The sequence below is a fragment of the Sulfurimonas sp. genome, from assembly GCF_041583195.1.
Classification (GTDB): domain Bacteria; phylum Campylobacterota; class Campylobacteria; order Campylobacterales; family Sulfurimonadaceae; genus Sulfurimonas.
Map to the genome: position 1 here is coordinate 1 of NZ_JBFHGL010000003.1, position 57,671 is coordinate 57,671.

Genomic DNA, 57,671 nt, shown 5'->3' on the forward strand with positions numbered 1-57,671 from the left:
CATCTCTTTAACAGTATCGAGCATATTTTTCATAGCACCTTTTAGCTGTCCAGTCTCATCTGTCGTATCTGCAGTAACATTTACAGACATATCTCCTCTAGAAAGACTGTTTGCTACATCTACCAGCTCGTTAAGAGGACTCGTAATAGAACGTGTTATCCAAAATGCTCCGAATAATCCTAATATAATAGCTGCTATTGAGAGAATGATCATTTGAGTACGTGCTTCTTGATATGCAGCATCAGATTCTTCGTTACCATCTTTGATCTCTTGGTATTGGCGTTTTATTAGTTCATTTATATTGTCAAAATATACTTTTTGTAATGAACGAACTTCTCCGGTTAACAATGCATATCCTTCTGCATTTTTATTCGCAAGGCCAAGAGCCATTACCTTTCTAGTAGCATCACCGTAGATTTTTCTAGCTTCTATAGTAGATTCTAAAAGTGCCTTGCCTTTTTCACTTTTAATTCCATTTTTGAGTTTTTCGAAAACTTTACCGTTTTTAAGACGATTTTCTTGGAGACGCTCGACAATAGCCTTACTCTCAGTTTCACTTTCAGTAAGTAAGAGGTTACGGATTTGTGCACGGCTGTCGTTTGCAATATTGATAATATCATTGGCTAAGATGGTTTTTGGAAATCTATTTTCAACAATGTCGTCCATTGAATCCATGATATCAGCCATACGTATCATTCCTAGTATAGCTATTATTGAGAGCATAATCAATAATGTCCCGAATCCGATACCGAGCTTTGCTCCTATTTTCATATTTTTAAACATTTTATCTCCTTATGTTTTGTGTTTTTGTTTATTTTTTAAGTTTTAAATTATGCGATTCTCATCTCATCACCTGCTCCTCGTGTCGCACGGGATAAAACATTCCCCACTAGCAAAGGTACGTCAAGTATAAGAGCTACCTTTCCGCTTCCAAGAATGGTTGCTCCACTTATTCCTCGAAGTTCTGAAAAGATCTTTCCAAGTGGTTTAATAACCGTTTGAAACTCTCCATAAAGCTCTTCAACTATGAATCCGTAGCGTTTTCCTCCATAGTGAACAACTATGATGTTGGTTCTTGCATCTTCATTTGTTTTTTCATTGAAAAATTCACCTACATTTAGAAGAGGTAGAATAGTTCCACGTAAGTTGACGAAGTTGTTACCGTGCATCTCTTTTCTCTCTTCATCACTTAGTTCTATACATTCTACAACCATGTCAAGAGGGATTACATAAGAGGTCTCACCAACTTGGACTAAAAAGCCATCTATTATTGCAAGTGTCAGAGGAAGTCTGATAATGAACTGAGTTCCTTCACCAAGTTTGCTTTGTATCTCTATATTTCCGCGTAGAGCTTCAATATTTCTCTTAACTACATCCATTCCCACACCACGGCCTGATAGATCCGTAACTGCAGGTGCAGTTGAAAAGCCCGGTTCTAGAATAAGTTTGAAAATATCCTGCTCAGATAGAGTAACACCATCTTCAATAAGACCTTTCTCTACCGCTTTTGTGTATAGTACATCTTTATCTAAACCTTTACCGTCATCAGAGATCTCTATAACAACAGTACCTGCATCGTGGTAAGCATTTAGTTGAACCGTTCCTTTGACATTTTTACCGCCGCGGTTTTCTGGCTCTTCTATACCGTGATCGATAGCATTACGGACTATGTGAACAAGCGGATCGGTTATCTTTTCAATTACAGTTTTATCAAGTTCCGTTTCTCCACCTTTTATAACTAATTCTATATCTTTTCCAAGTTTTTTTGAAAGATCCATGATAATTCGCTTAAAGCGGTTAAATGTTTCACCGATCTGCACCATCCTGATCTGCATCGCGTTTTCGCGTATATCTTCAAGCATCCTTGAAACTATAGAGACGGATTCTGTAAGTTCATTGTTTTTGATGTCTATTGACTGCTGAACTACGTTAGCGTTAGCAACTACCATTTCACCTATAAGGTTTATAAGAAGGTCTATTTTCTCAGCATCTACGCGTATAGTATATGAAGGTTGGATCTTAGGTATTGTAGATGTTTGTTTAGGTCCGCTCTCTTGTTTTTTTACTTCTTGAGTGGTTTCATGAGTCTTTGTATCTTCATGGTTCTGCTCTTGAGTAGTATCAGTCGGAGTTTCCACTTCGTTTAGGTTTAATGTACAATCATCCTCTACAAATTCAAAAACATCGATAATCTCTTCTTTGCTTAATGTAGTTGTAAAATCAATTTTGAATTTAACGTAACAGTTTGTAGGTTCAAGTTTTTTGATTAAAGGTACTTTAGATATTTTTGTAGTTGAGACAAATGAGGATGAGTTTTTACGTAAATATGCTAAGAAACTGGCAGGTTCAAATCCGTGTTCCATTATGTTCTCATTGAATTTGATCTTTAAGTTCCAGCTGCGCTCTTGTAAAGAACTATCAAGTTCATCTTCTTGAGATTTTGTAGATTGTGTTTGTTCAATAGCAGCAATACCTGAAAGGTTGGCATTCAGTGCATCACCCAGTCTTTTAGTATTTTCAGACAGCTCTTCGTGAGGAGGCTTTTCGTTATTTGTAGCTACTGAAAACTCCACTAGATTTTGCATATGGTCTTTACACTCTAAAAGGAGTTCACCTAACTCATCGTTCATCTCGATCTTGCCATTTCTAATCTGATCTAACAGATTCTCTGCAATATGTGTAAATTCTACTACAAAATCGATCTTATACATACCGGCAGTGCCTTTTATAGTATGTGCTGCTCGAAAAACGGCATTTATAGATTCATCATCCATTCCGTTTTCACGAATATTTATAAGCGAGTTCTCCATTGCATCAAGCAGTTCTAAGCTTTCCTCTCTAAACTCTTTAGCTATATCACTAAAGTTTATTCCGGACATCATAGGTTCTCCTTTGTCTCAAAACTGAATCCACATAGTGTTAAAAAGTTCTCAACTGAACTATTTAGTTCAATAATTTCAAAATTTTTATTTGTTTTAGAACAACTTTTCTGGAGTGATATGAGTAGTTGAAAGCCTGCAGTGTCTATTTTTTCAGTTTGTTGTAGATTAATTAATACTTGTTTAGCATTTGAAAACGATTCTTGTACGAGTTTTGTAATCTCTTCTACTTGGTATATAGTTAATTCGCTAGCAGGATTAATATTCAAAGTAGAAGCATCTAACGTAACCATGACTGGATCAACCTAAAAGTTTTGCAACTGCACCGAGCAGTTTTGCTTTATCAAATGGTTTAACCATCCATGCTTTTACACCTGCAGCTTTTCCAGCTTCTATATCTGATTGTCCTGTTACGGTCGTAAGCATAATAATAGGTACAAAGCGGTACTGAGATTGTTCTTTAAGCAAACGAACGAATGATAAACCATCCATAACAGGCATATTTACATCACTTATAATAAGATCAACTGGAGTTGCCATCGCTTTATCAAAACCTGATTGACCGTTATCTGCTTCGATTACTTCATACCCTGATTCTTTAAGAATTGAGCTGACCGTCATTCGCATTACGCTTGAATCATCTACAATTAATACTTTTTTTGACATTTTATTCTCCTCATAAAATTAAGCTTAAAAAAAATTTATATGGAAAATTATATATAACTATCAGTTATGATTCAGTCTCGTATGTAGTATTGTTAATGACTTATTTATGACTATTCGGATGTTATACTTTTAAAATGACTAATATGTGACTTAATAACTTAATATACATATATTAGGTATTAGGGTAAAATAAGAATCTTATAGAAAAAATGGAGTAGTTGATGATTGCTAATCTTTTACTTTTAAAAAATAAAACCGTTCTCTTTGCTGAAGATGATAAAATCATTAGAGAGCAAACAATAGAGATACTTGGAATGATATTTGATAAAGTTTTTTGGGCTGAAGATGGACAAAAAGCTTTTGAATTGTACGAAGATGAATCTCCGGATATTATCATCAGTGATATTAAGATGCCAAATGTAGACGGACTTCAGTTGGTTGATAAAATAAGATCTGTTGATTATAAAATACCAATAGTATTACTTACGAGTTTTACAGAACAAAAAATGCTTCTAGATGCAGCAAACCTATCTGTAGACGGATATGTTATAAAACCGATAGAGTTAAATACTCTTATTAGTACCATTAGTAAAGCTATGAAGCGCGTTGAAAAAAATGTTGGAATTATTACGTTGCAAAAAGATCTTTTCTTCAACTCCGGTACACAAGAACTATATCAAAACGGATTCATTGTTTCTCTAGGTGTAAAAGAACTAGAACTGATAAAGTTATTAATTGACAACCGTTCAAGAACAGTTACAAAAGATGAAATATCTGAAGCACTATGGCCTCTTGATAGCACTTCTGAATCATCAATAAAAAATTTGGTTCTAAGAATTCGTAAAAAATTAAATACAGATATAATAGTGTCTGTAAGAGGGATAGGCTATAGACTAAATACTAGAAATATGCCGGAGTAGAGGATGAAAATATTTCTCTTGTTGATATGTTTGTATATTACGCAACTATCGGCATTTCAATCATTTAAAATTATTGATGAAAATAATAGTATAAAGATACTCAATAAACCTGCATACTTTTCAGGAGAAATTTCACATAAAGAGGCATATAAAAAGTTTAAAAACGGAGATTTTAGTCAACTTAAAAATAAAGAAGCAAAAAGTTTCGGTTTTAGTAATGCTCCGTTATGGATAGCACTTGAATTAATTAATAATAGTGATGAAAAGAGATTTTTAACTCTTATGAATACTTCTTTAGAAAGAGTTGAGTTATTTAAATATAGGGACAATAAATTAATATCAAGTGCAAAAAACGGTGTACTGGTACAAAATAATGAAAAGGATGTTAAGAGTTTTGAACCTATGTTTAACTTAAATATTAAGAATACACCTATAACTTACCTGCTTAAAATCAACTCGCTTTCACCGCTTATAGCACCAATATACATAAGTGATGAAGTATCTTTATTAAATTTGCAACAGCCTAGAATTATTTTATTCGCTATCTTTAGCGGTGTCATTTTAAGTCTTTTATTATACAACCTGTTCTTGTATTTATCAACACAAGAGATAGATTATGCTTTATATACTGCTTATACATTTTTTATATTTATTTTAATCGTATATACGCGTGAATATCTTCATTTTTGGCTGGAGATTTCAGCAAGTTCAGATTCTCTTTTAGAAACGATAGGTTTAGAAGGTGCATCAATATTTTTATTACTATTTACTTTGAAGTTTTTTAATATTAAAGAGTTGCATCCTAAAATATATAGAAGCTCACTAATTATAGGTTTCTTAGCATCTTTGTTATTTTTGCTCACCCTATTTTTAAGTATCTTTGGTCAATACGCAAATATTATAATTTTTGCTATTGTAAATCTTCTATCATTGTACATATGTATAGTAAGTTACTTTAATAATTACACTCCTGCCAAATACTTTTGTATAGCACTTGGTGGTTTTTTAGTTGGTTCTATGGTATTTATAGGAATCAACATCGGTTTTATACCTTATACTATTTATACCGATTCTGCAATGCTTGCAGGCACTGCATGGGAGGTTATGTTTTTTTCACTTGCTTTAGGATATAGGATCAAACTATTACATGAAGAGCGAAATGAAGCGATATCTAAGTTAAAAGTTCAAGACAAAATACTTTTTTTACAATCTCGCCAAGCATCTGTTGGTGAACTTGTAGGTAATATTGCACATCAATGGAGAGAACCACTTGCAGAGATAGGCTCAATTCAGACAAATCTTAAAGCGACACTTCTGTTTAAGGGAAGTGTTGTTAAAGAGAAACTTCTAAGCTCCATAGAGCAAAGTTATAGCATTATACGTCATCTCTCAGATACCATAGATACATTTTATCGTTTTTTTAGACACAAGATAAGTGATAAAGAGGAGTTTAGTGTAAATGAAGAGATAAAGAACCTACAAAAGATGGTTCACTATTCACTTGAAGTAGAAAATATTACTTTAAAATATGACGCTAAAACAGAAATTTCAGTTTTTGGTGATAGTAGTGAATTATCAAATGCCTTACTTAACATCATACTAAATGCTAAAGACGTACTGGTAGAGAGGAAAGTAGAAAATCCGCTTATTTCGATAACTAATTATAGAAGTGGAGATGACATCTTTATTAGAGTAGAGGATAATGCAGGTGGTATTAATCAAGAACCAATAGAGAAAGTTTTTGATATTTCAATAAGTTCAAAAGCTGAGGGTATAGGTATAGGGCTTTATATTGCAAAGTCTATAATAGAGAGAAGGATGCGCGGAAAATTAAGTGTTGAAAACGGTACCCAAGGAGCCGTATTTACAATAATGCTTCCTGCTGTCTTTGAGGTTATTAACCTTGAAGAAGAAAGTGAATTATATGATATCGAAGAATCCGCAATAAAAAAAATAGATATGTTGGAGAAACAGGTTGCAAGAAGTCTTGAACTTGAAAAAGCTCTTTCTCAGTGGGAAGATATTTTTAACCAAACACATTGGGGAGTAGCTGTTCATAAAGGTGCAAGTAACTATTTTGAAATGGTCAATCCTGCTTTTTGCAGAATGTACGGCTATAGTGAAAAAGAGCTTAAAGATAAAAGTGTTCAGGAACTCTTTAGTGATGAGAGTTTAGAAGTATTGGATGAAAAACAAAAAGAAGCGTTTACTAAAGGGTTTGTATCTTTTGAAGCAATCCATGTCCGTAAAGACGGCTCAAAATTTCCCGTAAACATAGACATAACCGTTATAAAAAACGAGAACGGAGAAATCCTTTATCATATAGCCAATGTTAGGGATATTACTGAGCAAAAACAAGCAAATGCAAGACTTCTATTGAAAAAATTTGCAATAGATCATATAAACGAATCAATCTACTTAGCAGATGAAAACGGAAAATTTTATTACGTGAATGAAGGTGCATGCCGCTCTTTAGGATATACGCAGGAGGAGATGTTAAAACTTGGCGTTGCTGATATAGATCCTGATTGGCCAGCGGAGAGATGGAGTGAAAATTGGGAATTTTTAAAAGAGCATAAAACAGCTATAATGGCGCTGCGTCATCAACGAAAAGATGGGACTATTTTTCCTGTTGAGATTGTAGCTAATTATTTCGTATATGACGGTGTACCTTACATAATGGGATTTGCCAGAGATATCACGGAGCGACTTCTACTAGAAGAACAAAGAGATAATGAGCGAATGCGTCTCTTTTTTGAACGTCAGCTTGTAGGTATGGCTATTACGTCTGCAAATAAAGGATGGTTGCAGGTCAACGATAAATTTTGTGAGATGCTTGGTTATTCTAGAGAAGAACTAGAAGGCTTAACGTGGAACGATCTTACCCATCCTGATGATTTGACATCGTCATTTGAGTATTTTGAACGTCTTATAAATGGAGATATAGATGATTATATGGTCGAAAAACGATATATCCGTAAAGATAAGGAAGTAGTATATACAAACCTCGCAGTTAGTTGTGTACGCAGTCAAGATGGCAGTGTAGAGTATATCTTAGCACTTTTAGAAGATATAACAGAACGAAAGCAGATGGAAGATTCATTGCGTAAAAATCAAAAATTTCTTGTTGATGCACAGAGGGTTTCTCATGTAGGGAGTTGGGAACTTGATATACAAAACAACATCCTTTCATGGTCGGATGAGACATACAGAATTTTTGAGCTAAACAAGGAAGATGTTAGCAATCTTCATAAGACTTTTTACGATTATGTTCACCCTGATGACAGAGAGATGGTAAGCACTCTATATGAAGAGTCGTTAAAAACCAAACTTCCGTATGAGGTAGATCATAAAATTCTGATGCCTGATGGCAGGGTCAAGTATGTTACGGAGAGATGTGAGACATCATATGATGAAAACGGTATATCTCTTTACTCCATAGGAACTGTACATGATATTACAGAGCGTAAACTAATGGAGAAAGAACTTGCCGACTCACATAGTTTTCTAAACAAACTGATAGACTCAGTGCCTGATCCAATCTTTGTAAAAGACAGAGAACATAGATGGAAAATATTAAACAAGGCTTTTTGTGAGTTTATAGAAAAATCTCATAGTGAATTAATCGGTAAATCAGATTACGATTTTTTCCCAAAAGAGGAAGCCGATGTATTTTGGGAAAAAGATGAATTTGTATTTAATTCAAAAGATGTAAACATAAATGAAGAAGACTTTACCTCTTCAGACGGTGTGACGCATCGCATTGAAACCGTTAAGTCTATGTTTGAAAACGGTGACGGAAAGCAGTACCTTGTAGGGACTATACGTGATATTACAAAGCGAATAGAGGCTACAAATGCTCTTAAAGAAAAAAGTGATGAGCTTCAAAAAGCACTAGCTTTTAATGAGGGAATTATAAATGCAATACCGGATCTACTCTTTGAGGTTGATAAAGACGGAGTTTATGTCGGTGTATGGGCACAGGATAAGGAGTTATTAGTATCACAAAGAGAGATACTTTTAGGTAAAAACTATAAAGATGTACTTCCTCCTGATGTAGTAAAAGTCGCTTCAGAAAGTATAAATGAGGTCGATGAAAAAGGTTACTCTTTAGGAAACTCATACTCTCTTGAACTGACAAGCGGCAAAAAGTGGTTTGAACTCTCTGTTTCAAAAAAATCATCTTCAGATACATATATGGTTCTTGCCCGTGATATTACAAAACGCAAAGAGGCAGAAGAAGCCGTAATAGAGTTAAATATGTCTTTAGAAAATAGGGTAGCAGAACGTACTTTGGAATTACAACAGTCGCTGGAGTTTACCAAGGGGATCATAAATGCTATTCCCGATCTGCTTTTTGAGGTGGATAGAGAAGGGACTTATTTGGGTGTCTGGGCACAAAATGAGGAGTTGTTAGCTACTCAAAAAGAGTATCTATTAGGCAAAAATTTTAAAGATGTCCTTTCCGGTGAGGCTACTAAGATCGCTTTAGAAGGCATAAAGGAAGCGGATGAGAAAGGGCTTTCATTTGGTAAAATTATAAAAATTGATTTAGATGATGGTGAACACTGGTTTGAACTCTCCACTTCTGCTAAACGTATAAGCGGCACATTCTTAGTAATTTCAAGAGATATTACGTACCGTAAAAAAGCAGAAGATTCTCTAAGAGAGAGTGAAGAAAAATTTAGGGCTATGGTGGAGAACTCTCCTGATGTAATTATTCGCTATGACCTTGACGGTCGTAGAACTTATGTAAATCCTATTGGTCAATTACTTATGAATAAGCCTCTAGAAAATATTATAGGTAAAGCCCCTAAAGATAACTCACCGCTTCCAACTACACATGAATTTGAAAAAGTTTTTGCTAAAGTTGTTTCTGAAGGGAAAGAACTTACGATAGAAGCTCCTTATATTATGCCAAACGGTGAAGAGAGATGGGGAGAACAGAGAATTATACCTGAATTGGATGATAACGGAAATGTAGTAAGTGTACTCTTAGTAGGGCGAGATTTAACGGAACGTAAAAAGCTGGAATCGATGCATCAAGAGTTAGAACTTTTAGGCTCAGCTCTTGATCATACATCAGAGGCTATATATCTTATAGACAATGACTTACTATCTATAATATATGTAAATGACGGTGCTTGTAAGATGCTAGGTTATACACAAGAAGAGTTATGTACAATGAACCTATCCGATATAGATGCAGAGCACTCACTAGATGAGATTGCCGATGTAAGTGCTGATGTGATAAAAAATCAGGAGTTGTTTTTTGAAACAAAACACAAGAAAAAGAACGGAGATATAATTGATGTCGAAATTGTTGGAAGTACATTTATATTTAATAATAAACGTGTAGGCTTGTCGGTAGTTAAAGATATTACCCATAAAAAAGAGAAAGATAAACAAGTTAAACTTTTACAAACTGCAATAAACCGTGGAAACGATGCCGTTTATATTATTGGAGATGATCGCTCAATTTTATATGTAAACGATGTAGCTTGTAATATGCTAGGATATACACGAGAAGAACTTTTACGTATGAAGGTTGAAGATATAGATAAGTATATGTCTACTGATGAGGTAGATAATGTTAAGACGGATCTGCTTAATAAAAAAGAGATTATTTTTAGAACCAAGCATCAAGCAAAAAATAAAAAATTAATTGACGTAGAGATTAAGGTGACTGAGTTTGAACACGACAAACAAACACTGAGACTATCTATAGTTAAAGCGTTATAAGCGCAAATAGCAGTTCTTAATATCTACTTATTGTCACGATTTGGATATTAAATACGTATTATATAATGACCTTTTTATGACCTCTGTTTAGTTAATATTTTTACAGTAAAGTATTAAGGAAGACTATGCAGATATATATGCGTGATAATGATTTTATAGTATCTAAAACAGATATAAAAGGACGAATAACATACGGTAATGAGACGTTTATAAAAATGTCTGGTTACCTTGAAAGTGAGCTTTTAAACTCCCCACATAATATTTTAAGACATGAAGATATGCCTGCTATAGTGTTTAAACTTTTATGGGAAAGACTTTATGAAGAAAAGTCAATAAATGCATTTGTAAAAAACAAGTGTAAAAACGGTGATTACTATTGGGTATTCGCGAATGTTACGCCTTCATATAACGAAAAAGGAGAAGTTATAGGTTATTACTCCGTTCGTCGTAAACCAAAAGAAAAGGCAGTAAAAACTGTTGAAGCTATATATATGGATCTATTAAAGGTGGAGAAAAAAGAGGGTTTAGATGGATCATTTAAACTGCTAAAAAGTATATTAGATTCTCAAGGAGTATCATATGATGAACTTATTATCGAACTTCAAAAATAAACAGTTAATTTATCTATTAGTAACTGTAGCTGTGGCATCAATTTATATTGCTATAAACTACTCTTTTGTTGTAGCATCTGTTTTGTTAGTATTTTTTATGGCAGGTTTTTTCATACCAAATAAAAATGATAACGATGAAGAACTTTTACGTAAAATAAGTACTGTAATAAAAAATGCCGGTGTTGGAAAACTAGAAGGCAGGGTTAACAATATCCCTGTAGAATCAAGATATTATGATATAGCATGGGGATATAATAACCTAGCGGATCAAGTAGAGACATTTATAAGAGATACGGTGACAGCCATTGATTTGGCAAGCCATGGAGAGAGTACGGCAGTAATATTTCCTGATGGTTTAAATGGAAGTTTTGCTGATGCAATAGAGCCGCTTAACAAAGCGATAAAAGGTATTGCCGCAGGAAAGATAATGGAGTCAAGGGGTATGCTTGTTAAAGAGTTTGATAGTCTTGGCGGCGGTACAATCGGTGGAATGATAGATATCAAAAAAGATATTGAAAAAGGAAGTGACTTAATGCATAAAATCTCTGCTTCATCTAATAAAACAGCAGAGATGTCTATAGAGACATTAAGTTCTATAGAAAATGTACAAGATAACTTTGAAAAATTAAACTCTAGTATATTAAAGACAACAGATGGGGTTAATAAATTAGTTGACCAGTCACAAGAGATATCATCTATTGTAGAGTTAATTAAAGAGATTGCGGAACAGACAAATCTTTTAGCCTTAAATGCGGCAATAGAAGCTGCCCGTGCAGGAGAGCATGGAAGAGGTTTTGCCGTAGTAGCGGATGAGGTTAGAAAACTAGCTGAGAGAACTCAAAAAGCAACATCTGAAATTTCCATCACAATTATGACGCTTCAACAAGGTACTACAGATATTCAAGAAGAAGCAAACACTATGACAAATCTGGCAGATGAATCACTCGAACATATGCAAAAGTTTTCTTTAACAATCAATTCCTTCAATCGTGATGCTAAAGAATCTGCATATAATGCAAATATACTCTCAAATGTTTTTTTGGTATCACTTGTTAAGATAGACCATTCTATATTTAAATCACATGCCTACTCAACTGTTATAAATACAGATAAAGATAAAGAGATTCTTGAACACACTGAGTGTAGATTCGGTAAATGGTATTCAGGAGAAGGAAGAGAACGATTTGGAGATTATTCTGAATATAAAGAGATAGACATTTCTCACAAGGCTGTACACGATTATGCTAAAGATAATTTAAAGTATGTAAAAAACAATAGCGTATATGAACAGGAAAATTCTAAATATATTGTAGAAAACTTTAAAGAGATGGAAGATGCAAGTACAAAGCTTGCACTGTTATTAAATGAGATGGTAGAACAACAGTTTTTAGTTTCAAAGGATATATAGTTGATGAATATTAATCTTTTGAATTTTCCAGTTTATCCAATGTATTTTTTATATCTTGATTTAGTTTGACAAACGGAACATTTGCAACCATAGTGAATTCGAAAAAGTCGTTACGCTCATTTTTTAATAAAGCAGTTTCGTTTTGAATAAAATTTTTATGTTTTTTGATGTAATCGGTAAGTTCACCTAGGTGAACGTGATTATTTAGTTGTGTGACAGCTTGTTTTGCTTTATTACATAAAACTTTTTTTTGAATAAATTGGGTGTTGTTTACTGTAACTATTTTATTAGGGTATCGTTCTTTTAGTTGCTTTGAATTGTATTTAATACCTTGAACAAGGTCTATCTCTTTTAATAAAACTAGATCGTTAAGCATCGTAAGATGATTTTTTTTTACTTTATTTTTGTAAAAAAAAACTTTTTCTTTACTACGCTTAAAAAAGGAATTTACAAAGCTAAAAAGTTTAGTTCTGCTGTTGTTAAATATATTATCTTTTTTTATCCATTGTATTTTTTTTGAATTTGATTTTAAATAATTTACAATATGAAGTTCACTTACTCTTATTTTATTATCTATTTTGTAATATTCCAGTTTATGTGAGCTTATCAGGTCTAAAACTGTAACCTCAGGTATATTTAAAATAACTGAGACTTCTTTTATAGTAAAAAGATTTTTCTTCATAGTTGGCAACCTTCCTGTATAGAGGTGATTATGGATTAATTTTGATATAATAGAGTAAAAAAGTAGTATTACATATCTGAAAGTTTATATATTTTAATCTTATATAGATATTAAGACTAGCAATTAAGGAATAAAAAAGAATGCAAAGCTTGGCAGATAGGATTAGAGCTGTTCGTAAAAAGCTTGGTATGAGTCAACAAGAGTTAGCAGATGTTTTAGGTTGTTCAGACGGTAAAATAAAGGGCTGGGAGCAAGGTAATACTATGACTATCAAGCCTCGAGATAGTCTTTTTTTAGCTAAAAAGTATGGTTTTAGTCAGGAATGGCTAGAGGATGGAAAGGGAGAAATAATGTTAAATACGGGAGATTTTTCTCTAAAAGTTAAAAATCTATCCGATGCACCTTTTAACAACAGTTTTAGTATTCCTTACTACAAAGATATGGAACACTATAATAGTGATGAAAATAGTGTAAATAGCATAGATATATCTATGGCAAAAGATATGCTTGAATTGATCTCAAGTGAAAATATAGAAGCTATAAGAGTAACCAGTAACTCCATGAATCCTACAATAAAAGAGGGGGATGTGATATTTATAGATAAAGATGATGTGAAGGCATCTAATGAAAAAATATACCTAGTCCTTCTTTGTGATGAAATATATTTAAAAAGAGTTTTTATTGAACCTAAGTCAAAGGAGATCATATTAAACTCAGATAATCTGATTTTCCCACAGCTTAAAGCTGATTGTCAAGATTTTCGTATACTAGGCAAAGTTATAGCAAAAATGAATATATCAAAAGTATAATGTGTTACAAATTATAACTTTAGTCACAAGATAGTAAATTTACTTTTGTGATCATATGACTATTATATGACCGATAAACCGCTACCATGTTATTAAGAAATTATTTTTAATAAGTAGTATTCAATGTCGGAGATAGAAACAAATTCTGAAAATTACAACATAGTATTTGAAAACACTAATGATGTTATATACATTGTTGAAGTAACTAATGACGGACGCTTTATTCACAGAGATATAAACCGTGCATATGTTGAAAATATGGGAATTCCAAAAGAAGAGATAGTAGATATTTATGTCGATGAGCTCCAAAATAAAGAGTTTAGAGAAATCCTTATAGATAAATACTCTACTTGTGTAAAAAATCAAAAAAAGACAGATTATACTGCAATATATAATTTTCCATCAGGTCCAAAAGTATATAACTCTGTTTTATCTCCTATAAAAGATGATAACGGTCGAATTTATAAAATTGTAGGTGTTGCTAGAGATATAACTAAATTTAAGAAACAAGAAAAAGAAAAGATAGATGAGCAAATGCATCTTTTCTTTGAATGCCAGATTATAGGGATGGCGATCCTATCTCCTCAAAAAACATGGACAAAAGTAAATCAGAAATTTTGTGATATATTTGGATATAAGTTTGAAGAACTGCAGCAAATGACATGGAGTGAAATAACATATCCTGATGATTTGGCTAATGATGAAGAGCAATTTAAAAGAGTATTAAATGGAGAAATAGAAGAATATACTCTTAAAAAACGATTTATTCATAAAAGCGGTACAAAAGTATATACAAATTTATCTGTAAGTTGTGTACGTAATGATGATAAAAGTGTAGATTACTTTTTAGTAATGGTTGAAGATATAACTGAGCGAATATGTGCTCAAGAGGCTCTGAGTGAAATAAATTTGATGTTGGAAGAGCGTGTACAGGCTAGTACGGATGAACTTAAGAACACTATATCAATGTTGGATTTAGAAGTTTCAGGACGTAAACATATACAAAGACAGCTTGATTCCCAAGAACAGATGTTTAAAAGTATTGCAGAAAATACGCCTGACCCTATAATTCGCTACGACAAAGATGCAAAACGCAGCTATATAAACATCGCTTTAGAAAAAATTACCGGTATAGCCATAGATGAACTGCTTGGTAAAACATCGACACAAAAAAGAGTTCTCTCGGTAGAGGACAGCAAGCGCATGGAAGAGAGTGTACGACAAGTTCTTAAAACCGGAGAGTCAGACACGATCGAAGTGCCTCTAAAGAGCGTTGATGGCAAAACGATCCATTTCAAAGCTATAAGTACTCCTGAGTTTGGAGCTGATGGAAGTGTAGAGACTGTTCTGATGGTTGCTCGCGACATTAGTGCTCAAAAAGAGTTGGAAGCTAGTGAGGAGATGTTTAGAGCATTGGCAGAGAACTCTACGGACAATATTGCACGCTTAGACAAAGACGGTCGTCTTGTATATATGAATCCTGCACTTGAAAAAACTCTAAACAGACCATTTGAAGAGTTAAAAGGTAAAACTCGTAACGATGTTTCATTTAATCTTAATACGGATGAGCATGATCGTAATGTACAAGAGGTGTTAAAAGACGGAAAAAACCGTGATATATATATGAGTGTTCCGGGTGATGATGGAGAAGAACAACATCACCAAATAAGAATACATGCTGAGAAAAATACAAAAGGAGAGATAACAGGAGTGCTGACGATTGGGCGTGATGTAACGGAACTTTTTAACACGCAACAGTATATGTCGCGCTTTATGCAAAACTCTCCGGGATTTCTTTATGTATTTAAAATGACACCGGAAGGGAAGATGAGTTTTCCTTTTGCAAGTTCAGGTATAGAAGATATTTACGGACTTAAACCTGAAGACATTGCAGAAAATTCAGATGCACTGCACAATATGACGCATCCTGATGATAAAGATTATATTATAGAGGCTATAAAAGAGTCTGCACAAAATATGACACCATTTCATACTGAAACAAGAATCATAAAAGACTCGGTTATAAAGTGGGTTGAGTTTAGATCAATTCCGCAAAAAGAGAGCGACGGCACTATACTTTGGAATGGTATAGCACTGGATATTACCGAACGAAAAGAACAAGAAGAGTACTTACAAAAGACCAAAACAAAACTAGCTGCAGTTATCTCTACAATTCCGGATCTTGTCTGGGTCAAAGATAAAGATGGTGTTTACCTCATGTGCAATCCTGCATTTGAGAACTTTTTTGGTGCTGAGTGTGATGAGATTATTGGCAAAACCGATTATGATTTTATCTCTAAAGAGCAAGCAGATTTTTTCCGCCAAAAAGATAGAGAAGCGATGGAAGCTGGAGAGATGCGGATCAATGAAGAAAGCATCGTTTTTGCCCGCAATAATCAACACGCAGTTTTAGAAACTAGAAAAATTCCTGTTTACAACGGCGATGAGTTTATGGGAGTACTTGGAATTGGTCGAGACATTACTAAACGCAAAGGAATGGAAGAGTCTCTTAGAAAAAAAGAAGAATCATTAAATGAAGCACAGCGTATTGCTCATATTGGTAGTTGGGAGTTGGACTTTAGGGCAAATATACTTAGTTGGTCGGATGAAGTTTTTAATATTTTTGAGATCGATAAAAGCAAGTTTGGTGCTTCATATGAGGCGTTCCAAGAAGCTATTCATCCTGATGATAGGGAGATGGTTGATTTGGTTTTCAGCGAGTCGGTGGAAAAGAAAATACCTTATATGGTTGAACATCGTTTGTTAATGAAAGATGGAAGAGTGAAGTACATTCAAGAGCGAGGCGAAACCAAATATGACGATGAGGGTATGGCTATTTATTCCATGGGTACGGTGCAGGATATTACAGAGCGTAAAGAAGTAGAAATACTACTGGAAAAACGAGAAATGGAGTTTCGTTCACTCTCAGAAAACCTTCCTGATAATATTGCTCGTTTTAGTAAAGATGGGACTTATTTATTTGTTAATCCGGTGCATGAAGATACGTTGAATGTTAAGGCATCAGAAGTTTTAGGTAAGCGCATTAGTGAAGAGTTTCCTAGTCATAAAGAAGTTATAAATGCAATCTCTGAAGTTTCTTCAACAGGAGAAGCAATAAAAAATATTTGTCAAGAAGTTTATAATAAAAACGGTGAAACAGAGATACATGAAATAAGTTTTATCCCTGAAAAAGATGATAATGGAGATGTAATCACTATTCTTGCTATAGGTCGAAACATGACAAAACAGATAAAAGCAACGAATGAGCTGCTTTTAAAAGAGTTTACACTTAACAGTATGGTAGATACAGCGTTTCTTATTGATGAGAATGGAGTATTACATTATGCAAATGATGGTGCCTGCAATACTTTAGGTTATACAAAAGATGAACTTTTAACAATGAATATAATGGATATAGACCCAGATATTTCAACAGAAGTTTGGAAAGAATATTGGAGGGATATTTCTAAAAATAAGACTTGGTCGAAAGAGGTTAAGCAGCAAAGAAAAGATGGTAAATTACTTTCCATAGATGTAAATAGTCGGTTTTTTGAGTATAACGGAAGAGAGTATGTTCTTGCTGTTTGCCGCGATATTTCAGAGAAGTTGCAGATGCAAGAAAAACTGAAAGAGCAAGAGAAAGAATTTCGCACTATCATGGAAAATACACCGGATACCGTGGCACGTTACGACAAAGAGTGTGTAAGGACATATGCAAATCCGTCTTTTGCCAAAATGTCCGGTAGAAGTATTGATGAATTAATAGGTAAAAAACCTACACATTATATCGATACTCCACAGGCTAGAGCATATGAAAAGGCTATACTAAAAGTTTATGAGACAGCAAAAGAGAATGAGTTTGAGTTTTCATGGCCCGGTGCAGATGGACGTCTAATAATTAGCTCTATTAGTCTTGCACCTGAAATGGACGACTCCGGAGAAGTTAAATGTGTATTGGCAACCGGACGTAATGTGACAAAACTTAAAGAGTTTGAAAACGAGATAAAAAAACAAAAAGATTTTCAAGAAACTCTTCTAAGAAGTATTGCAGAGATTAATTTGGGTGTGCATGTTATTGAAGAGGGAAGGTATATCTATACCAATAATTTCGAATTAGTAGATGAATACGGTTACGGAAAAGATGTTCTTGAAGTTCGCCCAAACTTTTTAGATACAGTTCACCCGGATGATAGAGAATATTTAGCTATGATGTATCAAAAGCGCTTGGCAGGAGAAGAAGTACCTACTACGTATAGTGTCGGACTTGTAAACAAAGCTGGAGAGAGACGAGAACACGATGTATCTGTTGTTATAATCCCAAATACTAATCCGATGCAAACACTTATAGTAACAAAAGATATTACAGAGCGTAAAAAAACTGAACATGCTTTGGAAAAAGCTATGGAGATGGCTGAAGCTGCAAACCGTGCGAAGTCAGAGTTTTTGGCTAATATGAGTCATGAGATAAGGACACCGCTTAATGCCGTTTTAGGTATGGCACACCTTTTGAGTGAGGAAGAACTACCTGAAAAACAAAAACGTTATGCAACAAATATTCTTACAGCCTCGAATGCACTTTTATCTCTTATTAGCGGAGTCCTGGATTTTTCAAAAATTGAAGCAGGTAAATTGGAAATTGTGCAAAGTAGGTTTAACCTTTATGATCTGATTATAGAACTTAGAGATATTTTTACAATGCGTTCGCAAGAGAAAAAGATAGGTTATTATCTTAATATAAACGATGATGTTCCTTCCTTCGTACAAGGTGATAGTATTCGCTTAAAACAGGTTCTGACAAATTTGATAGGGAATGCTATAAAGTTTACGTATGATGGGTTCGTTAGGGTAGAAGCATCAGTTTATGAAAAAAAAAGTACGTATACTGTTATTGAACTTGGGGTAAGAGATACAGGTATAGGAATAGCACGGCAGTATCAGGAAAAATTGTTTGAAAAGTTTTTTCAGACAGACACTTCTTCTACAAGAGTACATGGTGGAACAGGACTTGGACTTGCGATCAGTAAAAAACTGGTTGAATTAATGGGAGGAACAATAGGTGTAGAGAGTAAAATAGGAGAAGGAAGTTATATCTTTGTAAGAATTCCTTTTGCTAATTTAGAATATAACCATAATCATCATATCAGTTTTAATGATATAAACACAAAGAAAAATATACAACATACAAAACAATTTTTAGAGGGTAAAAAGGTTTTAATAGTAGATGATAATGCATTAAATAGAGAGACTCTATTAGGTGTACTAGGACGTTTTGGTTGTGGTGTCCAAGAAGCTATAAACGGTAGAGACGCCGTTATAAAACTAGGTAAAAAAAAGAAGTTTTTTGATGCTGTTTTGATGGATATACAGATGCCTGTAATGGATGGCTATGAGGCTACTAAACAGATTAGAGATGATGGAATAGAGATACCTATAATTGTCTTAAGTGCGGATGCTACGCAAGAAAGTATAAACAAAGCAAAGTCATGTGGAGCTGATGATTATCTATTAAAACCTATAAATCCAAATGAATTGGCACAAAAACTTGCAAAGTATTTGAAAATCAACTTTGAAAAAGATTTAATTATAAATAAACTAGATACTTGTGATATATATAAAAATTATAAAAGCATAGATATAAAACAGGCTATGCAAATTGCAGGAGACGATAAATACAACTTGTGTAAATTATTACGTAATCTTCTTCAAATGTTACATGAAAAATATGAAGCGATTTTAATCTCTCAAGATGAAAAAGATACTGAGAATATAAAAAAACTAGCACATACTATTAAAGGTAGCGCCTCTAATTTAGGTCTAAATAGTATTTCAAGTAATGCAGTAAAGATAGAAAAAGGTATAAAAAAAGGTAAAGATATTTTTGAATTAATTATTGAATTGGGTAAAGGTTTAGATCTATTTGAAAATGAATTAGATGTACTGTGTAAAAACTTTGACATAAAAAGGTCAAATATTAAAGCAGACTATGTGGATTTAAAAGAGTTAATTAAAATGATAAAAGGATCCAATCCTGAAGCAAAGTATAAATTAGAGAATATTGTAGGTAGCGAATATGAAATTGATAATGAGATTTTAGAGTTATTAAAAAAAGCCCTAAAAGCACTTGAAAAATATGATTTTAAAGCAGCAGAAGCTGTAATAAAAAATATAAAAACAAAAAAAAATTAAATTAGTTAAGAAAGTAGAAGTATAGAATGAACATTAAAAAGAAAGTTATGTTAGTTGATGATGAGATCATCAATATTGATGCACTTTATAGAGTATTGGGCAGTTATTATAATTTAGTTGTAGCAGTAGGCGGAAGCGATGCATTGGAATTTTTAAATAAAGAGGAATTACCTGATTTGGTATTACTTGATATAAACATGCCTGAAATAGATGGTTATGAAGTATGCAGACAGATGAAAAAATCTGAACGAACTAAAGAGATCCCTGTAATATTTGTTACTGCGGCAGATGATGAAAGAGATGAAGTTATGGGGTTTTCTCTGGGTGCAGTAGATTACATAACAAAACCTATAAACATAGCCGTACTGCTTAGCAGAATAGAACATCATCTAGGTAATAAAAGGTAAGTGTTATAAGATATGTTAGTGACTGTTTTATGACCATGAACTTGATATTATTAAAAATATAATTTTTAATTTACTCAGGAGCTATCTATGTCTGGAATGAAATTAAACTTTGAAAAGTATATTTTTGATAACGCAAAAGTTGGTATTGCGATATGTAATGCTGAAGATCACCGTTTAGAGATGGTTAATCCTGCTTTTGCAGCTATTCACGGTTATGAGGTAGATGAACTTATTGGTGTCATGCCAGGTAAAGTATTTGCTCCTGAATGTATGTTTAGACTATCTGAACAGGGGAAAAATCCTCAATGTGCACTTGAGAATATTGCATTTGAAACCACGCATGTAAAGAAAGACGGTTCTTTTGTTGATGTATCGGTTCATATTACCGTTATAAAAGACAAAAATGGAAAAGTATTACAGCGTATTGCCAATATAGTTGATATTAGTAAACGTAAGAAAGTCGAAAAAGAGCTTGAGAGTTCCAATGATAGATATGCCCAGATCTTCAATAACTCAAATGATAATATCTATCTTATAGAAGTAACTCCAGATAAAAGATTTATACATATAGAAATTAATGAAGCATATGAAAAATCATGTGGCATAAAAAGGGAAGATATAGTAGGAATTTATGTAGATGAATTGGCAAATAAAGATGTACGAAAAGAATTTTTAAAAAAATTTAATAAATGTTTGGAAAAAGGTGAAAAAATAGAGTATACCAGTGAATTTAATTTTCCTATTGGAAATAAAATATTTCACTCAAGTCTATCCCCTATTAAAGATAAATACGGACGAGTTTATCAAATTGTAGGTGTATCAAGAGATATAACCAAATCGAAACAGATGGAAGAGGAACTTTTATCAAGAGAAGAGATGTTCAGAACTTTGGCAGAGAACTCTCCTAATATTATTATACGTTATGACGAGGAAGGTAATCGTATATATACAAATCCTGCATTCAGCAAATATACAGGTATACCAAAAAAAATAGCAGTAAGTAAAAAACCGGAAACGGAATTAAGTGCTTATTTTAGTTTGCTAAATATAGATATATCTCAGTATTATGAAAGAGTGAAAAAGGTCATTCAAAGTGGAGAGAAAGATATTATTCCATTGGAATGGATGATAATAGATACATGTGAATATATATCGTATGATATCAATATAGTAGCTGAACGTGATAAAAGTGGAAATATTATAGGTGCTTTAGCCATAGGTCATAATGTTACCGAACGCAAAAATATTGAAAGACGAATCGAATATATGGCACATCATGATGCTCTTACTGGACTTCCAAATCGTGTTTTAGTAAAAGATAGAGCATACCAGGCATTAAACAATGCAGAATATAACGACTCCAAAGTAGCAATTCTATTTATTGATTTGGACGGATTTAAGACTGTTAACGATTCACTAGGTCATACAGCAGGTGATGATATACTAAAAATGCTTTCATCAAGACTCAAAAGTGTTATAAGGGCAAATGATGTTTTAAGCAGACAGGGAGGGGATGAGTTCTTACTTATAATTCCTGATGTACATAATATAAATGAAGTAAGTGCATTTGCAGAAAGGATCTTGAAAGAGTGCAAAAAAAATTTTTCGATCAATAATCACTATATATCAATGTCAGCATCGATCGGTATATCCATATATCCTGATCACGGAAATAATTTTGAACAACTGCTTCAATGTTCAGATGCAGCTATGTACAAGGCAAAAGAGGAGGGAAAAAACAACTATTGCTTCTTTTCTCAAAGGATGAAGCATGATCTAATAGGACTGTTTCAGATGCAAAACGATCTTAAAAAAGCGATCAAAAATAAAGAGTTTGTGCTGCATTATCAACCGCAGATAAATCTAGCTGATAATAGAATTGTCGGTGTTGAAGCATTACTTAGATGGGAACATCCAAAACAAGGAATTATATCACCTATGTGTTTTATTCCGGTAGCTGAATCTAGCGGACTGATTGTAGAGATCGGAGAGTGGGTACTATTGGAAGCATGTAAACAAGCGGTCCTTTGGAATAACGATGGTAAAAATATATCCGTTGCCGTGAATGTTTCGGCTGTACAGTTCAAGCGTGGAAATTTAGAAAAAGTAGTAAAAACTGTTTTAGCAGAAACAGGGCTGAATCCAAAATATTTGGAGCTTGAACTAACAGAGTCTATTTTAATAAACGATACAGAGACAGTTTTAGAAGCAGTTAAGGCTATAAAAGAGTTAGGTATTCAATTGTCTATAGATGATTTTGGAACAGGTTATTCAAGTCTTTCATATCTTAAACGGTTTGCAGTAGATAAGCTGAAGATTGATCAATCATTTGTAAAAGATATATTAAACGACAAAGATGATGCTAAGATAGTTCAAACAATTATTCAAATGGCAAAAAATTTTAATTTAAAAACTATTGCAGAGGGTGTTGAAGATAAAGATGTTTTAAAAGTTATTAATGAATTTGGATGTGATGAAGTTCAGGGATACCATTTTGCAAAACCGATGTGCAAAGATGAGTTTAACGACTACTGTGAAAGTTGTTCTCAATGAAAGAAATATCCTTAGAATTAAAACTACAGCTTATTATCGTACTTGTCATTATATCTGCAACTGCACTTATAATGACTCAGTCAATAAATGGCATAAAGAGTCTAAGTCAAGAGAATATCCAAAGATACTCTAAAGAATCATATGAAGATCAAAAACGTGAACTTAAGAACTATGTATATGTCGTTATGCAAACTGTAGAACAGTTTTATAAAGCTTCTGTATCAAAAAATGAGAATAAGACACAAAAAGAGCAAAAAAAAATAGAGTTACAAACTAAAGAAAAACTCTTGCAGTCATTATCTCAAATAAGATTAGGAGAAAATGGTTATATATGGGTGAATGATATTTCAAAAAATATGCTTATGCACCCTATATTTCCAAATTTAAACGGAAAAAATCTTTCCAATTTGAAAGATAACAACGGAATATATATTTTTGATGAAATGGTAAAAACCGTAAATGCAAACGGTGAAGGTTTTATAAAATACAGCTGGCCGAAGCCTAGTTCAAAAGTATCTTTGCCAAAGATATCATTTGTAAAAATTTTTGAACCTTGGGGTTGGATAGTAGGAAGCGGCGAATATATAGACTATATTGAGAATCATATTGAAAAGATGAGGAAGCAAGAAAAAGAAGCTATTAGTAAAACGATAGTTAATTTAGCAATTATATCTTTAGGTATAGCAGTTATACTTATTTTAAGTACATCTTTTATTATCAAAAAGGCAATTATTATACCACTTGAAGAACGTGAACAGATGCAGGAAGAACTTATAGTAAAAGAGGAAATGTTTAGAACCTTAGCCGAAAATTCTCCAAATATCATTATGAGATACAATCATGAATGTAAGCGTATATATGCCAACCAAGCATTTATGGAGCAAACAGGAATTCCTGAAGATGAAGTAACAAATAACAAACCGGAAAAACAATGGGGTATTTATCTGGACATGTTAAATATGAGTGCACAAGAGTATCAACAGAGGGTGATGAGAGTAATCAACAGCGGTGAGAATGATAGCTTTTCAGTGGAATGGATAGTTTTTGAAAACGGAAAGTATGTTGCACATGATTTACATATAGTTGCGGAGAGGGACAGTCACGGAGAGATAATAGGTGCACTTGCAATAGGTCACAATGTTACTGAGAGAAAAAATATTGAAAGACGTGTAGAGTTTATGGCACATCACGATGCACTTACAGGACTTCCAAATCGTATATTGGTAAAAGATAGAACAGAACAGGTATTAGAATATTCAAAACGCCAAAATAAAAAAGCAGCTTTTATGTTTATTGATCTAGATGAATTTAAAAACGTAAATGATTCTTTAGGACATACTACAGGTGATGCGATGCTGAAAGTGGTGTCAAGTAGGCTTGAAAATTCTATAAGAGCAAGAGATACATTAGGTAGACAGGGAGGCGATGAATTTTTATTAGTTTTATCTGATATAAAAGAAAGAAAGGATATTGCCAAAGTGGCCAATAAACTTATTAATGAGTTTAAAATACCTTTTGTTGTAAACAATCATACGATATCAATGTCTGCATCTATTGGTATTGCAGTATATCCAGAAGACGGAGAAAATTTTGAAGAGCTGCTCCAAAGTTCAGATTCCGCTATGTATAAAGCAAAAGAGATAGGTAAAAATAATTATTGCTTTTTCACTCAAGAGATGAAACACAGCCTGATCGGGATGTTACAGGTACAAAATGATCTTAAAAATGCAATAAAAAAAGAAGAGTTTATACTTTATTATCAACCTCAAATAGATATAGTAAATAATAAAATAAACGGAGTGGAAGCTCTTCTTAGATGGAATCATCCAAAGCATGGGATTATGTCTCCAATGAGTTTTATTTCTATAGCTGAATCAAGCGGACTGATAATAGAAATTGGAGAGTGGGTACTTAAGGAAGCATGTAGACAAGCGGCACTTTGGAACAGTGATGGTAAAGAGATAATAGTTGCTGTCAATATATCGGCTGTTCAATTAAGACGTGGCAATTTTAAAGAGCTTGTTAAACGCTCTTTAGATGAAAGTGGATTAAATCCAAGGTGTTTAGAATTGGAGTTAACAGAATCGATTCTAATTAATGACACAGAGAATATATTACTCAATATAAAAGATATTAAGGAACTTGGTGTTCAGCTCTCTATAGATGATTTTGGTACAGGTTATTCAAGTCTTTCATATCTTAAACGTTTTTCGGTAGATAAATTGAAAATAGACCAATCTTTTATAAAAGATATACTAAGAGATAAAGAGTATGAAAGTATAGTGAAAACAATTATTCAAATGGCTAAAAGTTTTAACCTAAGATCCATTGCTGAAGGTGTTGAAAGTGAGAAAGTTTTAGAATTAGTACGTGAATTTGGATGCGATGAAGTACAAGGATATTACTTTGCAGAACCGATGTCTATAGAAGATTTTGAAGATTACTACATGGAAAGATTTTCCTCATAAATCTAAAAAGTTAAATAAAAGTCACATAAAGACCAATTATATATGACTGTTTCATGCTCAATACTTTAGTACTATTATTGATATATATGATAGGTATAAAGGAGCTAAAGTGAAAAGTTCTATTTTTGTAATTAATATAACCGCTGGGCTGTTAAGTTTTGTAAATATTCAAGCTGCAGATGATATTAGCAGTATGTTTTCTAATGGAAAAGCAAGCGGACAGATTAGAGAGTTCTCAATCAATAGAAAATATCAGGGAAGTGCAGGAACTACTACACATAGAAGTGCGAATGCAGTAGGCGGTAAGTTGAAGTATGAGACAGATGAGCTGAAGGGTGTAAGCCTTGGTGCATCATTTTACACAACAAACGGTTTTGGTCTAGGTGCAGATAAAGCAAACAACTCGAAGGTAGATCCTACTTTACTTGGAAAAGATAATAACAGTTACTCAATTTTAGGTGAAGCATATTTTCAATACAAGATAGAAAACACTACTTTTAAAGGCGGGCGTCAAAAACTTGACACTCCACTTGCCGGTTCAGATGATGCAAGAATGCTTCCAAACCTTTTTGAAGCATATGTGCTTAGCAATACAGATATTCCATATACTACTTTAATAGCTGCACACGTTACTAAATTTGCACAAGGGACTTTCGGTCGTGCATATAGCGGTGGAATATTGGCTGCAACAGGTGGTTATTCAGCTACGGATGATAAAAATCAAGTAGGTGATTTTGTAAATATGGGAGATTACGCGATAGGTACGCCGACTAAAGGAGTAACAGCCGGTGCCGTGATCTATAAGCCGAATAATTATTTTAAAGCACAAGTTTGGAATGCGTATGTACATGATGTGCTAAATGCAATATATGCAGATGCAGATATAAAATGGAATTGCCTTTTAATCGATTCATTTCATCCTTTTTTGTCGGCTCAAATGATTAAAGAAAACAATATCGGAGATAAACGCTTAAGTGCAATAGGAGGTGATGGTAAGATAGACAGTTTATACTGGAGTGCCAAACTCGGTTTTAAAGTTGCATGGTTAACTCTATATGGAGCATATTCACAAACAAGTGCTAACTCTACAACGGATGTAAGTTATGCAAATGCAATTATCAGCCCTTTTGGCGGGATGCCTGCTTTCACGCAAGGTATGGTAACAAGACACCAGTTCTTGGCTGGCACAAAAGCTAGTAAAGTTGCTGCTAGCTATAGCTTTAACAATCTAGGCCCAAATATCTCTGCTACTGCGTATTATGCTTCATTTGATATGGATGAAAATAGCGGTTACGGTATAAAAAGAACTGCAACGGAACCAGGATTTGATGTTATCTATAATGATGCTATAGTTAAAAATTTACAGCTTCGTGTGCGCGGAAATTTTCCAAGAAAGTTTGCTGAAAGTGCTTCAGGCGATACAGGCTGGAATGAGTATAGATTTATAGCTAACTATAATTTTTAGTCAATAATAATTATATAAAATATAACGGACTTAATGTGACTTAAACATGACTTAAGTGCTATGTTTATGCTATTTATTTCTATTATAATATTTATATAAATAATTACAAGTAGAAGGTAAAGGTCGTACAGTGAAATCAATTTCAATAAAATTAAAATTACAGGGCATAATACTCGCAACTATTATAGCCGTTACGGCGGTAATTATAATACAGTCAATATATAGTGTTAAAAGTTTAAGTGAGGACCATATTCAAAAGTATAGGCAAGAGGCTTATGAGAACAAAGAGTCTGAGCTTAAAAATTATATATCGGTAGCACTGAAATCGATTGACTCTTTTTACCAAAGAACATCAGAGCAAAAGATAAAACAAGAAGTTCAAAACGATCTTAAAAATCAGAGTGATTTTTTATTTAGCATCTTAGATAAAGAGTATCAAAACAACAAAAATCAGCTTTCCAAGAGTGAATTGAAAAAACGTATAAAAGAGATCGTGGCTTCTGTTAGGTATGCAAATAGCGGATATTTTTGGATAAACGATACTGCTCCTAAAATGATAATGCACCCGATAAAACCTTCGTTGGATGGCAAAGATCTCTCTGATTTTAAAGATCCAAACGGTATTTATCTTTTTAATGAAATGGTTAAAGTTGCAAAAACAAAAGGCGAGGGTGTAGTAAATTATAGCTGGTCAAAGCCGGGCTTTGAAAAGCCTCAGCCAAAAGTATCTTACGTAAGACTTTTTAAGCCGTTTGAGTGGGTTATAGGAACAGGGGCGTATGTCTCTGACGTCAGTGCAAAAATGAAAGAAGATGCACTAAAGACTATCTCTGAGATGAGATTTGGAAAAAGCGGATATTTTTGGATAAACGATGCTACTCCTAAGATGATAATGCACCCTATAAAACCGCAGTTAGACGGGAAAGACCTCTCAAGCGTAAAAGATCCAAAAGACGTATACCTGTTTAACGAGATGGTAAAGGTAGTAAATGAAAAAGGCGAAGGTGTCGTTAACTACAGCTGGGCAAAGCCGGGACACGATGAACCGCAGCCGAAAATGTCGTATGTACAGATCTTTAAACCTTGGGGATGGATCATCGGAACCGGAGAATATATAGATAATATAGAAGCAAAAATAGTACAAATGAGAAAGAGTGCTACTGATGAGATAATTGCTTCTACATTTAAAATTATAGGGATATCAATTGTATTAGCGGGAGTATTGATGCTTATAGTTTCACTAATAGCAAACAAGATAATAATTGCTCCTATAAATAATATAGTTAATATCGCATCAGATTTGGCGGAGGGTGATGGTGATCTTACAAAAAGAATTAATACAAAAAGCAATGATGAACTTAACGAGATCGCAAAGTATATGAATTATTTTATAGAAAAAGTTCATTCAAGTATCAGTATAGTTAAACTCTCAAGTATAGAGAACTCTTCAATTTCTCATCAATTATCTACAAGCTCTATGCAAACAGGTAAAAATGTCGAAAAATCTGTAAATATAGTTAATGAAATTTCACAAAAGGCTAATAGTATAATAGATGAGATATCTAATTCTATATTCGATGCAGGAAACAGTAAATATGATATTTTAGAAGCAAATACAATTTTAAGTGCGCTAAGAGATGAAGTTATAGAGTTGACAAGAAAGGTTCAAATAACTGCAGAAAACGAAGTTGAACTTGCAGTTAGCGTAGAAGCACTATCTAAAGATGCAGAACAGGTCAAAGGCATTTTAGAAGTTATCTCAGATATAGCAGACCAGACAAATTTACTAGCGCTAAATGCAGCTATCGAAGCTGCACGTGCAGGTGAACATGGACGTGGTTTTGCCGTAGTTGCGGATGAAGTAAGAAAGCTTGCTGAGAGGACACAAAAAAGTTTAACAGAGATAAATACAACAATTAGTATTATAGTTCAGTCCATAACTTCTGCGAGTGAAAAGATGAACTGTAATTCTAAAGATATGAATGATCTAGCAGTAATTTCTACAGACGTAGAAAATAAAATAAATAAAACAACTGAACTTGTAAATAAAGCTACAGATGCAAGTGATAATGCATTGAAAGATTTTGAAAATACAGGAAAACATATAAGAGATATTGCAGATGAAATAAACGAGATTAACTCTATATCAATGGAAAATGCACGAAATATTGAAGAGATCGCAAATGCAACAAATCATCTTTATAACCAAACTGAAAACTTAACCCAGAAGTTAAATCATTTTAAAACTTAGTCTTAAGTATTTAGCTATTTTAATACACTGCAGAGAAAATATATCTGCAGTATCAGACCTTTAATTTTAAAAATAATTATCAAATATTAAGTCTCTTTTACTATAATCTCTTTAAGTAAATACTATATTGTGAAAGGTATCTTAAATTTGAGCGCTCAACCATTTACCCACTTACATCTGCATACAGAATATTCACTACTAGACGGTGCAAATAAACTTACAAACCTTGTAAAACAGGTTAAAGAGCTTGGTATGACAAGTGTAGCTATGACCGATCATGGAAACATGTTTGGAGCAATAGATTTTTACAAGCAAATGAAAGATGCCGGTATTAAACCAATCATAGGTATGGAAGGTTATATACATAACGGTGAAACACTAGATGATAAATCTACAAAGCAAAGATTTCATATCTGTTTATTTGCTAAAAACAAAAAAGGTTATCAAAACCTTATGTATCTTTCATCTCAAGCATTTATTGAGGGGATGTATTATTTCCCTCGTATAAATAAAAAGCTTCTTCGTGAACATTCGGAAGGAATTATTTGTACATCTGCATGTCTTCAAGGTGAGGTAAACTGGCATTTAAATCTTAGTGAAAGAAATGTTAAGTTTGGTGCAAAAGGCTACGATGAAGCAAAAAAAATTGCATTAGAATATAAAGAAATATTCGGAGATGATTTTTATTTAGAGATCATGCGTCACGGTATTGGTGATCAGCTAAATATAGATGAACAGATTCTAAAAATTTCTCAAGAGACAGGTATTAAAGTAGTAGCTACAAACGATACCCACTATACATATCCAGATGATGCACAGTACCATGAAGCATTTATGTGTATCGGTATGAATAAACTTTATGATGATCCAAACCGTATGCGTCACTCTGTACATGAGTTCTATCTAAAATCTCCTGATCAGATGGCAAAACTTTTTGCAGACATCCCTGAAGCACTTACAAACACTCAAGAGATAGTTGATAAGTGTGAAGATTTTGTACCTATAGTTAAAACTCCTACACCACCTAACTTTAAATTTACAAAAGAGTATGCTCAAAAAGAGGGTCTAGATATAGACTTTGACGATGATCCGCCATTAGGTGCGGATGCAAGTGATGATGATAAAAAGAAACACCTTCTTGCAGCTGATAAAAATGACGCAGCATATTTTATTCATAAGTGTCGAGAGGGGTTAGAAGAGCGTTTAAAGTTTGTCCCTGAGGATCGTCATCAAGAGTATAAAGACAGACTAGAGTTTGAGATGGAGATCATCAACTCTATGAAATTCCCTGGTTATATGATGATCGTTTGGGACTTCGTTGCCGAAGCTAAGCGAATGGGAATAGCCGTAGGACCCGGGCGTGGTTCAGCTGCAGGGTCTTTAGTTGCATTTGCTTTAGAGATAACAGATATTGACCCTATGAAGTATGATCTTCTTTTTGAGAGGTTTCTTAACCCTGAACGTGTATCGATGCCCGATATCGATATGGACTTTATGCAGGCTCGCCGTGGTGAAGTAATAGACTACGTTGTAAAAAAATACGGACGTAATCAGGTTGCGCAGATCATCACTTTCGGTTCACTTCTGGCAAAAGGGGTTATACGTGACGTTGCACGTGTACTTGATATGCCGCTTTCTCAAGCTGATAAGATGGCTAAACTAATTCCTGATGAGCTTGGTATCACACTTAATGGAAAGATGAAGGGTGATGAGTTTAAAGAGGGAGCTTTCCAAAAAGAACCTAAAATAAAAGAACTTATTGAAACTGATGCCAATGCAGCTCGTGTTTGGGAATTTGCTAAAAAACTAGAGGGGCTTAAAAGAAATTCAGGGATTCACGCTGCCGGTGTAGTTATTAGTAATGAAGAATTATGGAAAAAAACACCAATTTATAAGCCTTCAGGTGAGAATACTTTTGTTACACAATACTCACTAAACTACATGGAAGATATAGATCTGATCAAATTTGACTTCCTTGGTCTTAAAACACTTGACGTTATTCAAAATGCTACGAAACTTATAAAACGCCGTTACGATATAGATGTAGACTGGCATAAAATAGATGAGAACGATCCTAAGGTTTATGAGGTTATTCAAACTGGTGAAACAATAGGTATGTTCCAGATAGAGTCTTCTGGTATGCAGGATCTGAATAAACGTCTAAAACCATCTAACTTTGAGGATTTGATCGCGGTCTTGGCATTATACAGACCGGGTCCGATGGAATCTGGGATGCTTGATAACTTTATTGAGCGTAAGCATGGTAGAAAAGAGATCTTTTACCCTTTTGAAGAGGTGAGTTTTGATCTTCTAAAAGACACACTTGGTCCAACTTACGGGATGATTGTATACCAAGAGCAAGTTATGCAGATCGTTCAGATTATCGGTGGTATGAGTCTAGGCGGTGCAGATATTGTTCGTCGTGCTATGGGTAAGAAAAAAGTTGAAGAGATGGAGAAATATAACCGTTTATTCTCCGAAGGTGCACAAAAACTTGGACTTGACTATAACCTTGCAAGTGATCTGTTTAAACTGATTGAAAAATTTGCCGGTTATGGTTTTAACAAGTCTCACTCGGCTGCATATGCGATGGTTACATTTCAAACAGCTTGGCTAAAAACATACTATCCAAATGAGTTTATGGCTGCACTTTTAACCAGTGATAAAGACAATACCGACAAAGTTGTTCGTTATATCGATGAAGTTAAACGTATGGGAATTGAGCTTGGACCGCCTGATATTTGTGACTCTCAGCTAGAGTTCTCTGCAATCACTAAAGATGATCAAGATATAGTTCTTTTTGGACTTGGTGGTATAAAAGGTGTTGGTGAAGCAGCGATTCATTCTATGCTTAAAGAGCGTGAAGAAAACGGCCCATATGCATCTTTACAAGATTTCGTAAATAGAATAGAACCATCAAAAGTAAACAAGCGTGTTATTGAATCTGCTATTAAAGCTGGAGCGTTCGATCGGTTTGGATATTCGCGTAAAGCTTTACTTGATCAGATAGAAACTATTGTTGAGACTGCCAAAAATGCAAGTGAAGCAAAGAAAAATGCAGCGGGTAGTTTGTTTGGAGATGATGCTGAGATAACTACAGTTGATCTTAAACTTACAAACTCTGAAGAGTATTCTCTTAAAGCCATTCTGGAATTTGAAAAAGACACTTTAGGTTTTTATGTATCTGGTCACCCTCTTGATGAATTTAGAGAGCAGATAGAGGAGTTAAATTATACACTGTCATCTGAGATATCTGATGCAAAAGACGGCTCATATGTTGTTTTTATAGGTAAAGTTGAAGATGTTCAGAAAAAGATTTCAAAAAAAGGTAATCAGTTTGGAATAGTTGATCTTATGGATTTTCACGGAAACATAGACATTATGCTTTTTGAAGATAAACTAAACGAGCTTGAAGAGATGGATCTTGATGAACCCATAGCATTTAAAGCAAAAATAACTCATACTGAGATGTTTACCAGAATTGGTGTTACAAAGATCATGACACTAAAAGAGGCTGCAAAAGAGACAAAAAAAACGAAAAAAGAAGTTCGTGAGATTCCGCAAGAACCTTTAAATTTAGCCATCAGGTTAAGTGATGATACAAATCAGTTAGAAGAGTTATATACTCTTGTTAGACAAAATCCTGGAAGCAGAGAGTTAAAAGTAACTATTATCTCTAAACTGCAAAACATAGTAATAGATTCTGCTATTAGAGTAAATAATAATATCATAAAAGCTATTGACGGGAATGAAAATATAGATATATTATAGGTAAAAGAAGGATATTTTTTGGAAAAAAATGATTTTAACGAAGGACTACTAGGATTTTTAGATGCATCGCCTACACCGTATCATGCTACGAAAAATATAGGTATGATGCTTGAGAATGCAGGATTTGAGAGAGTTTTTGAAGAGCAGGCATGGAGTTTACAAGAGGGTAAAAAATACTATGTAACAAGAAACGATTCATCACTTATAGCTTTTACATATCCAAAAAGAAAAGACTATCTTTTAGTTGGTGCTCATACAGATTCACCAAACCTGAAACTAAAACCAAACTCTGTTATGAAAGAACACGGTGTTGTAAAGTTTGGAGTTGAACCATACGGAGGACTTCTTTTAAATCCATGGTTTGATAGAGACTTATCATTAGCTGGTTGTGTAAGTTATTTAGATTCAAACAACATGATAAAAGAGACACTTATAGATGTTAAAAAGAAAATAGCTACAATCCCTTCTTTAGCAATTCATTTGGATGAGAATGCCAACAATGAAAGAACTATAAACAAACAAACAGATATTTCACCTATATTGACTACAAGTGAAGATTTTGACTTAGAAGAGTTCATAAAACAAGAACTTGTTAAAAACGGCATAAGTGATGTTAAAGAGATATATGCAAATGAACTTAGCTTTTACGATGCTCAAGAAGCTTCTTATGTTGGTTTAAATGATGATTTTATAGCTTCTGCAAGACTTGATAATCTACTTTCATGTTATGTAGGACTTGTAAGTATATGCTCTGTTGAAGCTAATACTCCTATGATATTTGTAGCAAATGATCACGAAGAAGTTGGAAGTGACAGTGTTAGTGGAGCTGCAGGAAGCTTTTTGGAAAATACACTAAAGAGAATATTTCCAAATTATGAAGATTTTGTACATATGGTTCGCTCATCTACACTCATAAGTGCAGACAACGCTCATGCAGTGCATCCAAACTATCATTCTAAACATGATAAAGAACACGCCCCTTTAATGAATAAGGGTGCAGTTATAAAGATAAATGCAAATCAGCGTTATGCTTCAAGTACAAAAACAATTTCAAGATTCATGAATGTGGCTTCAAGTATCAACGAGCCTTATCAGCAGTTTGTGACTAGAAGCGATATGGGTTGTGGCTCAACAATAGGTCCAATAACAGCAACTCGTCTTGGAATTGACACTATAGATGTAGGACTTCCAACTTTAGCTATGCACTCTATTCGTGAGCTTGCAGGAAGTGATGATGCACACTCGCTTTATAAAATCATACTAGGATATACTGTTTGAGCGAAAATCAAATAACCCAAGAGGAACTTACTCTTTTAATTGAACAGACTTACAAGGTTGAGAAAGAGTTTACAGAACTAAAGCAGTCTTATGATCACTTGCAGGGTACTGTTGAAAAAGTAGTTGAGTTCCTGCCAAATGCCATATGGATCTTAAATGAAAACGGTGAAGTGTTTTTACAAAACTCTAAAGCCAGAGAATTATGGCAATTATTTGAGCTTATGGAATTTCGCGACGATGATTATGAACTTAACTTTGAAGACCGTTCATACATAGTTAAAAGTTCTACTCATAAAGATAAAAAAATGTTCTCTTGTACAGACATTACCGAGCAAAAAAGAAGAGAAAACCTAGCTACAATGGGGCAGATGGCAGCACATCTTTCTCATGAAATCAGAAATCCTATCGGTTCTATATCTCTACTTAGCTCAACTCTTAAAAAACGTGTACTGCCTGAGAATATTCCTATCGTGGATGAGATCCAAAAGTCTATATTTAAAATAGAACGCATTATAAAAGCTACATTGATGTTCTCAAAGGGAATAAGGATAAACAAAAAAGTCTTTAAATTCTCAAAGCTAAGAGAGCATCTTATTAATGACTGTGGAAGTTACGGATACTCAAAAGAGATAAGCTTTATAATGCCGGAGAACGATTTTGAAATCGATGGAGATATAGATCTATTAGAGATCTTATTTTCAAATTTTTTGTTTAATGCCATTGATGCGATAGAGTTAGATGATGAAGATACAGGTGTTATAGAGTTAGTATATAGATATGAAGATAACACACATAAATTTTACGTATATGATAGTGGTGTACCTATAGAAAATAAAAAAGAGTTATTTGAAGCTTTTAAATCAACTAAGGTAAAGGGTAACGGGTTAGGGCTTGTGTTATCTGCTCAAATTGCCGAAGCTCACGGTGGTAAGGTTGAATTGCTTGATACTAACAAAAAAGGTTTTGGTATATATATTGCTTAATGTGTTTTTTTGTATAAGGGGAGCCAATATGAAAAGACACAGCTTAAACAAGATACTAGACCATGTAAAGATAGATCAGTTTTATGTTGTTTGTTATTTTAAATGCAGGGTTAAAAATAAAACTGTTATAAGTAGAATTCCATTTGAACCTTATGAGGGCAAAATAGAATTTACATGGCAGGATATAGTTTTTCATCCTATAGAGTCTTATAATAGATACTATCATACACCGATAACTATATATGATTCAAACATAGATGACGATACGCTTGTTCAAAAAGCTTTTGAAAAAGTTTCAAAGTACTTTAAATGGGATTCTAAGTTACAGAACTACGTATTTATTTAACAATCTGTTATCTATTAAAAACTATAATATCTTTTTTTAATTTAAGGGATATTATGAAGTTACTATTAAATATATTCGGTTCCATGAAAACTATGGCAGTTTTGATGTTGATGTTTGCTTTTTCAATAGCTTATGCAACATTTATAGAAAATGATTACGGTACTATGACTGCTAAAGCTGACATATATAATGCACTATGGTTTGAAGTTCTTATGGGACTTTTAACAATAAATCTTATTATAAATATAGTAAGATTTAAAATGTTTAGCGTAAAGAAAGCTCCAATCTTTATATTTCACGTTGCTTTTTTAATTATTTTAATCGGTGCTGCTATTACTCGTTATATAGGTTATGAAGGCAGTATGCATATCCGTGAGAATGCAAGCGCAAATACAATGCTTAGTGCCGATACTTATTTTAGCATAAGTGCTTCATTAAATGGAAAAACACAAAGTACACAAGAGAGTATATACCTATCAAAACGCTCACAAAATACATTAGATTCTAGTTTGAATATTGATGGAAAACAAGTAGATGTAAAACTTGTTAGATATATCCCAGATGTAGTTGAATCTTTGGAAGAGACAGAGGGTGGAATAGCTACCCTTGATATGATGGTAACATCTAATGGACAAGGTGAATCTGTAGTTTTACGAGATGGTGAATATTATGAATCTCAAGATTATATTCTTAATTTTAATTCAAATACAAAGTTTGAAAACAAAGATATTTTCAATATATATATAAAAGATAAAAAACTATATCTGTCTCATAAAGTTGCTTTGAAAACATTAAGCATGGATACTCAGGAAAATGGAAAAATAGAGCCAAGCAAAGAGACATCTTTTAATACTAGAATGTTATATACTACAGATAATGCAGGTTTTGTATTAAAGAAATTTTATCCATCAGCCAAGAAAAAACTTATCTCAAATCCTAATGCTTCGGCAATGGCACCAGGTGTAGATGCACTTATTTTTAATGTAGACGTAGACGGAACTAGTGAAGAAGTTATGGTGTTTGGACAATCTGGTCGTCAAGCTAAAGAGACTCATAACGTTATTAACGGAGTAGATGTTCATCTATCATACGGAGCTAAAAAACTTACTCTGCCTTTTTCAATCCACTTAAAAGATTTTCAATTGGATCGTTATCCAGGTTCTATGAGCCCATCTTCATATGCAAGTGAAGTAGTGCTTATTGATAAAGATGAAAATCTTGAGATGCCTTATAGAATATATATGAACAATATACTTGAACATCGCGGATTTAGATTTTTCCAATCTTCATACGATCAAGACGAGATGGGGACAATTCTGTCTGTAAATAATGATCCTGGAACACTGCCGACATATATAGGTTATTTTTTATTGACAGTAGGTATGGTGTGGTCTCTATTTTCAAGACAAAACAGATTTGCAGCTTTAGCTAAAAAGGCTAAAAAAGCTTCAAGTGCATCGGCACTTATACTAGCTGTAGGAATCGCTGCTAATTTAACTCCGTTGCAGGCAAATGTTTTGGCACCTGAGATAAAAACAATTGTCAGTTTTGATAAAAAACACTCTGAAGAGTTTGGTAAGTTGGTACTACAAGATGCAAGCGGTAGAATGAAGCCTGTAAACACACTTGCTACTGAGATACTTGCCAAAGTACACAGAAGTACAAATCTTAAAGTTGGAAACTACACTCTTACACCGACTCAAGTAGTACTTGGCATGATGATAAAGCCTGACGAATACAGAGATATAAAAATGATCCGTACAAAAAATAAAGAGATCAATAAAATCCTATCTCTAAAAGAGGGTTCTAAATACGCATCTTTTTCACAATTTTTTATGGATCCTGAAAATATAAGAGGTTATAAGCTCTCTTCATACGTAGAGACTGCTATGAGAAAACAGCCAAAGCATAGAAATCAGTTTGATAAAGATATTTTAAAAGTTGATGAAAAAGTTAATATTACTTATTCAGTATATACTGGTTCACTTTTAAAAATATGGCCTAAACCTAGTGATGTAAATAACAAATGGTTTGCTACTATAGATGCACTTCAAACTTTTGCATATGAAGATGCAACAAAGCTAAGAAGCATTGCATTTGCTTATTTTTCAGCAGTAGATGAGGGTATTAAAACATCAAATTGGACTATGGCTGATGAAGCTCTTGCAAAAATAGCAGAGTATCAGCATTTTTACGGAAAAGAGATCTACCCTTCAGATAGTAAAATTAATGCGGAAGTTTTTTATAACAAAGCTAATATTTTTGAAAACCTGTATCCATTTTATCTGCTGGTAGGTTTTATACTGTTGATATTTAGTTTTATTAAAATTTTAAAACCAAATTTTAAATTAGACATGTTTTCAAAAGCTACTCTTTGGTTACTAGTTCTTTTCTTTGTAGCGCATACTATCGGTTTGGCTCTTCGTTGGTATATATCAGGTCATGCTCCTTGGTCTGACGGATATGAATCGATGATCTATATTGGTTGGGCTACTGTTCTTGCAGGGTTTATATTCTCAAAACGCTCACCGCTTACTATGGCGTCTACATCTATCCTTGCAGGGCTTATACTTTTTGTAGCTCATTTAAACTGGATGGATCCTCAAGTTACAAACTTGGTACCTGTACTTAAATCATACTGGTTAAGTATTCACGTTGCTGTAATTACTGCAAGTTACGGTTTCTTGGGACTTGGTGCTTTACTTGGATTTGTAGCTATTATTTTATTTATCGCTAAAACACAAAAAAATGACAAACATATATCTAACGCAATTAGAGAATTAAATGCTATTAATGAGATGAGTTTAATGATAGGTCTGGCTATGCTGACTATAGGTAACTTTTTAGGCGGTGTTTGGGCAAATGAGTCTTGGGGTCGTTACTGGGGCTGGGATCCAAAAGAGACTTGGGCACTTGTAACTATTTTAGTATATGCAGTTGTAGTTCACCTAAGATTTATTAAAGCGCTTTACAGTGATTTCAACTTTGCAGTAATATCTTTACTTAGTTATACAAGTGTTATAATGACTTACTTTGGAGTTAATTATTATCTTGCAGGGCTTCACTCATATGCTAAAGGGGATCCTGTGCCGATTCCTGATTTTGTACCTGTTACATATATAGTGATCGCTATAGTAATAGCATTTGCTTACAGAAACAGAAAATTAGCTTAAAGAAGTAGATATGAGTTTTACAGGATTTGCAGAAGGTGCTTTGCCTTTTTTAGAATCTATTCGTAAAAACAATAATAAAGAATGGTTTGAAGCTCATAAAAAAGAGTATCAAGAACTTATTTTAAACCCGTCTCGACTTTTTGTAGAAGAGATGGGTGATCATCTAATGGCGCTTGAGCCAACTATCAATTATGAACCTAAAATCAATAAATCTCTTTTTCGCATATATCGTGATATCCGCCGCATGGGTGCAAATAAACTTCCGATCAAACACAGAATAGGTTTCATATTTTGGCAAGGCAACGCTAAAAGGCTTCAAAGCTCAGGATTTTATATGCATTTTAGCCCTGATGAGTTGTTTGTAGCCGTAGGTGTAAGATGGTTTGAAAAACCTATGCTTGATGCTTATAGAGGTTATATTAAAGATGATCATAAAAGGAACGAGTTAAAAGCGATTTTAGATAAAATAACTGCATCAGGATACAAAGTTATAGATAAAGGGTATAAACGACTTCCACGCGGTTTTGACAAGGATATGAGTAATGTGGATTTATCTTTGTATAAAGGTATGGCTACATATACGACACTGGATCCTAAGCTGATCACTAATGGTGAAAAACTTATAGATAAGCTTTATAAAATATATGAAGATATGCTACCATTACAACAGTTTATGTATGATGTAAGTCTGCATGTAAAAGAGGAACAAGATTGAAAAAAGAAGCAATAATACTTTTAAATATGGGTGGACCAAACAACCTAGAAGAGGTTGAAGTATTTTTAACAAATATGTTTAACGATAAAAATATCATTACTGTTAAAAGCTCACTTTTAAGAAAGTTTATAGCTACAATGATAACTTTTACAAGAACAGAATCTTCTCAGGAGATCTATGAGCAGCTAGGTGGAAAATCTCCAATCGTAGGGCACACATGTAATCTTGTAAAAAAGCTTCAAGATAAAGTCGGAGATAGTGTTATAGTTGATTTTGTAATGCGTTATACGCCGCCTTTTGCTTCGGAAGTTATAGAGCGTTTAAATAAAGAAGATGTTGACAAAATATATCTAATACCTTTATACCCGCAGTTTTCTACTACTACAACAAAATCATCACTAGAAGATTTTGAAGAGCAGTATCATCTATTAGGCGGTGATGCACTGCTAACAGAGATAAAACATTTTTTCAAAAATGAAAAATACAACCAAGCTATTTTAGAGAATATAGAAGATGTTTTGGATGGTGAAAAGTATAGTGAATATGAACTCATATTCTCAGCACACGGTCTTCCTCAAAAGATAGTGGACAGAGGTGATGTATATCAAAAGCATGTAGTTAGACATGTAGATATTTTAAAAGATATGATGGCTAAAAAAGGTATGGAATTCTCATCAGTACATATAGCATATCAGTCAAAAGTGGGACCAATGCAGTGGCTTACACCATCGTTAGATGAAAAGTTGCAAGAGCTTAAAGGTAAAAAGGTTGTTATCTTTCCTATAGCTTTTACTATAGATAATTCTGAGACAGACTATGAACTGGAGATCGAATATAAAGAGATAGCTGATGAGATTGGTTTAGCTGATTATAGGGTTGCTAGATGCCCTAATGATTCTGACTTGTTTGTAGAAGCTCTGCAAGAGATATACAATAAAATGAGATAGTTATGCGTGTAGTTATATTTGATATGGACGGCACACTGCTTGATTCTCAAAAAGATATAACTATTTCCGTAAATCATGTGAGAAAAACTCACTACAGCCTTGAGCCGTTAAGTGAAAAATTTATCGTAGATGCGATCAATATGGAAGTCAGAAATCTTCCGTATCTTTTTTATCAAACTGAGATATACGAAGATAGTGCTAGAGATATATTTGAAGAGCATTATTATGAACAATGTGTAAAGAATCCTTACCTTTATGATGGTATAAAGGAAACTCTAGAAGCTTTAATAAACAATGGCATAAAAATATCAGTAGCTACAAATGCACCAACAAAGTTTGCAAAAAGAATGCTTGAGTACTTGGATGTAGCACACCTTTTTGATGTAATAATAGGTGCAGATAAAGTAAAACATTCAAAACCAAGTCCTGAGATGCTTCATCATATACTTGAACACTATAATTACGAACATGACAAGCATAGAGCATGGATGATCGGTGATAACTCTAAAGATATGTTGAGTGCAAAAAATGCAGGTATAAACTCTATTTTCGCTACATGGGGATTTACACCGCAGTCCGATCACGAGATAGTTATAAAAAATCCCAAGGAAATTTTAGATATAATAATTTAAAATAATTTTTAAAATGGGGCTTTTGGTGTTTAGTATTGATATTATTATATCTTTTGTTATTATGGGTATTCTTTTTTTAAGACAAATATCAATCCTAAAACAACCGACAAAAATCAATTATGCTCCTTTAATGATTGGTATTGGTGCTATTAGTAGTGTAGTACACTTTATAACACACCCTGAATATCAAGACTTAATTCTTCTATTACGAGAATCATCATTTGCACTTTTAACATCGCTTATTCTTTACGTTTTAATGAATATCATGCACCAGACAGTAGAGTCTGAACAAAAAAAGAAACAGTATGAATTTACACAAGCTTTGATTGATCAGATCACACAACTTAAAAAATACACATCAGAACTTGAGATTAAAATGAGCGAGTCTCAACAATCTGATTTGGCAGCAAGAGAAGAGGTTAGAAACAAGTTTAAAGAGGATATAAAATCACTCGATACTATAAAATCTAACCAGAATAAATTTATAGATATGTTTGAAGAGATGAAAGTTTTAAACAAAGGTGTTGAAAAAGCTTTTAAAGATTTTATAGACACACAAATGCCATCATTAGACAAGCTTCTACATAAACATATTGAGATGACGCGTATTTCAGAACAAGACCATTATAATAAACTGCAGGCATTGCTAAAAGACGTAGCTGAGAGTAAAGTGGATCTTTCAAAGGACTTAGAAGAAGTAAAACTAAGTATGGTTAAAGTGCAAAATATCTCTAAAAATATTTCTGATTCAATAATCAATGCAACTATATCTAAGATAGCCCTGATCTCAAAAGCTTATGAAGATCAGTTAAAACATCTAAAGTCTCACAGTGAGGGTTTAGATACAGCTTTATATGAGAGTGAGAACAAAATATCAAATATATCAAAAGACTCACAAATGTTGTTGACGCAGATGTCACTTTCATCTAAAAAAATGAGTGAGATACAGGAACAAAGCTCTATAGTGAATGAGATATATTTAAAATTAAAATCATTAATGAATGAGATAGATGAAGTAAAATCAGACTATGTAAAATCACAATCTCAATTAAGTTTAATATCTCATGAACTAAGACAATCTCAAGATGAAGATATACATAACATAAAAGAGCAGATAGAAGATCTTATTACAGAGCTAACGGAAAAAATAGACGGCTCTTTAGATAAACTTCATAAACACTACCATATAGCCAGTGAAGATCTTTCACAAAGTGTACAGATGCTGGCAAAAAGAGCACAGATGCAAAAAGGTTACGGTGATAACTAATGATGCGCAGATTTACAGGAACGAAATTTAAACTATTATTATTTATGTCAATAGCATTATTTATTTTGATGCTTATAACACTTATAAATATATATATGAATGAAAATAGTGACCTTATAAGAGAAGAAAAAATTTATAGAGAAAAAACTATAACTGCTTATAAGAATACTATAGAAAATATTGAAATACTTTACAAAAGTCGCTTAGAGGGTATTGTAAACTCTCCTCATATTTTAGAAGCCGTAAAAAATAAAGACAGAAAAAAACTTTATAAACTTGTAAAAGAGAGATGGGATTTATTAAAAAAAGAGAATGAAAGTGTAGCAATTATGCATTTTCATAAGCCTGATGGTTATACTCTTTTAAGAATGCATAATCCAAGTTTATATGATGATAATATAGCTGCAAAAAGAGAGATGTGCAGATATATGCACGAAAATAAAAAACCTATTTCTGCGTATGAAGCAGGTATACATCTCTTAGGTCACAGAATAATGATTCCTATCTTTTATTCTAGTGAATATATAGGGGCGGTGGAGATTGGTATTAAACCAAATTACATTTTAAATAAAATGAAAAAAAATTATAATGTATCTGGAATTATTTTTGCCAAAGAGGAAGAGATCCTTAACAAAAAATATGCGGCAAAAGGTAATTTACTTATAGGTCGCTACAGGTTAAATACAAGTACTTTAGACGATAAAGAACTTATACAACATTTACCAAAAGATTATAAGTTAGAAACTGATACCAGAATAGAAAGAGATGGAAAAATTTTTGACATATACCTTTTTGATCATAAAGATTTTAAAGGCGATGTAAGTGCGAAGGTACTTATATTTAATGACGTAACATTTTTAACACAACACTTTCAAACTACAATTTTAAAAGTCATATTGTTGTTAGTGAGCATATATATAGTTGCTGTTTTAATTGTGAAATACGGATTTGAAAAAATTTTAAATAAGATGGATAAAACAAATAAAGAACTGCAAAATAATTTTGCTGTTCTAAAAAGCCATCAAAACGCAATGGATGAGTCAAGTATAGTTTCAAAATCAGATCTTAGCGGAAGAATAACTTATGTCAATGACAAGTTTTGCGAGATAACAGGTTTTACAAGAGAAGAGATTATAGGAAAACCTCACAGTATAGTAAGACATCCTGATAATCCAAAAGAGTTATTTAGAGATTTATGGACAACTATCAAGTCAAAAAAAACTTGGAAAGGCATTTTAAAAAATAGAGCTAAAAATGGGGACTATTGGGTAGATATATCGATTTTACCAATACTAGACGATGATGGAAGTATTGTTGAATATATAGCTGTAAGACATGATATTACTCAGATGGTATTACAACAAAAAAAGCTTGATAATATAGCAAATACGGATTCTCTGACAGGACTAGGTAGCAGATATAAACTTATACAAGATCTTAATGATTCTAAAAAACCTGCTTTAGCTATACTAAATGTAGATTCTTTTTCAGAAGTTAATGATTTTTACGGGCATGAAAAAGGTGATTATGTAATTATTCAACTGTCTAGTTTATTGAACTCTATTGTTGAAAATACAGACTTTTTAGTATATCATCTACAAGGTGATGAGTTCGTTATATTCTCAAAATATACTGATAGAAAAACATTTATTGAGAATGTGTCAGATATAGCCAAAAAAATATCAAAAAATCCTGTAGTTATAGATGAAGAAGAGTTATATCTAAACCTGAGTACGGCAATCTCATTTGAAGATAAACAAAAAATTCTATCAACGGCAGATATGGCCCTTAAAGTAGCTAAAAAAAAGAATAAAAGCTTTGTTGTTTATAATGACGATATCTCTTTAAACGATGAGTATAAAAATAACATAAACTGGACTAAAAAGATAAAAAAAGCGATAGAGACTGATAATATAGTCCCTGTATTTCAGCCTATTGTTAACAATGAAACAGGTGAATATGAAAAATATGAATCTCTTGTAAGACTTAAAGATGAAGAAGGCAAACTTATATCACCGTTTTTCTTCCTTGAGATATCTAAAAAAACAAAACATTATAATAAAATCACTCAAATTATGATCCAAAAAAGTTTTGATAAGTTTAAAGATGAAAACCATGAATTTTCTATCAACCTTACAATAGAAGATATCTTAGATCAGCAGATCAACGATTATATTATCAATATGTTAGAGAGATATAAGATAGGTAAACGTGTTGTATTTGAGATTGTAGAATCAGAATCAATTGAAAAGTTTGAACAGGTTCACAGTTTTATCGAGAGGGTAAAATCTTATAACTGTAAAATAGCTATAGATGACTTTGGTACAGGGTATAGTAATTTTGAATATCTCTTAAAACTAAACGCGGACTATATTAAAATAGACGGCTCAATGATTAAAGATATTGATAAATCTAAAGAAGCAGAGATAGTAGTGTCTACTATTGTAGGTTTTGCCAAAAAAATGGGAATAAAAACTATAGCTGAGTTTGTTGAGAATGAGTCTATTTTAAATAAAGTAAAAGAGATGGGAATCGATTACTCTCAAGGTTATCATTTTAGCGCTCCCAAATTAGATATCTAGATATATTAGATGCAAAAAGAGTTTAAAACACTTCCGGCTGTTATTGTATTACTTATAACGCTAACTATTTGGTTTATTATCCCAGTGCCAAAAGGCGTTACACCTGAAGCTTGGCATCTTTTGGCATTGTTTATCGGAACTATTGCGGCAATAATAGCTAAAGTGATGCCAATAGGTTCTATAGCTGTTATTGCAATTACATTGGTAGCGATTACAGGTGTTACAAACCCTGATCCAAAGATAGCAATTAAAGATGCACTTAGCGGGTTTTCAAGTCCTCTTATATGGCTAATCGGTATTGCGATCATAATTTCAAGAAGTTTGTCTAAAACAGGTCTTGGACACCGTATAGGCTATTATTTTATATCACTATTTGGAAAAAAAACGGTTGGAGTAGGGTATTCTCTTGCCGTTTCAGAGCTTGTTATCTCACCTGTAACACCAAGTAATACTGCCCGTGGTGGTGGTATAATCCATCCTATTATGAAATCAATCGCATCAAGTTTTGACTCACCGTATGAAAACAAAAGTGAAAATAAGACTGCAAAGTATCTTGCATTGTCAAGTTACCATATAAATCCAATCACTTCAGCTATGTTTATTACAGCTACTGCACCTAATCCATTGGTTGTTAAGTTTATAGCAGATGCAACAAATCTTGATATAAGTATTACGTGGACTCAGTGGGCATTAGCAATGCTGCTTCCTGGTTTAGTTTGTATAGCACTAGTACCATTAGTTATAAATTTCTTTTTCCCGCCTGATGTTAAAGAAACGCCTGATGCTCCAAAATTTGCTCAAGACAAACTAGAAGAGATGGGTAATATGAGCCGTGATGAAAAGATTACAATAAGTGTATTTGGATTATTGCTTTTTTTATGGGCTGGTGTGCCATCAATGATCTTTGGAGACTCTTTTAGTTTCAATGCAACCAGTGTAGCTATGCTTGGTTTGTCTATATTGCTTGTAACTAGTGTATTGACATGGGAAGATGTGTTAAATGAGAAAACAGCTTGGGATACAATTACTTGGTTTGCAGCTCTTGTTATGATGGCGTCTTTTTTAAATAAACTTGGACTTATTAAATGGTTCTCAACTCTTATAGAAACTTATATATCAGGTATGGGTATCGGCTGGGAACTATCAGTTTTTATATTGGTCGGACTATATTTTTATGCACATTACTTTTTTGCTAGTACTACGGCACATATAACGGCTATGTTTGGTGCTTTCTTCGCAGCTGGGTTGGCTCTTGGAGCACCTCCGTATTTTTTAGCATTTATTTTAGCCGCTGCATCATCTTTAATGATGTCATTAACACACTATGCAACTGGAACATCACCTATAGTTTACGGCTCAGGTTATGTCACTTTAAAAGAGTGGTGGAAAATGGGTTTTATTATGAGTGTTGTAAATCTTAGTATCTGGACTTTAGTCGGTGGAGTTTGGTGGAGTATGTTAGGTTATTGGTAAGACTAAAAGACCGAAAGGTCTTAAAATCTTATTTTTTATCTTTTATAAGTTTTGATATAAGTATATAAAACAGAGGTATGAATACAATTGCTAAGAATGTAGCTGAAATCATACCACCCATTACACCTGTACCGATTGAGTGACGGCTTGCTGCTCCGGCACCAGTACTTAATGCTAGAGGAACAACACCTAGAGTAAATGCTAAAGAGGTCATAATAATAGGTCTTAGACGTATTTTAGCAGCTTCTATAGCAGCTTCTACAAGCTCTTTTCCTTCTTTACGCTTTTGCATAGCAAACTCAACAATAAGGATCGCATTTTTAGCGGCAAGTCCTGCTAGAACCAATAGCCCTATTTGGAAATAGATATCGTTTTGCAAACCTCTAAAGTGTGTAGCTATAACGGCACCAAATATTGCAAACGGTACAGCCATAACAACAGATACAGGCATCAACCACTTCTCATATTGGGCTGCTAAGATTAGGTATAAAAACACAAGACCCATTACAAATGCCATAGCTCCGGCACTAGATATTTTTTTCTCTTGGTACGCACTACCTACCCAACTGATTGTATAACCATCAGGAAGCACCTCATTTGCTACTTCTTCTATTGCTTTTAATGCATCACCTGAACTATATCCAAGTGCAGGTTGACCAGATACCTTAGCTGCCATAAACAGATTGAATCTCTCAACAAGGTCAGCATTAACGCTTTCTTTAAGTGTTACAAAAGAGCTAAGTGGAAGCATCTCGTTGTTACTAGAGCGAACATATATATCATTTAGATCTGTAGGGTTTTTTCTGAACTCTTGATCTGCTTGCATCTGTACTTGATAAGTACGACCAAACAAGTTAAAGTCATTAATATAATAAGCTCCAAGTGTAGCACTAAGTGTTTGGTATAGTTCAGCTAATGATACGCCTTTTGCTTTTACTTTTTGAACATCTACGTTTATCTCATATTTTGGTATACGAGTGTTAAGATTTGTTCTAAGTCCGGTAAGCTCAGGACGTGCATTTGCTTTTTGAATGATCTCTCCTACATATTTTTGAAGAGTCTTTATATCACCACCAGTTCTGTCTTGAACATACATTTCAAATCCACCGGAGATTCCCATACCTCGAATAGGCGGAGGTACTACACCAAAAGAAAATCCATCACTTGTAGCAAATAGTTTTTTGTTTAGTCCTGCCGCTATTTGAAGTGCATGTTGATCTTCTCTAGTTCTTTCTTTCCAGTCTGTTAGTTTAACAATTGTAGCTGCTGCAAATGTACGTTCAGAAAATGTCATAAAGTCCATACCTGCAAACTGTACAATGTTTTTTACATTCTCTTTATCTGCTGCTACTATATTGTGAATCTCTTTTGCTAATCCATCAGTTCTGCTTAGTGATGCAGCAGGAGGATTGTATGAAAATACAAAGATTGTACCTTTATCTTCTGTTGGTACAAGTGATGTTTTCATATCTTTATACAGATCGTATGTAATAAAGATAAGTCCGCCAAAAAGTAAAATACTTAAAAATGAATATCTAATAGTTAGTTTTATAGCATTTGAATAACCTTTTGTAGCCCATTCAAAAAAGTTGTTAAACCATTTGAAAAAGTATTTAGGCTCAGAGTGCGTAGGTTTTAGCATAGATGCACACAGTGATGGTGTCAGTGTAAGTGCAACAAGACCTGAAATAGCCAGTGATATAACAATAGTTACGGCAAATTGCTTATACATCTCACCACTTAATCCACCTAAGAATGCTACAGGGATAAATACGGCTGATAGTACCAGTACAATTGCTACTAGTGCACCTGAAACCTCTTTCATAGCTACCATTGATGCATCGTATGGACTAAGTCCCTCTTTAATATGTCTTTCAACATTCTCGATTACGATAATTGCATCATCAACAACTATACCAATAGCAAGTACAAGCCCAAAGAGCGTTAAAAGGTTTATACTGAATCCTAGCATATACATACCCGCAAATGCACCTACAATAGATACTGGAACGGCTAAAATAGGTATAAGTGTAGCGCGCCAGTTTTGTAAAAATAAAAAGATAATTAGTATAACCAGAATGATCGCTTCAACAAATGTTTTGATAACTTCATTTATAGATACTTGAACGAAATCCGTAATATCATAAGGGATCTTATAAGATAGATCTTCTGGGAAGTCTTTGCTAGCTTCAGCCATAGTCTTACGAATCTCCTCAGCAGTCTCTATAGCGTTCGCATCACTTTGTAAAAATATACCCATAGGAATAGCCGGAGAATTGTTTAGCTTAGTTTTCATGCTATAACTTTTTGAACCAAGCTCAACTGTAGCTACATCTTTTAGTTTTAGTGCACTTCCGTCTTCGTTAGACTTTATAATAATATTTGCAAACTCATCGGCAGAACTAAAACGCTCAGGTGTCTCAAGAGTATATGTAAACATCTCTGAATTTGCTATCGGTTCAGCAGATAGTTTACCAGCGGAATATTGCTCATTTTGCTCACGAATAGCTAAAACCAAATCATTTACACTTAATGAGTATTTTTTTAGTTTTAGTGGATCAATCCATACACGTATAGAATAATCTTTTGCACCAAATATTCTAACATCACCAACACCTTTTACACGTTTTAGATCATCCACTATATTCATAAGTGCATAGTTTGATATATATGTAATATCTCGTGTTTGGTTAGGTGAGTTAAGTATAACAACCTGAAGCATGTCAGGGCTTCTTTCAGCTACCGTAACACCTTGACGTTTTACTTGTTCTGGCAGTTTTGTAAGAGCTGCTTGAACACGGTTGTTTACATCAATTTTTGCATCATCAGGATCGGTTCCTGTTTCAAAAAATATACTAATCCCAAGAGTCCCGTTATCAGCAGATAGCGAGTTCATATAAAGCATGTTTTTTGCACCGTTGATCTGCTCTTCTAGCGGTGCTGCAACAGTTTTTGAAATTGTCTCGGCACTTGCACCCGGATAAACAGTAGATACAGTGATCTGTGGAGGTGAAACCCTAGGATATTCTGATACTGGAAGTGAGAACATAGAAATCAGTCCAGCCAAAACTATAATGATCGACATTACAGCTGAAAAAACTGGCCTTTTTATAAAAAATGCAGAGAACATATTATTCTCCACCTATAATAGATACTTTAGAGTTTGGTCTAACTTTTGCAATGTTACTTGTAATGATCTGATCACCGCTTTGAACACCTGATTTAATAATAGCCATCCCGTTGTTAACATCTATAACATTAACGGGTTTCATAGTAGCTACACCATCTTTTATAATGTATACAAGATTTGCATCAGGTGTTTTTATAAGTGTATGTTGAGGGATTTTTGCAACATTGTTATAACTAAATCCGCTTAGTAAAACCTCTACAAAAGAACCGATTACTAGGTCTCTTTCTTTGTTTTGCAGTTTTGCTCTAACTAAAAGTGTATCTGTTTGAGCATCTAGTTTTGGAGCTATGTAGTCAACTTTTCCACTATGTATTTTATTTGCAACTTTTATAGATATATCAGAACCTGTTTTTATCTGAGATATATATTTGGCTATGTCACTACTAGGGATTGAAAATTCAGCATATACAGAATCAAGCGCAGTTATAGTAGTTAAAGTTGAATTTTTAGATTCTATGTAGTTTCCTTCATCACTTTGACTTATACCTACAATACCGCTGATTGGAGCTTTTATAGTTGTATAATCATATTGAATCTGAGCATTTTTAAGTTCAGCTTCTGTTCTTTTTAACTCAGCTTGTGCATTTTCATAAGCGTATAAAGCATTGTCAAAATCTTGCTCACTTACTGCAGAGTTTTTAAATAGATAAGATGCTCTTTCATAATCTTTTGAAGCTTTTTTGTAGTTTGCTTTTGCTTTTAGGTTAGCTGCTTTTGCAGTATCTAGAGTAGCTTTGTACTCATCTTTTTCTATCTCATAAAGCAAGTCGCCTTTTTTTACGTAAGAACCCTCTGTAAAGTTCTCTTTTACAAGAAGTCCGTTAACACGTGCTACTACGTCAACTTCTTGGAAAGGTTTTATTATTGCAGAGTAATTTTTTTCAAAATTTACATTCTCAAGTTTAGCAGTATGTGCTTTTACTGGAATAGGCGGCATCTGTCTTTGTTGTGCTGCAGATGATGACTTCTTATCGTCACTACATCCTAAAAATAATATTGCAATTGCTGCTAATGATATAGTTAATTTTTTCATTTTAAATACTCCTTAATATTCTTTCCGCTGTAATATAGCAGTTCAGCTTTTTTTACTTCATGATCGTAAAGTGCTCTTTTATAGCCGCGGCTGGCTTCAAACTTTTCACTTAAAGCTTGTAGATATGCTATGTTGTCTACTATGCCGTTTTGGTAACGAAGTTTTATAAGCTCATAAGTTGAACTGGCTGCATCTAGTGTAGATTTTGTAGCTTCTATTTTTACTTTTGAGATCTCTAAAGATTTAAGTGCTAGTCTGTAATCAACATCGGCAACTGCTTTTTGATGCTCTAGGAGACTTTTTTGACTTAGATACTGCTCATATGTAGCTTCATAGTTTTTCGTAGTTGCTCCAAAGTCAAGAATATTCCAAGAGATGTTAAGAGTAGCTATATTTTGATTTTCTATAAGTGTCCCCATGTTTAAAGACTTATTATCAAATGTATAATCGCTATGACTTAGAGTGTCGTCAAAAAACAAAGTAGGGTAGTTCTGACTTCTTACAGATTCTGCACTGTGTTTTATAGCACTTGCTTCAAACTCAAGTTTTTCAATATCAGCTCTAGGTTCTTGACTCTCTTCACCTAAGTAGTTAATAGTTGAGTCCTCCGTAATAGTGTCTATTTTTTTAGTTGTATAATACTCAAGAGTGTGTAGTACTTTTTGAATATTTAGCTCAATCTCCTGAAGTGATACATTTGAATTTTTTACACGTGAATCTATTTTTAAAACTTCATCTTTAGTAGCTGAACCGCTTTTAAAAAACATATTCAGTCTTGCTAACTCTGCTTTCAACTGCTCCATCTCTTGCTCAGTTGCTTTTTTGTCAGAAAGCAAAGAAAGGTATTCAAAATATAGTCTTGACACATCTAAAGATATATCGTTTTTTAAAGCTTCCAAATTCTTTTCTTGGGCATCTATATTTGATTTTAACTGATTGTAAAGATCAGATTTTTTTCCGCCGTCATAAATAGTATATTTTAAATTACCATACGCTTTAATGGTATTTTGCGGAAGTGCTGCTGATTCTTTAGAAGCATATTGGGCACTTGCACCGATTTCTATAGTTGGCAGATAGGAACTTTGTGTACTGTCGTAACTTTTTTCACTTGCATTTAATGAGTGCTTAGCAGATTTTACCAGTCTGTTCTCATGTGCAATATCAACTAGTTCATTTAATGAGTAAGCATATATAAATGCAGGTAAAGAAAGTATAACTATTATATTTCTCAAAAAATCTCCCTTATTGTATTTTGTAGAATATTATCAAAACAGAACTTAAAAGTATCTTTCTAGAAAGATATAATTTCTGCTATAATTTCAAAATGGAAAATAACTATGTAAATCAAGACCTAATAACAAACTTTTATCAAAAACATTCAGAAGGAATTCTTCCGGATATTTCTCTAATGACTATCCCGATCACACTTATACAAAAAAGTATTTATGGCCATGCAGAAGATTTTCTAAAAGAGAAGTTTGATATGCTGCATTCGGAAGTTAATGTTCTAGCCTCTCTATATACTAATGGAAAAGTATTAAGCCCGACTCAATTATATGACTTTACTATTTTTTCATCTGGAGGGATGACAAAACTTCTTAAAAGATTAGAAGCCAGAGGATATATAACAAGAAAACCAGATACAAAAGATAAACGTTGTATGTTGGTATGTTTAACTGATAGTGGAGAAGAGACTATAAAAACTATATTATTTGATGTATCAAAAGAGTGCTCTAGCTATTTTGAAGTATTAGATAATCAGGAAAAAGAACTTCTATCATCTTTACTAAAAAAAGTTCTTTTAAATATCAATAAAGTTGAATGCTCTATAGAAAAAAATAAAACTAAGAAATAACTATTTTTGAAAAATCAAGTGTTACTGTAGTACCTTGGTTTTTATCTGAATCAATATCAATAATAATCCCATATTCACTGCAAATATTATTTACAATGTCTAAACCGATACCAAAACCGCCTTCATAGTTGTTGGCTCGATAATAGCGTTGAAATATATTTTCTACATCCTCTTTTGAAATACCTATACCGCTATCTTTAAATATAAGTTTATCTCCATCTATTGAGATCTCTAGATCGCCTGATGGTTTATTGTATTTTATAGCGTTTGATATCAAATTACTTACAAGCCTTTGAATACTTTCTTTATCAATATTTACAAATAACTCTTTTAACTCTTTGTGAAGAGTTATTCCTTTTTTGTGTGCAAGTTGTTCATATAGATTTAATTCATCTTCTATAACATCTTTAAGATTTATCTTTTGAATTTGCTTGTCTGAATTGTTTAATAGTAGATATGTCAGGTCTGAATAGATCTTGTTTATTCTTTTTGCACTAAGATCTATCCTTTGGGATATATTTTTGTCTATATTCTCTTTTTTAAGTGAATTAACACTCATAATAAGCGCACTTAATGGCGTATTTAGCTCATGAGTAGTGTCTTTTATGAACTTGTCTAGCTTTATCCTTTCGCTCTGTATTGGTATTAAAAATAGTTTTCCAAGAAAATAACCTACAAATGATATTATTAATATTGCAAAAACAGAGGTTATGATTATATTGTATTGAATTTTCTCCAATACATAATCATTATTTTTGGTTTTTAGAACTATATATTTTACTCCGTGATGCAGTTGTGCAGCCTCTGATATAAAATAACTGTTTTTAGAACTTTGGTAAAAAGACTTCTCAAAGATGATATGTTCAATATCATCTCCTATTATTTTGTCTTTATTCGTATTAAAAAATGCTACCTGATACTTTTCAAGATTAGGTAGTTCTAATTCATTATTAGTCATATATGATGTAATTACTTTTGCAGCAATCTGTAATGCAGCGTTTTGCATACTATCTTTTTGATGAGACATTATCTGCTTTGCTTCAAAGTTATAAACTAAAAATCCTATAGATATGATCAAAAGAAGTGATGAGCTGAAATAAAGTCCTAAAAACTTATAAAAAAGTTTTTTTTCACTAGATGTTAAGTCTATAGCCGACTCCTTTTTGTGAACTTATAAACTCTTTACCTACTAGATTACGAATATTTTTTATATATGTCCTAATCGTAGCATCTGTTGGTATATTACTTGTTTGCCATATATTGTTTATAAGTTCCTCTTGAGATATAAATCTGTTAGGATTGTTAGCAAAATACTTTAGTATATCAAACTCTTTTTTTGGAATACTCAACATTTTATCTTTAACTTTTAGAGTATGTGCGGTTGGGTCAATCTCTATATCTTTGGTTAGTGCTATTATGTCACTTTTTAAATTATGCACTTTTATCAAGTGTTCTATTCTTACATCTAACTCGATCAAATCAAATGGTTTTTTTAAATAATCATCTGCCCCTATATTAAAAGCTTCCTTGACATCTTCTGCAGTGTTTAGGGAAGTTATAAATATGCTTGGAATGTTTATTGAATTCTCTTTTAAAAGTTTTAGAAGTTCAAACCCGCTTAGATGAGGAACATTTACATCAAGGACCATCAAATCATAATGTTTTGACTCAACTAGATCATAAGCATCTATCCCATCAAACGAGCAGTCTACATTGTAGCCTTTGTCTGTAAGATACTCATTAATGATCTCAGATAAAATAACATCATCTTCTAAAAGCAGTATATTCATGTCAAGATTGTATCATTTTCCTATCGACTATTATCTTAAAGAGTGATGGTAATACTAGTAGTGTTAAAATAGCAGATGTAACTATACCGCCTATCATAGGTGCTGCAATTCTCTGCATAACTTCACTCCCGACACCATCAATGTACATAATAGGCAGTAGTCCTCCAAGTATTGCAAATACCGTCATCAGTTTTGGTCTTAGTCTTCCTGCACTACCTTTTTGTATAGCAGCATCTGTTGATATTGTTTTGTCTTCAAGAGCCTCTTTAAGATATATGATCATAACTATAGCTGTCTCAGCTGCAACTCCAAGCAGGGCTAAAAAGCCTACTATAACTGCAACCGATATATTAAAGTCAAGATAGTCTATGTAAAACAAACCGCCAAATATAGCAAAAGGCAGAGTTGCAAATACGACACTTGCATATAAAAGATCACCAAGAGCCAAATAGATAAGTAAAAATATACTCACAATTACAATAGGTACTATAAGAGTCAGTCTTTTTTTAGCTGACTCTAAATACTCACTTTGACCTGAAAACTCATAATAGTAGCCTTTTGGAAGTTGTACATTACTCAGTACCTTTATGGCTTCTTGTTTATATTCATCTACACTTACACCGCTTTGCGGAGTTATATATATAAAAGAGACTTTCATCCCTTTTTCACTTTTAATTACACTAGCTCCCTCTTTGTATGTAATGTTTGCAAATGTATCCAGAGTTTGAAATCCGTTCTTAGTTTTTATGAGCAGGTCTCTTAAAGCATGTAGATCATCTCTTTGATTGCCTTTAAATCTCAGTGAAATAGGATAGCGTTCCAGATCTTTTACAAACGTAGAAATTTGATTACCTCCGACTCCGTAAGATATTGTGTCTAAGATCTCTTGTTTGCTAATACCATAGCGTTGCATGTTTTTCTCTTTTAGCTCAACACTTAAATAGTAACCGCTGTTTGACTTATCGGCTGATATGCTAAGGCTTTGTTTAAGTGTTCTTAGTTTTTGTTCTATCTCTGAAGATATGCTCTCCAGCTCTTTGTTGTCGTTTCCATATAGTTTTATACCAAGTGGTGTCCTGATACCCGTTAGCAGCATGTCTATACGGCCGCGAATAGGGTAAGTCCATGAGTTTATAAGCCCGTTTATTTTTAGTTTTTTCTCTAGTTCATACATCAACTTATCATAAGTCATTCCCTCTCTCCACTCAGACTTGTCTTTAAATGTAATTATAGTCTCGATCATAGCAAGAGGAGCGGGATCTGTTGCGGTATTTGCGCGACCCGCTTTACCAAATACGGTATTTACCTCAGGTATGCTTTTGATTATTTTGTCAGTTTGTTGTGTAAGGTCTTTTGCCAAAGATATACTTATACCATAAGGTGTTACCGGCATATACATAAAGTCCTGCTCATTAAGCAGCGGCATGAACTCCCATTTTTGCATATTGTAAAGAGGGTAGATCGCAACTATAATACCTATAGCTACTATAATTACAACGTAACGAAGTTTTAAAAAAAGTTTTAAAATAGGTGTGTATAGAGATATAAAAAACCTATTTAGCAGGTTCTGATCTTCAGAGTGAATCTTACCTTTGATAAAATATATCATTAAAATAGGTACCAGTGTAATAGAAAGAAAAGCACCTATTATCATTGTAAATGTCTTTGTAAATGCCAGAGGAGAAAACAGTCTTCCCTCTTGACCGCTTAGGGCAAATATAGGTAAGAAAGAGACTACTATTAACATTAAAGCAAAAAATATAGGGCGACCAACTTGTTTGCTTGACTCTAAGATTATTTGTATCCTTTGTTTATTGTTAATATCTTTATGCTGACTTAGATGTTTGTGTGCATTTTCAACCATTACGATAGAAGCATCTACCATTGTACCTATAGCTATGGCAATACCGCCGAGACTCATAATATTTGAGCCGATGTTAAACATCTTCATAAGTAAAAAGCTTATGATTACAGTAAGGGGAAGGGTGATGATTATAACTAATGCACTTCTAAAGTGGAAAAGAAAAACAGATGTTACAATAAGCACTATAATAGATTCTTCAAGCAGTGTATGCTTTAGAGTATCAATAGCTTTGTCTATTAATGAGCTTCTATCATAGGCCGTAACGATCTCAACGTCTTCACTTTGCAAAGTTTTTATTTTCTCTTTTACTTTTTGTATAACTTCATAAGGGTTTTGCTGGTATCTAACCAGTACTATACCGCCTACGGTTTCACCCTCACCATTGAAATCAGCAACACCGCGTCTGCTACTTGGTACTTTTTGCACGCTTGCAATATCTTTTACAAGAATTGGAGAATCATTATTTACTTTTAGAACAATGTTTTCAATATCGCTAATGCTTTTTACATAACCCTTAGCTTCTATTATTTTCTCATAACCGTTATTTAGTGCAACTCCACCACCGCTGTCTTGATTATTAGCTTTTATTACTTTCAGTATTTCAGCTAGACCAATGTTATATTGGATCATCTTAGTTTGGTCTAGTACAATTTGATAGTCTTGTGTAAATCCGCCGACAGCTGCCACTTCACTAACCCCGTCAACACCAAGTAGACCATATTTTAAATAAAAGTCCTGATAACTCCTAAGCTCTCCCAAGTCCAGTTTGTCTGATTTTAATACATATTGAAATGCCCAGCCTACACCTGTAGCATCTGGTCCCATATCTACTCTGGCATTTTTAGGCAAGCCAGGTAGAATTGATGAGAGTTGTTCTAGTATTCTGCTTCTTGATTCATATATATCAGCATTATCTTCAAATATTATATAAACTAAACCGTTTTGAAAACTGCTCATTGCACGGACTGTTTTTATTTTTGGTAGTGACATAAGTGCAGATATTAACGGGTAAGAAACCTGTTCTTCAATAATCTGAGGAGATTGTCCAGGATATTTAATCTGCAATATTACCTGAGGTGGAGAGAGATCAGGCAGGGCATCTAAAGATGTGTTCTTTATGCTCCAAATACCAAGCCCAGTGAGTATAAGCATCAACAGTAAAACTAAAAATGTGTGTCTTGCACTATATTCTATAATTTTTGAGATCATCTTCTTTACCACTCATCGTTGCTAAACAAACCGTTTGTAACGGCATCGCTATCAAGTAAAAACAGAGCATTTTTTACCACTTTGTCATCTTTGTTTAAACCGCCGAATATTTGAAAGTAAGAGCCCATATTAACGGCTTGAATTTCTATAGGTTCATAAAAGTCTCCATTTTTTATAAACACATAGTCTTTATTGCTTTTTGTAATTACTGCCTCTTTTGGCAGTGTCAACATCTCTTTAGCTTTATCTGCAAAGATAACTTTTCCAAACATATTATTAAACAGTTTGTCTTGTATGTTTGAAACTTCTACCCTTACATCAAAAGTAAGCTCTTTAGGGTTTATGTTTTTATATATTTTAGATACTTTTGCTGAAAATCGTTGAGCAAGTCCATCTATGTGGAAAGAGGTATCCATCCCTTTATAGATAAAGTCGATATCTTTTTGATATACCTTGACCATAAGCCACATTGTTGAGGTATCTGCTATTTTATAAAGAACTTTTCCACTTTTTATA

General features: G+C 33.4%; 35 protein-coding genes and 1 pseudogene (1 of these 36 running past the window's edge). 24 read left to right on the forward strand and 12 right to left on the reverse strand.

The annotated features are described in order from the left end of the window. The 4 genes from ABZA65_RS03495 to ABZA65_RS03510 form a co-directional block, all read right to left on the reverse strand. Positions 1 to 783, reverse strand: a 783-nt coding sequence (locus ABZA65_RS03495; RefSeq protein ID WP_373070654.1) for an MCP four helix bundle domain-containing protein, incomplete at its 3' end; no start/stop codon positions are given. 47 nt (positions 784 to 830) lie between these two features. Next, entirely contained in the window at positions 831 to 2,882 is a 2,052-nt protein-coding gene (locus ABZA65_RS03500; protein ID WP_373070656.1) for a chemotaxis protein CheA, read from the reverse strand. Beyond that, complete coding sequence (locus ABZA65_RS03505; RefSeq protein ID WP_373070658.1) at positions 2,879 to 3,172, reverse strand: lipid asymmetry maintenance protein MlaB; 294 nt, start codon at positions 3,170 to 3,172, stop codon at positions 2,879 to 2,881. Before ABZA65_RS03505 ends, ABZA65_RS03500 begins: the two co-directional genes overlap by 4 nt. A 7-nt stretch (positions 3,173 to 3,179) precedes the next feature. Further along, positions 3,180 to 3,545: a response regulator gene (locus tag ABZA65_RS03510; RefSeq protein ID WP_373070660.1), complete on the reverse strand. Its 366-nt coding sequence runs from the start codon at positions 3,543 to 3,545 to the stop codon at positions 3,180 to 3,182. A 221-nt stretch (positions 3,546 to 3,766) separates the two neighbouring features. On the opposite strand from ABZA65_RS03510, the gene ABZA65_RS03515 reads away from it, so the two are divergent. The 5 genes and pseudogenes from ABZA65_RS03515 (at position 3,767) to ABZA65_RS03535 (ending at position 12,226) form a co-directional block, all read left to right on the forward strand. Further along, positions 3,767 to 4,465: a response regulator transcription factor gene (locus ABZA65_RS03515; RefSeq protein ID WP_373070662.1), complete on the forward strand. Its 699-nt coding sequence runs from the start codon at positions 3,767 to 3,769 to the stop codon at positions 4,463 to 4,465. A gap of 3 nt (positions 4,466 to 4,468) precedes the next feature. Beyond that, on the forward strand, positions 4,469 to 10,207 hold the full coding sequence (locus ABZA65_RS03520) for a PAS domain S-box protein (protein WP_373070664.1): 5,739 nt from the start codon (positions 4,469 to 4,471) through the stop codon (positions 10,205 to 10,207). 125 nt (positions 10,208 to 10,332) lie between these two features. After that, positions 10,333 to 10,818 carry a PAS domain-containing protein gene (locus tag ABZA65_RS03525; protein WP_373070666.1) on the forward strand — a complete coding sequence of 162 codons (486 nt, stop codon included), beginning with the start codon at positions 10,333 to 10,335 and terminating at the stop codon, positions 10,816 to 10,818. 571 nt (positions 10,819 to 11,389) lie between these two features. Continuing rightward, positions 11,390 to 11,740: pseudogene (locus ABZA65_RS03530) on the forward strand (methyl-accepting chemotaxis protein); the annotation flags it as partial. Between the two features lie 30 nt (positions 11,741 to 11,770). Further along, positions 11,771 to 12,226, forward strand: a complete 456-nt coding sequence (locus ABZA65_RS03535; protein WP_373071182.1) for a CZB domain-containing protein — start codon at positions 11,771 to 11,773, stop codon at positions 12,224 to 12,226. 10 nt (positions 12,227 to 12,236) lie between these two features. Here ABZA65_RS03535 and ABZA65_RS03540 read toward each other — a convergent pair whose 3' ends face one another. Further along, a complete protein-coding gene (locus tag ABZA65_RS03540) occupies positions 12,237 to 12,908 on the reverse strand; it encodes a helix-turn-helix domain-containing protein (RefSeq protein WP_373070668.1) in 672 nt (223 codons plus the stop codon). A 140-nt stretch (positions 12,909 to 13,048) separates the two neighbouring features. Between ABZA65_RS03540 and ABZA65_RS03545 the strand changes: the two genes are divergently transcribed. The 18 genes from ABZA65_RS03545 (at position 13,049) to ABZA65_RS03630 (ending at position 46,214) form a co-directional block, all read left to right on the forward strand. Then, on the forward strand, positions 13,049 to 13,717 hold the full coding sequence (locus ABZA65_RS03545) for an XRE family transcriptional regulator (protein ID WP_373070670.1): 669 nt from the start codon (positions 13,049 to 13,051) through the stop codon (positions 13,715 to 13,717). 123 nt (positions 13,718 to 13,840) lie between these two features. Continuing rightward, positions 13,841 to 19,903: a PAS domain S-box protein gene (locus tag ABZA65_RS03550; RefSeq protein WP_373070672.1), complete on the forward strand. Its 6,063-nt coding sequence runs from the start codon at positions 13,841 to 13,843 to the stop codon at positions 19,901 to 19,903. A gap of 26 nt (positions 19,904 to 19,929) precedes the next feature. Further along, positions 19,930 to 20,310: a two-component system response regulator gene (locus tag ABZA65_RS03555; RefSeq protein WP_373070674.1), complete on the forward strand. Its 381-nt coding sequence runs from the start codon at positions 19,930 to 19,932 to the stop codon at positions 20,308 to 20,310. Between the two features lie 87 nt (positions 20,311 to 20,397). Next, positions 20,398 to 22,863 carry an EAL domain-containing protein gene (locus ABZA65_RS03560; RefSeq protein ID WP_373070676.1) on the forward strand — a complete coding sequence of 822 codons (2,466 nt, stop codon included), beginning with the start codon at positions 20,398 to 20,400 and terminating at the stop codon, positions 22,861 to 22,863. Further along, a complete protein-coding gene (locus ABZA65_RS03565) occupies positions 22,860 to 25,331 on the forward strand; it encodes an EAL domain-containing protein (RefSeq protein WP_373070678.1) in 2,472 nt (823 codons plus the stop codon). The genes ABZA65_RS03560 and ABZA65_RS03565 overlap by 4 nt, the downstream gene beginning before the upstream one ends. Positions 25,332 to 25,440: 109 nt before the next feature. After that, complete coding sequence (locus tag ABZA65_RS03570) at positions 25,441 to 26,796, forward strand: OprD family outer membrane porin (RefSeq protein ID WP_373070680.1); 1,356 nt, start codon at positions 25,441 to 25,443, stop codon at positions 26,794 to 26,796. Positions 26,797 to 26,926: 130 nt separating this feature from the next. After that, the gene (locus ABZA65_RS03575) at positions 26,927 to 29,047 is read left to right on the forward strand and encodes a methyl-accepting chemotaxis protein (RefSeq protein WP_373070682.1); all 2,121 of its coding nucleotides are present in this window, start codon (positions 26,927 to 26,929) and stop codon (positions 29,045 to 29,047) included. A 147-nt stretch (positions 29,048 to 29,194) separates the two neighbouring features. After that, entirely contained in the window at positions 29,195 to 32,818 is a 3,624-nt protein-coding gene (dnaE, locus tag ABZA65_RS03580; RefSeq protein ID WP_373070684.1) for a DNA polymerase III subunit alpha, read from the forward strand. Positions 32,819 to 32,836: 18 nt separating this feature from the next. Then, positions 32,837 to 34,096, forward strand: coding sequence for a M18 family aminopeptidase (locus ABZA65_RS03585; protein WP_373070686.1), 1,260 nt, complete (start codon positions 32,837 to 32,839; stop codon positions 34,094 to 34,096). Continuing rightward, entirely contained in the window at positions 34,093 to 35,079 is a 987-nt protein-coding gene (locus ABZA65_RS03590; RefSeq protein ID WP_373070688.1) for a PAS domain-containing sensor histidine kinase, read from the forward strand. Before ABZA65_RS03585 ends, ABZA65_RS03590 begins: the two co-directional genes overlap by 4 nt. Positions 35,080 to 35,107: 28 nt before the next feature. Then, positions 35,108 to 35,425, forward strand: coding sequence for a hypothetical protein (locus ABZA65_RS03595; RefSeq protein ID WP_373070690.1), 318 nt, complete (start codon positions 35,108 to 35,110; stop codon positions 35,423 to 35,425). A 53-nt stretch (positions 35,426 to 35,478) separates the two neighbouring features. After that, complete coding sequence (gene ccsA, locus ABZA65_RS03600) at positions 35,479 to 38,598, forward strand: cytochrome c biogenesis protein CcsA (protein ID WP_373070692.1); 3,120 nt, start codon at positions 35,479 to 35,481, stop codon at positions 38,596 to 38,598. Positions 38,599 to 38,608: 10 nt separating this feature from the next. Then, positions 38,609 to 39,313 carry a DUF2461 domain-containing protein gene (locus ABZA65_RS03605; RefSeq protein ID WP_373070694.1) on the forward strand — a complete coding sequence of 235 codons (705 nt, stop codon included), beginning with the start codon at positions 38,609 to 38,611 and terminating at the stop codon, positions 39,311 to 39,313. Continuing rightward, positions 39,310 to 40,260 (forward strand): ferrochelatase, encoded by a 951-nt coding sequence (hemH, locus tag ABZA65_RS03610; RefSeq protein ID WP_373070696.1) that lies wholly within the window; start codon positions 39,310 to 39,312, stop codon positions 40,258 to 40,260. The genes ABZA65_RS03605 and hemH overlap by 4 nt, the downstream gene beginning before the upstream one ends. A 2-nt stretch (positions 40,261 to 40,262) precedes the next feature. Next, positions 40,263 to 40,892, forward strand: coding sequence for an HAD family hydrolase (locus ABZA65_RS03615; RefSeq protein ID WP_373070698.1), 630 nt, complete (start codon positions 40,263 to 40,265; stop codon positions 40,890 to 40,892). Between the two features lie 25 nt (positions 40,893 to 40,917). Beyond that, positions 40,918 to 42,159, forward strand: a complete 1,242-nt coding sequence (locus ABZA65_RS03620; protein WP_373070700.1) for a hypothetical protein — start codon at positions 40,918 to 40,920, stop codon at positions 42,157 to 42,159. Next, the gene (locus ABZA65_RS03625; protein WP_373070702.1) at positions 42,159 to 44,741 is read left to right on the forward strand and encodes an EAL domain-containing protein; all 2,583 of its coding nucleotides are present in this window, start codon (positions 42,159 to 42,161) and stop codon (positions 44,739 to 44,741) included. Before ABZA65_RS03620 ends, ABZA65_RS03625 begins: the two co-directional genes overlap by 1 nt. Positions 44,742 to 44,750: 9 nt before the next feature. Continuing rightward, entirely contained in the window at positions 44,751 to 46,214 is a 1,464-nt protein-coding gene (locus ABZA65_RS03630; protein WP_373070704.1) for a DASS family sodium-coupled anion symporter, read from the forward strand. A 28-nt stretch (positions 46,215 to 46,242) separates the two neighbouring features. Here ABZA65_RS03630 and ABZA65_RS03635 read toward each other — a convergent pair whose 3' ends face one another. Genes ABZA65_RS03635 through ABZA65_RS03645 form a run of 3 tightly spaced genes read right to left on the reverse strand, consistent with a single transcriptional unit; the run spans position 46,243 to position 51,669 of the window. Further along, positions 46,243 to 49,344: an efflux RND transporter permease subunit gene (locus ABZA65_RS03635; RefSeq protein WP_373070706.1), complete on the reverse strand. Its 3,102-nt coding sequence runs from the start codon at positions 49,342 to 49,344 to the stop codon at positions 46,243 to 46,245. 1 nt (position 49,345) lies between these two features. Further along, the gene (locus ABZA65_RS03640; RefSeq protein WP_373070708.1) at positions 49,346 to 50,437 is read right to left on the reverse strand and encodes an efflux RND transporter periplasmic adaptor subunit; all 1,092 of its coding nucleotides are present in this window, start codon (positions 50,435 to 50,437) and stop codon (positions 49,346 to 49,348) included. Further along, positions 50,434 to 51,669, reverse strand: a complete 1,236-nt coding sequence (locus ABZA65_RS03645; RefSeq protein WP_373070710.1) for a TolC family protein — start codon at positions 51,667 to 51,669, stop codon at positions 50,434 to 50,436. Before ABZA65_RS03645 ends, ABZA65_RS03640 begins: the two co-directional genes overlap by 4 nt. A gap of 92 nt (positions 51,670 to 51,761) precedes the next feature. On the opposite strand from ABZA65_RS03645, the gene ABZA65_RS03650 reads away from it, so the two are divergent. Then, on the forward strand, positions 51,762 to 52,292 hold the full coding sequence (locus ABZA65_RS03650; protein WP_373070712.1) for a MarR family winged helix-turn-helix transcriptional regulator: 531 nt from the start codon (positions 51,762 to 51,764) through the stop codon (positions 52,290 to 52,292). Here ABZA65_RS03650 and ABZA65_RS03655 read toward each other — a convergent pair. The 4 genes in view from ABZA65_RS03655 to ABZA65_RS03670 are tightly spaced (at most 55 nt apart) and all read right to left on the reverse strand, a layout consistent with a single transcriptional unit that may run on beyond the window. Beyond that, on the reverse strand, positions 52,282 to 53,370 hold the full coding sequence (locus tag ABZA65_RS03655; protein ID WP_373070714.1) for a sensor histidine kinase: 1,089 nt from the start codon (positions 53,368 to 53,370) through the stop codon (positions 52,282 to 52,284). The genes ABZA65_RS03650 and ABZA65_RS03655 overlap by 11 nt on opposite strands. A gap of 55 nt (positions 53,371 to 53,425) precedes the next feature. Next, positions 53,426 to 54,082 (reverse strand): response regulator transcription factor, encoded by a 657-nt coding sequence (locus ABZA65_RS03660; protein WP_373070716.1) that lies wholly within the window; start codon positions 54,080 to 54,082, stop codon positions 53,426 to 53,428. Between the two features lies 1 nt (position 54,083). Further along, positions 54,084 to 57,155: an efflux RND transporter permease subunit gene (locus tag ABZA65_RS03665; protein ID WP_373070718.1), complete on the reverse strand. Its 3,072-nt coding sequence runs from the start codon at positions 57,153 to 57,155 to the stop codon at positions 54,084 to 54,086. 5 nt (positions 57,156 to 57,160) lie between these two features. Further along, positions 57,161 to 57,671, reverse strand: partial view of an efflux RND transporter periplasmic adaptor subunit gene (locus ABZA65_RS03670; protein WP_373070720.1) — the 3' portion only. It continues 449 nt past the right edge of the window; 511 of the gene's 960 nt are visible here — the last part of the coding sequence; its start codon lies off the right edge, out of view — the gene reads right to left on this strand; the stop codon is at positions 57,161 to 57,163.

Excerpts from the sequence above, each read along its gene's own strand:
- ABZA65_RS03660 (WP_373070716.1), bottom strand. The coding sequence starts at position 54,082 with ATGAATATACTGCTTTTAGAAGATGATGTTATTTTATCTGAGATCATT.
- ABZA65_RS03665 (WP_373070718.1), bottom strand. The coding sequence starts at position 57,155 with ATGATCTCAAAAATTATAGAATATAGTGCAAGACACACATTTTTAGTT.
- ABZA65_RS03650 (WP_373070712.1), top strand. The coding sequence starts at position 51,762 with ATGGAAAATAACTATGTAAATCAAGACCTAATAACAAACTTTTATCAA.
- ABZA65_RS03630 (WP_373070704.1), top strand. The coding sequence starts at position 44,751 with ATGCAAAAAGAGTTTAAAACACTTCCGGCTGTTATTGTATTACTTATA.
- ABZA65_RS03520 (WP_373070664.1), top strand. The coding sequence starts at position 4,469 with ATGAAAATATTTCTCTTGTTGATATGTTTGTATATTACGCAACTATCG.
- ABZA65_RS03635 (WP_373070706.1), bottom strand. The coding sequence starts at position 49,344 with ATGTTCTCTGCATTTTTTATAAAAAGGCCAGTTTTTTCAGCTGTAATG.
- ABZA65_RS03510 (WP_373070660.1), bottom strand. The coding sequence starts at position 3,545 with ATGTCAAAAAAAGTATTAATTGTAGATGATTCAAGCGTAATGCGAATG.
- ABZA65_RS03525 (WP_373070666.1), top strand. The coding sequence starts at position 10,333 with ATGCAGATATATATGCGTGATAATGATTTTATAGTATCTAAAACAGAT.
- ABZA65_RS03505 (WP_373070658.1), bottom strand. The coding sequence starts at position 3,172 with ATGGTTACGTTAGATGCTTCTACTTTGAATATTAATCCTGCTAGCGAA.
- ABZA65_RS03605 (WP_373070694.1), top strand. The coding sequence starts at position 38,609 with ATGAGTTTTACAGGATTTGCAGAAGGTGCTTTGCCTTTTTTAGAATCT.
- ABZA65_RS03550 (WP_373070672.1), top strand. The coding sequence starts at position 13,841 with ATGTCGGAGATAGAAACAAATTCTGAAAATTACAACATAGTATTTGAA.
- ABZA65_RS03615 (WP_373070698.1), top strand. The coding sequence starts at position 40,263 with ATGCGTGTAGTTATATTTGATATGGACGGCACACTGCTTGATTCTCAA.
- ABZA65_RS03555 (WP_373070674.1), top strand. The coding sequence starts at position 19,930 with ATGAACATTAAAAAGAAAGTTATGTTAGTTGATGATGAGATCATCAAT.
- ABZA65_RS03625 (WP_373070702.1), top strand. The coding sequence starts at position 42,159 with ATGATGCGCAGATTTACAGGAACGAAATTTAAACTATTATTATTTATG.
- ABZA65_RS03535 (WP_373071182.1), top strand. The coding sequence starts at position 11,771 with ATGCAAAAGTTTTCTTTAACAATCAATTCCTTCAATCGTGATGCTAAA.
- ccsA (WP_373070692.1), top strand. The coding sequence starts at position 35,479 with ATGAAGTTACTATTAAATATATTCGGTTCCATGAAAACTATGGCAGTT.
- ABZA65_RS03545 (WP_373070670.1), top strand. The coding sequence starts at position 13,049 with ATGCAAAGCTTGGCAGATAGGATTAGAGCTGTTCGTAAAAAGCTTGGT.
- ABZA65_RS03565 (WP_373070678.1), top strand. The coding sequence starts at position 22,860 with ATGAAAGAAATATCCTTAGAATTAAAACTACAGCTTATTATCGTACTT.
- ABZA65_RS03640 (WP_373070708.1), bottom strand. The coding sequence starts at position 50,437 with ATGAAAAAATTAACTATATCATTAGCAGCAATTGCAATATTATTTTTA.
- ABZA65_RS03515 (WP_373070662.1), top strand. The coding sequence starts at position 3,767 with ATGATTGCTAATCTTTTACTTTTAAAAAATAAAACCGTTCTCTTTGCT.
- ABZA65_RS03500 (WP_373070656.1), bottom strand. The coding sequence starts at position 2,882 with ATGATGTCCGGAATAAACTTTAGTGATATAGCTAAAGAGTTTAGAGAG.
- ABZA65_RS03560 (WP_373070676.1), top strand. The coding sequence starts at position 20,398 with ATGTCTGGAATGAAATTAAACTTTGAAAAGTATATTTTTGATAACGCA.
- ABZA65_RS03595 (WP_373070690.1), top strand. The coding sequence starts at position 35,108 with ATGAAAAGACACAGCTTAAACAAGATACTAGACCATGTAAAGATAGAT.
- ABZA65_RS03540 (WP_373070668.1), bottom strand. The coding sequence starts at position 12,908 with ATGAAGAAAAATCTTTTTACTATAAAAGAAGTCTCAGTTATTTTAAAT.